This window comes from Labrenzia sp. 011 (genome assembly GCF_003075075.1).
Lineage (GTDB): Bacteria > Pseudomonadota > Alphaproteobacteria > Rhizobiales > Stappiaceae > Roseibium.
The window spans coordinates 1-56,545 of the sequence record NZ_QCYM01000019.1 but is presented as its reverse complement, the minus strand read 5'-3'; the positions used below and the strand labels follow the sequence as shown (position 1 = coordinate 56,545).

The 56,545-nt window shown below is 61.4% G+C and carries 53 protein-coding genes; 17 read left to right on the top strand and 36 right to left on the bottom strand.

All coding sequences use genetic code 11. The features are described from left to right. Window positions 1-91: 91 nt before the first annotated feature. The 7 genes from DCO57_RS17900 to lgt all read right to left on the bottom strand — a co-directional run bounded on the left by DCO57_RS17900 (window position 92) and on the right by lgt (window position 6,765). The gene (locus tag DCO57_RS17900) at window positions 92-778 is read right to left on the bottom strand and encodes an MOSC domain-containing protein (RefSeq protein WP_116700277.1); all 687 of its coding nucleotides are present in this window, start codon (window positions 776-778) and stop codon (window positions 92-94) included. Between the two features lie 85 nt (window positions 779-863). Continuing rightward, on the bottom strand, window positions 864-1,796 hold the full coding sequence (locus DCO57_RS17895) for a ribose-phosphate pyrophosphokinase (RefSeq protein ID WP_116700276.1): 933 nt from the start codon (window positions 1,794-1,796) through the stop codon (window positions 864-866). A gap of 335 nt (window positions 1,797-2,131) precedes the next feature. Further along, window positions 2,132-2,653 carry a hypothetical protein gene (locus DCO57_RS17890; protein ID WP_116700275.1) on the bottom strand — a complete coding sequence of 174 codons (522 nt, stop codon included), beginning with the start codon at window positions 2,651-2,653 and terminating at the stop codon, window positions 2,132-2,134. Window positions 2,654-2,746: 93 nt separating this feature from the next. Then, window positions 2,747-3,904 carry a Xaa-Pro peptidase family protein gene (locus DCO57_RS17885; RefSeq protein ID WP_116700274.1) on the bottom strand — a complete coding sequence of 386 codons (1,158 nt, stop codon included), beginning with the start codon at window positions 3,902-3,904 and terminating at the stop codon, window positions 2,747-2,749. Between the two features lie 10 nt (window positions 3,905-3,914). Further along, window positions 3,915-4,679 carry a peptidoglycan editing factor PgeF gene (pgeF, locus tag DCO57_RS17880; RefSeq protein WP_116700273.1) on the bottom strand — a complete coding sequence of 255 codons (765 nt, stop codon included), beginning with the start codon at window positions 4,677-4,679 and terminating at the stop codon, window positions 3,915-3,917. Window positions 4,680-4,832: 153 nt separating this feature from the next. Then, window positions 4,833-5,927 carry a class I SAM-dependent methyltransferase gene (locus tag DCO57_RS17875; protein WP_116700272.1) on the bottom strand — a complete coding sequence of 365 codons (1,095 nt, stop codon included), beginning with the start codon at window positions 5,925-5,927 and terminating at the stop codon, window positions 4,833-4,835. Window positions 5,928-5,931: 4 nt separating this feature from the next. Next, the gene (lgt, locus tag DCO57_RS17870) at window positions 5,932-6,765 is read right to left on the bottom strand and encodes a prolipoprotein diacylglyceryl transferase (protein WP_244287968.1); all 834 of its coding nucleotides are present in this window, start codon (window positions 6,763-6,765) and stop codon (window positions 5,932-5,934) included. 168 nt (window positions 6,766-6,933) lie between these two features. Between lgt and DCO57_RS17865 the strand changes: the two genes are divergently transcribed. The 3 genes from DCO57_RS17865 to proC all read left to right on the top strand — a co-directional run bounded on the left by DCO57_RS17865 (window position 6,934) and on the right by proC (window position 8,861). Next, complete coding sequence (locus DCO57_RS17865) at window positions 6,934-7,200, top strand: accessory factor UbiK family protein (protein WP_116700306.1); 267 nt, start codon at window positions 6,934-6,936, stop codon at window positions 7,198-7,200. A 345-nt stretch (window positions 7,201-7,545) separates the two neighbouring features. Continuing rightward, window positions 7,546-8,046, top strand: a complete 501-nt coding sequence (locus DCO57_RS17860; protein WP_116700271.1) for a YbjN domain-containing protein — start codon at window positions 7,546-7,548, stop codon at window positions 8,044-8,046. Next, window positions 8,043-8,861, top strand: a complete 819-nt coding sequence (gene proC, locus DCO57_RS17855; RefSeq protein ID WP_116700270.1) for a pyrroline-5-carboxylate reductase — start codon at window positions 8,043-8,045, stop codon at window positions 8,859-8,861. Before DCO57_RS17860 ends, proC begins: the two co-directional genes overlap by 4 nt. 110 nt (window positions 8,862-8,971) lie before the next feature. Here proC and DCO57_RS17850 read toward each other — a convergent pair whose 3' ends face one another. After that, window positions 8,972-9,445, bottom strand: coding sequence for a ferritin-like domain-containing protein (locus tag DCO57_RS17850; RefSeq protein ID WP_116700269.1), 474 nt, complete (start codon window positions 9,443-9,445; stop codon window positions 8,972-8,974). 280 nt (window positions 9,446-9,725) lie between these two features. Between DCO57_RS17850 and DCO57_RS17845 the strand changes: the two genes are divergently transcribed. Together DCO57_RS17845 and DCO57_RS17840 are read left to right on the top strand one after the other, a co-directional pair. Further along, the gene (locus DCO57_RS17845) at window positions 9,726-10,424 is read left to right on the top strand and encodes a TetR/AcrR family transcriptional regulator (RefSeq protein ID WP_116700268.1); all 699 of its coding nucleotides are present in this window, start codon (window positions 9,726-9,728) and stop codon (window positions 10,422-10,424) included. Between the two features lie 93 nt (window positions 10,425-10,517). Then, window positions 10,518-10,889: a tRNA-binding protein gene (locus tag DCO57_RS17840; RefSeq protein WP_205756203.1), complete on the top strand. Its 372-nt coding sequence runs from the start codon at window positions 10,518-10,520 to the stop codon at window positions 10,887-10,889. An 86-nt stretch (window positions 10,890-10,975) separates the two neighbouring features. Here the strand turns inward: DCO57_RS17840 and DCO57_RS17835 are convergent, their stop codons facing one another. The 3 genes from DCO57_RS17835 to DCO57_RS17825 all read right to left on the bottom strand — a co-directional run bounded on the left by DCO57_RS17835 (window position 10,976) and on the right by DCO57_RS17825 (window position 13,717). Continuing rightward, window positions 10,976-12,391, bottom strand: coding sequence for an ATP-binding protein (locus tag DCO57_RS17835; RefSeq protein WP_116700267.1), 1,416 nt, complete (start codon window positions 12,389-12,391; stop codon window positions 10,976-10,978). 5 nt (window positions 12,392-12,396) lie between these two features. Next, window positions 12,397-13,095, bottom strand: a complete 699-nt coding sequence (locus DCO57_RS17830) for a response regulator transcription factor (protein WP_116700266.1) — start codon at window positions 13,093-13,095, stop codon at window positions 12,397-12,399. A gap of 64 nt (window positions 13,096-13,159) precedes the next feature. Next, window positions 13,160-13,717, bottom strand: coding sequence for a MarR family transcriptional regulator (locus tag DCO57_RS17825; RefSeq protein WP_116700265.1), 558 nt, complete (start codon window positions 13,715-13,717; stop codon window positions 13,160-13,162). A gap of 243 nt (window positions 13,718-13,960) precedes the next feature. Here DCO57_RS17825 and DCO57_RS17820 point away from each other — a divergent pair, with 243 nt between their 5' ends. The 6 genes from DCO57_RS17820 (at window position 13,961) to DCO57_RS17795 (ending at window position 24,161) form a co-directional block, all read left to right on the top strand. Next, window positions 13,961-14,863: a branched-chain amino acid aminotransferase gene (locus tag DCO57_RS17820; protein ID WP_116700264.1), complete on the top strand. Its 903-nt coding sequence runs from the start codon at window positions 13,961-13,963 to the stop codon at window positions 14,861-14,863. A 578-nt stretch (window positions 14,864-15,441) separates the two neighbouring features. Continuing rightward, a complete protein-coding gene (bcsN, locus tag DCO57_RS17815) occupies window positions 15,442-16,383 on the top strand; it encodes a cellulose biosynthesis protein BcsN (RefSeq protein WP_165814781.1) in 942 nt (313 codons plus the stop codon). Between the two features lie 56 nt (window positions 16,384-16,439). Further along, window positions 16,440-18,638, top strand: coding sequence for a UDP-forming cellulose synthase catalytic subunit (bcsA, locus tag DCO57_RS17810; RefSeq protein ID WP_116700262.1), 2,199 nt, complete (start codon window positions 16,440-16,442; stop codon window positions 18,636-18,638). After that, entirely contained in the window at window positions 18,635-21,046 is a 2,412-nt protein-coding gene (locus tag DCO57_RS17805) for a cellulose biosynthesis cyclic di-GMP-binding regulatory protein BcsB (RefSeq protein WP_116700261.1), read from the top strand. The genes bcsA and DCO57_RS17805 overlap by 4 nt, the downstream gene beginning before the upstream one ends. Further along, window positions 21,043-22,122, top strand: coding sequence for a glycosyl hydrolase family 8 (locus DCO57_RS17800; protein WP_116700260.1), 1,080 nt, complete (start codon window positions 21,043-21,045; stop codon window positions 22,120-22,122). The genes DCO57_RS17805 and DCO57_RS17800 overlap by 4 nt, the downstream gene beginning before the upstream one ends. 206 nt (window positions 22,123-22,328) lie before the next feature. Next, window positions 22,329-24,161: a cellulose synthase gene (locus DCO57_RS17795; RefSeq protein WP_133192705.1), complete on the top strand. Its 1,833-nt coding sequence runs from the start codon at window positions 22,329-22,331 to the stop codon at window positions 24,159-24,161. 57 nt (window positions 24,162-24,218) lie between these two features. Here DCO57_RS17795 and DCO57_RS17790 read toward each other — a convergent pair whose 3' ends face one another. The 11 genes from DCO57_RS17790 to DCO57_RS17740 form a co-directional block, all read right to left on the bottom strand. Then, window positions 24,219-25,526, bottom strand: coding sequence for a multidrug effflux MFS transporter (locus tag DCO57_RS17790; protein WP_244287967.1), 1,308 nt, complete (start codon window positions 25,524-25,526; stop codon window positions 24,219-24,221). Between the two features lie 97 nt (window positions 25,527-25,623). Then, entirely contained in the window at window positions 25,624-26,091 is a 468-nt protein-coding gene (locus DCO57_RS17785) for a molybdenum cofactor biosynthesis protein MoaE (RefSeq protein WP_116700257.1), read from the bottom strand. 3 nt (window positions 26,092-26,094) lie between these two features. Then, window positions 26,095-26,346, bottom strand: coding sequence for a molybdopterin converting factor subunit 1 (moaD, locus tag DCO57_RS17780; protein ID WP_116700256.1), 252 nt, complete (start codon window positions 26,344-26,346; stop codon window positions 26,095-26,097). Between the two features lie 157 nt (window positions 26,347-26,503). Next, a complete protein-coding gene (gene pgsA / locus DCO57_RS17775; RefSeq protein ID WP_116700255.1) occupies window positions 26,504-27,076 on the bottom strand; it encodes a CDP-diacylglycerol--glycerol-3-phosphate 3-phosphatidyltransferase in 573 nt (190 codons plus the stop codon). Between the two features lie 108 nt (window positions 27,077-27,184). Next, a complete protein-coding gene (locus tag DCO57_RS17770; protein WP_208978019.1) occupies window positions 27,185-27,487 on the bottom strand; it encodes an HlyU family transcriptional regulator in 303 nt (100 codons plus the stop codon). 176 nt (window positions 27,488-27,663) lie between these two features. Beyond that, window positions 27,664-28,104 (bottom strand): large conductance mechanosensitive channel protein MscL, encoded by a 441-nt coding sequence (gene mscL, locus DCO57_RS17765; RefSeq protein WP_116700254.1) that lies wholly within the window; start codon window positions 28,102-28,104, stop codon window positions 27,664-27,666. 185 nt (window positions 28,105-28,289) lie between these two features. After that, window positions 28,290-28,868, bottom strand: a complete 579-nt coding sequence (locus DCO57_RS17760) for a thymidine kinase (protein ID WP_116700253.1) — start codon at window positions 28,866-28,868, stop codon at window positions 28,290-28,292. 92 nt (window positions 28,869-28,960) lie between these two features. Continuing rightward, complete coding sequence (locus tag DCO57_RS17755; RefSeq protein ID WP_208978018.1) at window positions 28,961-30,070, bottom strand: endonuclease/exonuclease/phosphatase family protein; 1,110 nt, start codon at window positions 30,068-30,070, stop codon at window positions 28,961-28,963. A gap of 34 nt (window positions 30,071-30,104) precedes the next feature. Further along, a complete protein-coding gene (locus tag DCO57_RS17750; RefSeq protein WP_116700252.1) occupies window positions 30,105-31,664 on the bottom strand; it encodes a sulfotransferase in 1,560 nt (519 codons plus the stop codon). Between the two features lie 163 nt (window positions 31,665-31,827). After that, window positions 31,828-33,801: an excinuclease ABC subunit UvrC gene (gene uvrC, locus DCO57_RS17745; protein ID WP_205756202.1), complete on the bottom strand. Its 1,974-nt coding sequence runs from the start codon at window positions 33,799-33,801 to the stop codon at window positions 31,828-31,830. A 59-nt stretch (window positions 33,802-33,860) separates the two neighbouring features. After that, window positions 33,861-34,868: a calcium/sodium antiporter gene (locus DCO57_RS17740; RefSeq protein WP_116700250.1), complete on the bottom strand. Its 1,008-nt coding sequence runs from the start codon at window positions 34,866-34,868 to the stop codon at window positions 33,861-33,863. A 365-nt stretch (window positions 34,869-35,233) separates the two neighbouring features. Between DCO57_RS17740 and DCO57_RS17735 the strand changes: the two genes are divergently transcribed. From DCO57_RS17735 to DCO57_RS17725, 3 genes are all read left to right on the top strand, one after another. Next, window positions 35,234-35,896, top strand: coding sequence for an outer membrane protein (locus DCO57_RS17735; RefSeq protein ID WP_116700249.1), 663 nt, complete (start codon window positions 35,234-35,236; stop codon window positions 35,894-35,896). 174 nt (window positions 35,897-36,070) lie between these two features. Next, window positions 36,071-37,582 carry an HlyD family efflux transporter periplasmic adaptor subunit gene (locus DCO57_RS17730; RefSeq protein ID WP_116700248.1) on the top strand — a complete coding sequence of 504 codons (1,512 nt, stop codon included), beginning with the start codon at window positions 36,071-36,073 and terminating at the stop codon, window positions 37,580-37,582. A gap of 42 nt (window positions 37,583-37,624) precedes the next feature. Beyond that, window positions 37,625-40,804: an efflux RND transporter permease subunit gene (locus DCO57_RS17725; RefSeq protein ID WP_116700247.1), complete on the top strand. Its 3,180-nt coding sequence runs from the start codon at window positions 37,625-37,627 to the stop codon at window positions 40,802-40,804. A 203-nt stretch (window positions 40,805-41,007) separates the two neighbouring features. Here DCO57_RS17725 and DCO57_RS17720 read toward each other — a convergent pair whose 3' ends face one another. The 7 genes from DCO57_RS17720 to DCO57_RS17690 all read right to left on the bottom strand — a co-directional run bounded on the left by DCO57_RS17720 (window position 41,008) and on the right by DCO57_RS17690 (window position 46,863). After that, the gene (locus DCO57_RS17720) at window positions 41,008-41,658 is read right to left on the bottom strand and encodes a glutathione S-transferase N-terminal domain-containing protein (RefSeq protein WP_116700246.1); all 651 of its coding nucleotides are present in this window, start codon (window positions 41,656-41,658) and stop codon (window positions 41,008-41,010) included. A 52-nt stretch (window positions 41,659-41,710) separates the two neighbouring features. After that, window positions 41,711-42,367 (bottom strand): ribonuclease T2, encoded by a 657-nt coding sequence (locus DCO57_RS17715; RefSeq protein WP_116700245.1) that lies wholly within the window; start codon window positions 42,365-42,367, stop codon window positions 41,711-41,713. 20 nt (window positions 42,368-42,387) lie between these two features. Further along, window positions 42,388-42,834 carry a hypothetical protein gene (locus DCO57_RS17710; RefSeq protein WP_208978017.1) on the bottom strand — a complete coding sequence of 149 codons (447 nt, stop codon included), beginning with the start codon at window positions 42,832-42,834 and terminating at the stop codon, window positions 42,388-42,390. 98 nt (window positions 42,835-42,932) lie between these two features. Beyond that, complete coding sequence (gene rlmJ, locus DCO57_RS17705) at window positions 42,933-43,781, bottom strand: 23S rRNA (adenine(2030)-N(6))-methyltransferase RlmJ (RefSeq protein WP_116700244.1); 849 nt, start codon at window positions 43,779-43,781, stop codon at window positions 42,933-42,935. Further along, window positions 43,778-44,305, bottom strand: coding sequence for a GNAT family N-acetyltransferase (locus DCO57_RS17700; RefSeq protein WP_116700243.1), 528 nt, complete (start codon window positions 44,303-44,305; stop codon window positions 43,778-43,780). Before DCO57_RS17700 ends, rlmJ begins: the two co-directional genes overlap by 4 nt. A 358-nt stretch (window positions 44,306-44,663) precedes the next feature. Next, window positions 44,664-45,551 carry a cold-shock protein gene (locus tag DCO57_RS24085; protein WP_116700242.1) on the bottom strand — a complete coding sequence of 296 codons (888 nt, stop codon included), beginning with the start codon at window positions 45,549-45,551 and terminating at the stop codon, window positions 44,664-44,666. Window positions 45,552-45,765: 214 nt separating this feature from the next. After that, window positions 45,766-46,863, bottom strand: coding sequence for a DUF1176 domain-containing protein (locus DCO57_RS17690; RefSeq protein ID WP_116700241.1), 1,098 nt, complete (start codon window positions 46,861-46,863; stop codon window positions 45,766-45,768). Between the two features lie 225 nt (window positions 46,864-47,088). Between DCO57_RS17690 and DCO57_RS17685 the strand changes: the two genes are divergently transcribed. Next, entirely contained in the window at window positions 47,089-47,727 is a 639-nt protein-coding gene (locus tag DCO57_RS17685; RefSeq protein WP_116700301.1) for an MBL fold metallo-hydrolase, read from the top strand. 28 nt (window positions 47,728-47,755) lie between these two features. Here DCO57_RS17685 and DCO57_RS17680 read toward each other — a convergent pair whose 3' ends face one another. Then, the gene (locus tag DCO57_RS17680) at window positions 47,756-48,766 is read right to left on the bottom strand and encodes a DUF1402 family protein (RefSeq protein ID WP_165814780.1); all 1,011 of its coding nucleotides are present in this window, start codon (window positions 48,764-48,766) and stop codon (window positions 47,756-47,758) included. Window positions 48,767-48,966: 200 nt separating this feature from the next. Continuing rightward, window positions 48,967-49,335, bottom strand: a complete 369-nt coding sequence (locus DCO57_RS17675) for a DUF6665 family protein (protein ID WP_116700239.1) — start codon at window positions 49,333-49,335, stop codon at window positions 48,967-48,969. A 570-nt stretch (window positions 49,336-49,905) separates the two neighbouring features. Here DCO57_RS17675 and clpS point away from each other — a divergent pair. After that, window positions 49,906-50,208: an ATP-dependent Clp protease adapter ClpS gene (gene clpS / locus DCO57_RS17670; RefSeq protein WP_116700238.1), complete on the top strand. Its 303-nt coding sequence runs from the start codon at window positions 49,906-49,908 to the stop codon at window positions 50,206-50,208. Between the two features lie 260 nt (window positions 50,209-50,468). On the opposite strand, the gene DCO57_RS17665 is transcribed toward clpS, so the two are convergent. The 5 genes from DCO57_RS17665 to DCO57_RS23950 form a co-directional block, all read right to left on the bottom strand. Continuing rightward, a complete protein-coding gene (locus DCO57_RS17665) occupies window positions 50,469-51,950 on the bottom strand; it encodes a hypothetical protein (protein WP_116700237.1) in 1,482 nt (493 codons plus the stop codon). A 263-nt stretch (window positions 51,951-52,213) separates the two neighbouring features. Then, window positions 52,214-52,741 (bottom strand): hypothetical protein, encoded by a 528-nt coding sequence (locus DCO57_RS17660; RefSeq protein ID WP_133192704.1) that lies wholly within the window; start codon window positions 52,739-52,741, stop codon window positions 52,214-52,216. Between the two features lie 908 nt (window positions 52,742-53,649). Further along, window positions 53,650-53,937: a GIY-YIG nuclease family protein gene (locus DCO57_RS17650; RefSeq protein WP_116700234.1), complete on the bottom strand. Its 288-nt coding sequence runs from the start codon at window positions 53,935-53,937 to the stop codon at window positions 53,650-53,652. Window positions 53,938-54,223: 286 nt separating this feature from the next. Further along, window positions 54,224-55,099: a hypothetical protein gene (locus tag DCO57_RS23335; RefSeq protein WP_133192703.1), complete on the bottom strand. Its 876-nt coding sequence runs from the start codon at window positions 55,097-55,099 to the stop codon at window positions 54,224-54,226. Further along, window positions 55,057-55,281 carry a DUF6471 domain-containing protein gene (locus tag DCO57_RS23950; protein WP_116700232.1) on the bottom strand — a complete coding sequence of 75 codons (225 nt, stop codon included), beginning with the start codon at window positions 55,279-55,281 and terminating at the stop codon, window positions 55,057-55,059. Before DCO57_RS23950 ends, DCO57_RS23335 begins: the two co-directional genes overlap by 43 nt. Before the next feature lie 106 nt (window positions 55,282-55,387). Here DCO57_RS23950 and DCO57_RS17635 point away from each other — a divergent pair, with 106 nt between their 5' ends. Then, window positions 55,388-56,341: an IS1595 family transposase gene (locus tag DCO57_RS17635; protein WP_116700231.1), complete on the top strand. Its 954-nt coding sequence runs from the start codon at window positions 55,388-55,390 to the stop codon at window positions 56,339-56,341. The last annotated feature ends 204 nt before the right edge of the window (window positions 56,342-56,545 follow it).

Below are 56,545 nucleotides of genomic sequence, written 5' to 3'. Positions count from 1 at the left end.
ATTTGACCGGCTTTGGAGGGGCTTCGGCAACGCGCCTGACCGGCAAGCGGGAAGGATCCATCGAATGGGTTCCGATCAATTGTCTTAGGTATTAGCCCTCAAGCCGCTTCGCCGTGTCTTCCGAATAGCCCGACTCGGCCTTTCTGGCGAAGGCGGTGCGCCAGGGGGAGGCGAGTTCGGCAAGCTCCGACAGCGCTCTGGCCACAGCCGGGTCGAGCCCTGTGTTGAATCTCGCAAGAATGACGTCCCGCAGCGTCCAGTCGGGGCAGGGTCTGCCGGACAGGCTGATCCGGTCGCCTGCCTGAAACCGGCCGGGTTCCAGGACCCTGAAGTACCAGCCGGTCATGCCGGTTTTCTGGAAAGCGGCCGCCTGCGCGGGATTGCCGGTGTGCATGTTCAGTTTCCAGCAGGGCTGTCTGCCCTGGGAAATCTGCACCCTGGCGGTTCCGAGATCGAAGATGTCGCCGATGCACAGGTCTTCTTCGCTGAAGCCTTCGCAGGAAATGTTCTCGCCGAATCCGCCGGGCCGGTACATCTGGGCGTGTTCCGGGAAAACGCCGCGCCAATGGGCATAATGTTCGCTCGGATAGATGTGCAGGGCCTTGTCCGGACCGCCGTGAACCGCAAGGTCGGCCTGCCGGTCGCCGATGATGCCGGTTTCCGTCACCTCGACCCGGTCCCCGGTCGGGGACTTGCGGATTGCGGAGGGATCGCGTCCGTCCCAGAGGCTTTCCGGCTGTCCGGTATACACACCGACTATCTCGGCACCCGTGGTCATTTCGCCAATGCTCCCGGCTTGCGGAGCTTTACTCTCCGGACGACAACAGAATGCGCCGGGATGTCCGGCGCATTCCCGAGCGCAATCAGATGAACAGGCTCGAAACCGATTTTTCCAGGGCCGTGCGGTTGATGGCCTCGCCGATCAGCGGTGCGATCGAGACGGCGCGGATGTTGGAAGCCGCCGTGATGGCTGCAGTCGGTTCGATCGAGTTGGTGATCACCAGTTCCTTCAGCTTCGAAGAGGTGACGCGCGCAACGGCTCCCCCGGACAGGACGCCGTGGGTGATATAGGCCGTCACCGACTTGGCCCCCTTGGCGAGCAGCGCTTCAGCCGCGTTGCACAGCGTGCCGCCACTGTCGACGATGTCGTCGACCAGAATGCAGTCGAAGCCGCTCACATCACCGATGATGTTCATGACTTCCGACTCTCCGGGCTTGTCGCGGCGCTTGTCGACGATGGACAGGGGTGCCTCGATGCGCTTGGCAAGCGCCCGGGCCCGGACCACGCCGCCGACATCGGGAGAGACCACCATGACATTGTCGGTGGCGTAACGTTCCTTGATGTCGCGGGTCATGACGGGAGCCGCGAAAAGGTTGTCGGTGGGGATATCGAAAAAACCCTGGATCTGTCCGGCATGGAGATCCAGGGTCAAAACGCGGTCCGCGCCGGCTTCGGTGATCAGGTTGGCCACCAGCTTCGCCGAAATCGGCGTTCGGCCGGATGCGCGGCGGTCCTGTCGTGCATAGCCGAAATAGGGAAGCACCGCCGTGATGCGGCGGGCCGAGGAGCGGCGCAGCGCATCGATGATGATGAGCAGCTCCATCAAATGGTCGTTGGCCGGGTAGCTGGTGGGCTGCACGACGAAAACGTCCTCGCCGCGCACATTTTCCTGGATTTCAACGAAGATTTCCTGGTCGGCAAACCGCCGGACCTGGCATTTGGCGAGAGGAACATCCAGATATCCGGAGATTTCCTCCGCCAGGGCTCGGTTGGAATTGCCCGCGACGATCTTCATGAGCCGCAAGTCCTTCTGGTGCGACAGCGGGTCAGCAGGCAGGATCGTCCCTGCTGAAACGCGGAAAGGGCCAAGAGCAGTCCGGGTCCGGTCGACGCGGAACGCTCCAACACTTTAAAATCGATCAGCTTTTCTGCTCTTACGCGATGGTGCATGCGAACAGCCCGATCGGGATCTTGACACATTGCCGAACGCCAGAGGCCCGATTGGAAAGCCTTGGCAGGCGGCGGCGTTGTAACAACCAACCACCCGGACCACAACAGGCGTTGACCATTGAGACCCGCTTTTTTTGTATTTTTGTGACGCGGTACGGTCATTCTCCGGCTAAGGGGCGATTATCGGTTGAGCCATGCCTTTATTTCCACCATCGAACGGGTTGCGATGCGCGACAGGGTCCCTGCACCGACCGCCTGCCAGGGGTCGCCGGAGGCGCCGCCCGTGTCTTCGGTGCCGGAGATTCGCTTCACGCGCCGCCCGGAGCCGTCGACGATGTCGAACACATAGAAGACGGTTCCGTTGGAGGGCTGGCCGGTGGCGGCCAGATAGCCGTTGACGCGATAGGTCGCGGCGGCGCCAACGCGGCGGACGAGATTGATTCCCTGTTTGCGGGCTTCGGCTCCGATGAATTCGGATAACTCGTCGGCAATGTTGCCCGGAGCACCTGTGAAGGGCTCAAAAGCCAGGGTCACGCCTTCTTCCGGGTCGGCCTGACCGGAAATCGAAGGTGCGGTAACCGTCGTCGATATGGGGCTCGGCGGCTGCGGTGCGGACTGACAGGCCGCAAGGCCGCTCAGAGCCAGAAGGCAGGCGATCGAACGCAGGGTCGAAAAGGAATTCTGGCTGGAAAACTTGAGCATGTAGGCGCCTGGCTCTGATAATCGATTTCGACAGGGTGCGGACAGTCTTCCGGCAATGCAAGAGCAGAGCCGGCCCGCTGTGTTGCAGATTGTTTAGCCCGACTTGACCGGCAGGTCGAGAGGCAGGGTGGATAAGCTCTCCGGAGCACCTTCGGTGGTCAGGTAGGTCTGTCCCAGGGTCATCGCGGTTCCGGTGATCGAATCCATCAGGATCATGTGCATGAATATGACCATGTCCGGCTTCACCACGGCGGGGTTCGCCTTGTAGGCCATGGGGGCGTCCATCCAGCTCGGCGTGAAGCGTGCACCGAGCGAATAGCCGCAGGCATTGAGCCTGTGGGGCACCATGTCGTGCGCATCCATGCGTTCCGCGTGGGCATCGAAAACGTCGCCGAAGGTCCGGCCCGGAACCAGTTGGGTCTCGACGGCGGCAAGGGCCTCTCGGGCGGCGGCATACATCTCCCGGTGCCGGTCGCTCGCAGCCCCGATGACGACGGTGCGCATCAGCGCCGCGTGATAGTGGCGGTAGCTTCCGGCCCATTCCAGCGTGATCTGGTCCTGGGCGTCCAGGATCCGTCGTCCGGCCTTGTATCGGCACAGGAGCGCGTCGCGACCGGAACCAATGATGAATTCATTGGCGGGATAATCTCCGCCGCCTTCGAAGATCGCCCCCTGCAGGGCGGCGAGTATGCGGCCCTCGTCGGCACCCGGGCGGATTTCCTCCAGGGCGGCGTAATAGGCCTTGTCGGCAAGTTCGGCGGCCTTGCGCACATAGGCGATCTCTTCCGCGCTCTTGACCGCGCGCAGCTCCGGGATCAGTTCGGACGCGTCGGAAATATCGGCGAAACTGGTCAGCCCGGCATTGATCTGCAGGCCGATCCTTCCGGTCATGCCGTGGGTCTCGTATTCGATGCCGATGCGGCTGCCGAGGAGATCCATGTCGAACAGGAGATCCTTGAGCTGACCGACCGGGCTGGCGGAACCCCGGTCGATCCAGATGCGGATATCGGCGATGTTGGAGGTGTGCCTGGCCTGGCGCTGGTCGGCGGAGCGGGTGAGGAGAACCTTGTCTCCTTCCCGGGTGACGACGAGACACTGGAAAAAGCAGAAGCCGAAGGTGTCGTAGCCGGTCAGCCAGTACATGCTTTCCTGCGCGAACAGCAGCATGGCATCGAGTTTTTGCGCCTCCATGGAGGCTTTCAGCCTGTCGAACCGGTTCTCGAATTCGGCTTCGGAAAAATGCAGCGCCATGGGTATCTCCCTAGGTCAGAACGATGGCGCTGATCTGGCGGCCATAATCCGGTTCATTGCGGTGGGTGGTGCGACGGTAGGAGAAAAACCGAGCCTCGTCACCATAGGTGCAAAGGCCAAGGTCCGCCACCTGGCCGAGGCCCAGCTGCTCCAGCCTGTCCCTGATGAAGGCGGGCAGGTCGAACATGAAATGACCGTCGCGTCCGGACGGCTGGAAATAGCGGGCGTTGTCTGCCGCCTGCTGAACGAAACGGTCATGGAACTCCGGGCCGACCTCATAGGCCTGCCGGGATATGGCCGGGCCGAGGACAGCGACGATCCTGTCTCGTGAAGCCCCCAGTGCTTCCATGGCGGTGACCGTATTGTCGAGGATGCCGGATATGGCGCCCTTCCATCCCGCATGGGCGGCGCCGACGACCCGCGCTGTGGGGTCCGCGAAGAGAACCGGGCCGCAGTCGGCCGTCAGAATGCCGACCGCAAGCCCCGGAGTGGCGGTGACGAGCGCATCGGCCTTGCGTCCGGCGTCCTGCGGCCAGGGGCCGTCGAGCGTGATCACATCGGCCGAATGAATCTGATAGGGAGACAGAAGGGTTTCCGGGCCAACCCCGAGTGTTCCTGCCACCCGCTTGCGATTCTCCAGAATCCTGTCGCGCTCGTCGTCCGATCCCAGACCGATATTGAGGCTCTCGTAGATGCCCTGCGAGATGCCGCCCCGGCGGGTGAAGAAGCCGTGCCTCAGGCCCGGAAGCTTCAATGGGTCTGCTTCAATTTTCATGTGGATCTCCAGAGGGGATCAAACAGCTTTCAGGTGAAACCGCACGACAGCGGACAAGCGGATCGTTCTCAAGACACGGGGCATTGCAGGGTACCTTCAACGAAGACTGCTCCCGGCAGGATTCGGTTGCGCAGAGAGTGATCCTTGAGGGGATCAGGCTGCGCTGTCAAACGGCAGGAACGATATTCCTGTGCCCGTTACCGCCAGAACCTTGAAAAGCTCGCCCATGCCGGCTGGTGCCGCCAGACGTTCGACCGCATCGCGGATTGCCTCCTGGTCTTCGGGCGCCTTTCCGGCGCCCAGGGCGCCGGCCCGTTCCAGCAGTCCGGTCCGCAGCAGAAAATCCCCCTGGGCCATGGGCGGGAGAGCCTTTGCGCCGCCCCGCACGGCGGCCGCCGCCAGGGCCTCGAAATTCACATGCGCCGTGAGATCCGCGTCGCCGGGATGGGCGAGAACATCGTCGAAGCGATGCCTGTAAAGGGCCTGAAGCGTGTCGCCGGGAGCTGTTTTCAGGTAGCCGTAGTCAATAAAGAGCGCGACGCCGCCCTGAGCGGCCAGACGCGCGCCGATCTCCTCGGCGATGGCATTGGCGGCCGGCTGGGTTTCGACGATGGTTCCTTCCGCGGAGCCGGCAATCCGGGCGGGGATGGCGTCTTCCGGGAGCCTGGCGGCCCCGGCACCGAAGATGAGGTCCCCATCCGCCGAAAGGCCGATCTCCCGCTCGCGCCAGCCGTCCGCGGTTTTCACGAACTGATGGATGGGCAAAGCATCGAAGAATTCATTGGCGACCAGGATGAGCGGACCATCGGGGATATCCGCGACTCTGGTCCGGAATTCAGGCCGGAGCGGTGATCCCGCCAGGGTCTCTTCCTGGATTTTCCGCAATCGCGGGCTGGTTTCGACGAGATTCAGACAGGCGGCCTCGATGAAGGACGGGCGCAGGGCGGCCATGCGCAGCAGATCTGCCATCAGGGTGCCGCGGCCGGGGCCGAGTTCCACGAGCTGAAACCGGTCGGGAGCCCCCATGGCCTCATGGGCGGACAGGCAGGACGCGCCGATCAGCTCGCCGAACATCTGGCTGACTTCCGGGGCGGTGACGAAATCGCCGCCCGTGCCGAAAGGCTCGCGGGTCATGTAGTAGCCGGCTTCGGGGTCCGCGAGGCAGATCGACATGTAACGGGCGACCGAAAGAGGGCCGTCGGCGGCGATGCGCGCCTTGATCCTGTCTTTCAGGGAAAGGGACGGCATGGCGTCACCGGGCCGTTGCGGCCGGCTTGCGGGACCCGGCCCAGACCATGACGGCCAGTCCGGCCAGGATCATCGGCAGCGACAGCAGCATGCCCATGGTGAAAAAGCCGCCCAGATAGCCGATATGGGCATCGGGAACCCTGAAAAGTTCCGAGATCGAACGGGCAATGCCGTAACCGGCGGCAAAGGCGCCGGCGAGGAACCCGGGCTTCTTCAGAAGCCTGAAACGGTGGCTGAGAAGGCGCAGCACCAGGAACAGGACAATGCCCTCCAGCGCGGCTTCATAGAGCTGGCTGGGATGACGCGGCTCGGGGCCGCCATTGGGAAAGACGACGGCCCAGGCCACATCTGACGGGCGGCCCCACAATTCCGAATTGATGAAATTGGCGATCCGTCCGAAGAACAGTCCGATCGGGGCGGCGCAGCCGGCAAGATCGAACAGGGTCCACAGGGACAGGCCCCGCCGCCAGGCGAACAGGCCCATGGCGATCACCGTGCCGGCGAAGCCGCCGTGGAAGGACATTCCGCCGGTCCAGATCGCAAGCGCCTCGCCCGGATTGGCGAGATAATAGGCCGGGTTGTAGAAGAGCACATAGCCGAGCCGGCCGCCGATGATGATGCCGAGCGTGCCCCACAGAACGAAATCGTCAAGCTCGGCCGGCGACGGCCTGCCGACGCTGCCCCAGAGCCGGTGGTCGAGAACGAGCGCACGCATGTACCGCCAGGCCAGAAGGATGCCGACGATATAGGCCAGTGCATACCAGCGCAGGGCGAAAGGGCCGAATTCGATGATGACCGGATCGATGGCCGGAAAGGGCAGGACGAGTAAGGGCGGCACGGCATAACCTTCTTTAGATCTGTCCCGAAAGGGCAGGGCAGAACCCGGGGCAACGCATGCGCGATCCTGCTCGATCCGTCAAGCGGGCGGGTGGAATTGGTTCTTGAAGTTCAGGCCATTCCCACATACCTCTTCGGTGTAAGTCTGTTGCTGACCAAGGAGGGTCTGATGACCCAGGGCCCGAACCGTATTCTCGATGATTTCGCCAAGCTGATGACCGACGCCGCCGGAGTTGCCCAAGGGGCGCGCCGGGAAGTGGAAACCGCGTTCAGGGCCCAGGCCGAACGCTTCCTTTCGGACATGGACATGGTGTCGCGGGAAGAGCATGAAGCCGTCAAGGAGATGGCCGTGCGTGCACTCGACAAGGTCGAGGATCTCGAATCACGGCTCGCCAAGCTTGAAAAATCCGGTTCTGCCGGTGGCAAGGACGCCTGAAGGCGGTCCGCCGGTCTGCTGCCGGGCGATTTCTGTTCACAGTTCATGACAGAGACGCGACGGAAGCGGCTGGCGGGATTGCGTTGTTTTTGAGCAGTGTGATGAAAATTGGCTCTGAGTCGTCCACAAGATTCGGCTTTGCGGGCAGAAAGGGTAGGTATCCCTTGAATCATTCCTGCTCCTATACTCATCGATAACAGGGATTCGTCGGAGCAAGACGGAACCGGTTCTCTTCTAGAGCCACAAAGGGATGCGTTTTGCTCCTCCGGCATGGGACATTTCCCGGCGGTCCGCCCGGTTTTCCTGATCGGGTATTCGGCCCCGGCTCGGAAGGGAGTAGGCATCATGAGCCTCATCGAGATCGAATTCGAGCGACCTGGCAATCCCGTTGACACCATAGAAACCGTTGCTGCCCTGAACGACTGGACCTTCGAACGGTCGGACGAGGACGAGATCACCATTTCCCTCGGCGGCAGCTGGTGCGACTATCACGTCTCCTTCTCCTGGATGGAGGAAGTGGAGGCGCTGCATCTTGCCTGTGCCTTCGACCTCAAGGTCACGGAACCGCGCAAGACGGAAATCATCCGATTGCTGGCGCTGGTGAACGAGCAGCTCTGGATGGGGCACTTCGATCTCTGGCACAAGGAGAACGTGATCATGTTCCGCCAGTCTCTGGTTCTGGCCGGCGGAGCGGAAGCCTCTTCGGCGCAGATCGAGGCCATGCTGACAAATGCGCTTGAAAACTGCGAGCGTTTCTATCAAGCCTTCCAGTTCGTCGTCTGGGCCGGTCACTCTGCCTCCCAGGCCATGGATACGGCCTTGTTCGAAACCGCGGGAGAAGCATGAGTTTTTCAAGGGAAAGGCCCTTCGTTCTTGTCGGAGCCGGCAAGATGGGGGGGGCGATGCTGTCAGGCTGGGTGGCGGACGGGATAGATGCGTCCGCTCTCATGGTGTGCGATCCGCATCTGTCCGATGAAATGGATGCGCTTCTGAAGGAACACGGCATACGGCATGTAACCGCCATGCCGGTGGACCTGCGCGCGGGTATGGTCCTCATCGCGGTCAAGCCGCAGATGATGGATGCCGTGCTGCCGTCCCTGACATCGGCGGTGGCCTCCGACACGCTTGTCCTGTCGGTTGCCGCCGGGACACCGGTCTCCAGGTTCGAAGCGGCCTTCGGCACAGTGCCGGTCTGCCGTTGCATGCCGAACACGCCGGCGATGGTCAAACGGGGCATTACCGCAGTCTATCCGACAGCGGCGGTCTCCGAGGAGAGCAAGAAGGACGTCACCCGGCTTATGAGTGCGATCGGCAGGGTGGTCTGGCTGGAGAGCGAGGATCAGATCGATCTGGTCACCGGCGTCAGCGGATCCGGTCCGGCCTATGTGTTCTATCTAGCCGAGGCCCTGAGCGAAGCCGGCAGGCAGGCGGGACTGCCGGCTGAAATAGCCGAGGAGCTTGCCGTTGCCACGGTTTGCGGCGCGGGCGAGCTTATGCATCGTTCCGGCGAGCATCCTTCGGTTCTCCGCAAGAATGTCACCAGCCCGAACGGCACGACCGCAGCCGCGCTTGACGTTCTTATGGGGGCGGACGGTTTGCAGCCGGTGATGACCGAAGCCGTCGCGGCGGCGGTCAAGCGGGCGAGAGAGCTGGCGGGCTGAGCCAGGCCGGATGGGACTCTTCCCCACCGGAAATCCTTACAGGACTTAAGTGTTTGCAGTCGGGGAGGGAAGCGCGCGCCGAACGCGCGCTTCGCCCTCACGGCAGGAGCCTACTGCTCGTTGATGGCGGAGACCGCCAGACCTGTCAGCTTGCTGTTGGCGGCCTTTTCCTGGTCGAGAATGCCGGACAGGAGGTCGTGCGCCTCGTCGTGGCCGAGCACCTTCGCCCATTCACGCAGGGTTCCGTAGCGGGCGATCTCGTAGTGCTCGACAGCCTGACAGGCGGCGACAAGCGCGGCATTCTTCGCGGTGCCGCTGGCTTCCTCGAGGATGCCGTCGGTCTCCTTCAGAAGGCCTTCGATCGCATCGCATTTTTCCCCGGAAGCCTTCTTGCCGATCGACTTGAAAACCTGCTCGAGCGTCTTGACCTGGGTTCTGGTCTCCTCAAGGTGATCGCCGATCGCGTCCTTGAGTTTCTTGCCGTTGGCCGCGTCCTGCAGCTTCGGCATGGCTTTCGCAAGCTGCTGTTCGGCGTAGTAGATGTCCTGCAGCGTGTGTTCGAATGCATCAGAAAGCGTTTTCATGAGATGTGTTTCCTCAGGTTTTGTCTGACGGTCGCCGTTTTGACGGGCGATGGCGGAAAGGCTGCGACCCGGCGGCGGTCGCCGCGACCGTGGCGGGAGCGCGGGATGTCCGGCCGGGCTGCAGCCTTCAGGAGGTCAACGCAGCGGACGCCGTTTCGGTTCCGGCGGCCTGCGAAGAATGCCCGGGGCCGAACGCCGGGGTTCCGCGGCACGGTGCCACCCTTTTCACTTGCGCTCAGGTCTCCTATCTTTCAGGGACCGACACATTGGAGAGCGCGTCATGGCAACCGCAAAGACCAGGCAGAAAATCCTCCAGACGTTCCTGGACCTGTTGTCCGAGCATCCCTACGAAGATGTTTCCCTGCCGATGATTGCCGCGGCGGCGAAGGTGAAGCTTTCCGACATGCGCAGTGCTTTTGCCTCGAAACTTCAGCTTGTCGCCGCCTTCACGGAGAAGATCGACACCGCGGTTCTTGACGGGGTGGACGAGGACATGGGCGATCAGCCGCCGCGCGACCGGTTGTTCGACGTTCTGATGACACGCATCGATGTTCTGGCGGCGCACAAGGAGGCGGTCCGGGCGCTGCATGTGGCGGCACGGCACGATCCGGCGCTGGCGCTCGATTTCAACCGACTGGAAGTCCGCTCGCAGAAGTGGATGCTGATTGCCGCCGGAATCGATGTCTCCGGAGTGAAGGCGACCATCGTCGCCCAGGGACTGGCGGTGGCCTTTGCCCGTGTGGTCGGCGTCTGGCTGGAGGAGGACGACGAAGGCATGCCCCGCACCATGGCGCGGCTCGACAAGGAGCTGGACAAGGGAGGCTCCTTCATGAAGCGTCTCAATGGTCTGGAACGGGCGGCCAAAGGTGTGAGGTCGCTCCTGAAGCGGATCTCGGACCGCCCTGCCCGTCGGAGACCCCGGGCTGACGAAGATGACGGGGAACCCGATCTGAGCGACAAAGCCCCCGCCGGGGCCTGATGCACCCGCGGACTTGCGAAAGGCCCGCCCTGCGGGCATGCTCGCGCGCCTGAATGCAGCACCGATCAATGTTGCCCCGGTCATGAGGTCCTCATGACCGGGGCGAATCTGGAGAATTGTTCCGTGAGCGACCCGATCAGTTTCGACGATTTCATGAAAGTGGATGTGCGCGTCGGCCGAATTGTCGAAGCCGAGGTCTTTCCCGAGGCGCGCAAGCCTGCCTACAAGATGCGGATCGATTTCGGCCCCGATATCGGCATCCGGAAGACCTCCGCGCAGATCACGACGCATTACACACCGGACACGCTTGTGGGCAAACTGGTCATGGCGGTGGTCAATTTCCCGCCGCGCCAGATCGGCCCGGTCATGTCGGAAGTGCTCACCCTCGGCGTGCCAGACGCGGACGGGAACGTGGTCCTGCTGACCCCGGACAGGGACGTGCCGATCGGCGGACGGCTTTTTTGAAGCCTGTCGCGTCGGATTGAATTCAGGCAATCGCCCGAATTCATGAACCCGCCTGAACGCGGCCCCTCCAGGGAGCGGGGGCGGCTCTACGCCGGAACCCTCAGTCTTGTTCTCAGGCCGCCAAGAGGGCTGTCCTCAAGGAAGAGTTCTCCGCCGTGGCCGCGGGCAATGTCGCGGGCGATGGCGAGGCCGAGGCCGCTGCCGCTCTGGTCCTGGTTGCGGGCCAGATCCAGCCGGTGGAACGCCCGGAAGGCCAGATCGCGCTGATCTTCGGGAATGCCGGGGCCGTCATCGTCGATGGTGACCACAAGCCAGTTGCTCTCGATCCCCGCCGAGATTTCCACCCGGCTGCCGTATTTGCAGGCGTTGGTGACAAGGTTGGAGAGGCAGCGTTTCATCGAAATGCGTCTCACCTCGGCGTCCAGCGGTCCGTCGATGCGGGTCGTGACGGAATGGCCCGAGATCTCGGCTTCCTCTTCCAGTTCCTCCAGAATAAGCGCGATGTCGGTCGTCTGGACCTCCTCGTCGCCGTCGCCGCTGGCGAAGGCGAGATAGTCCTCCAGCATGTGGCTCATCTCGTCGACATCCTTGCGCATGGCATCGCTTTCCGGGGTTTCATCCAGAAAGGCGAGCTGCAGTCGCAGGCGCGTCAGAATTGTTCGAAGATCGTGACTGACGCCGGCCAGCATGGTGGTGCGCTGTTCGATCTGCCGTTCGATGCGCCGGCGCATGTCGATGAAGGCCAGGCTGGCACGGCGGACCTCGCGGGCGCCGCTGGCCCGGAAATTCGCCGCCGGCCGGCCTCGGCCGAAGGCTTCCGCGGCATTCGCCAGCCGGATGATCGGGCGAATCTGGTTGCGCAGAAACAGCAGGGCGACGAGCACCAGAACAAGTGAGGTGGAAAACATCCACACCAGGAAGATATGCGAGTTGGAGGCATAGGTCTGGCTGCGCCGGGTAAAGATCCTCAGGATGGAATCGGCAAGCTGAATGCGGATTTCGACAAAGCGGGAGCGGCCGACCGTGTCGATCCAGAAGGGCTTGCCGATCTTCTGGCTGATCGCAAGGCTCAATTGCTGGTCGATGACATCGAAAAACGGTTTCGGCGTGGGAGGGGGCAGCGGCTCCAGCGGCATGACGGACATCGACATGCCCAGGGCGCGCGAGGCGAGCTCCTCGATCTTGTGATTGTCCGCGTCCTGCGGATAATTCTCCAGCACGAAGACCACGGCGGCGATGTCCCGGACCACCGCTTCGGACATCCGGCGCGAGACCAGCTGATAATGGCGCTCCATGAAGACGAAGACCAGGACCGACTGGAGGATGACGATGGGTGCAAGGATGATCAGAAAGGTCCGGGTGAACAGACCCTTGGGCATGATGCGGTACATGAACCGGGAGAAAATCCGGTAACCGCGGACAAAGGGCGTGAGCGGAACGGCAAGGAATTTCAGGTGGTCATCCAGGTGAAAGCGCCGGAGGAAGGAATCTTTTTTCGCCATTGGGTTCAGTCGCAGGCCAGCCGGTAGCCGATGCCCCGGACTGTCTGCAGATAGACCGGATTGCCCGGGTCCGTTTCGATCTTGCGCCGCAGACGGTTGATCTGCACATCCACGGTGCGTTCGCCGAGACCGCTGTCGTCGCCGACGATCTTGTGGCGGGGGACGGTTGCGCCGGGCCGTTCGGCGAATATGGACAGGATCTGCTTTTCCCGGTCCGTCAGGCGTACCGGTTGGTCGCCGTTTTTCAGTTCGCCCCGTCCGGCATTGTAGGAAAACGGACCGAAGCGGATTTCCTGCCTGGCGGCAACCGGCTGCTGGTTGCCGCGCCGCAGGATCGCCGTGATGCGCAGCATCAGTTCCCGGGGTTCGAAGGGTTTGGCGAGATAATCGTCCACACCGGCCTCCAGACCGGCGATCCTGTCGGTGGCCTCGGATCTGGCGGTCAGCATCAGGATCGGGACTTCGGAGTCCTTGCGCAACGCGGCGGCAAGTTCCAGGCCGCTTTCGCCGGGCATCATCACGTCCAGGATGATCAGGTCGAACTCCAGTCCGGACAGACATTTGCGTGCTTCGGCGGAATTGGCCGCGACGGACACGCGGAACCCGTTTTCCTTGAGCAGCCTGGAAAGCAGATCCCTGATCCGTTTGTCGTCGTCTACCAGGAGAATGTGGTTGGCGTTGTCGTCAGGCACCTGAGCGTTCATCTCGGTCGTCTCGTCCCCATGGGTGGTATCAGGATCAGCTTTGCCCTTTTCAAGGACGGGCCCTTCATCTGTCTTCCAGATTGAAGGAGCTGCGGACAAGTTTGAGAATGTCCGCCCGGGCTTCGGGGTCGATCATCTGCAGAAGAAATCTGCGGACGGTTTCCTCGCTGCCATCAGGCAGACCAATTAGGGCGCGTTCAAGGCGTTTGTGCTGCAAACGGGTGAGATCGACGGCAAGGGCATGGCCTCTTTCCGTGGTGTAGAGAAGGCGCTGGCGGCGGTCGTGATTGCCCTCCCGCTGCTCGATGATCCCGGCATCCACGAGCTGCTTCAGAACCCGCCCGAGACTTTGCTTGGTGATCCGCAGGATGCCGAGCAGATCGGTCACCATGATGCCGGGGTTGCGTTCCACGAAATGCAGAACCCGGTGATGGGCCCGGCCGAACTCATATTTGGCCAGCACCTCGTCCGGATCGCCCGTGAAATCGCGATAGGCGAAAAACAGCAGCTCAATCAGGTCGTAGGGCAAGGCGTTACCGTCGCTCTCCAGAGTGTCCGGCAGCGAGCGATCGGTTTCCCGCAAATGGGAAGGAAGGGTGTTTTTGAAATTTACGTCAGCCATATTGACTTAATTCTGATCGATTGTTACTTGTTACCGTCCGTGAACGAAATGATCGGTCTTCTGGATGCTTTTTTAGGCATCAGATGATAAACGAATCCGATCACGAACGTCGCGGATATCAGGATACCGATAGTTGGCGTGCTGTGCAAAAGATACGGCGGTAAAGCGGGTGCAGGTCTTTGGCGCCATTTGCCTTCGCAACGGAAAACAATAATCGCTCTCAGAGCGGGCGGGAGATGAAAGATGGCTGGAACGCCTTTTGATCAGCTCAGTGGAGAGATCTGGTACGACGGCACATTCGTGCCGTGGGCAGACGCGAAGCTGCATGTTCTCAGTCACGGACTGCATTACGGAAGCAGCGTGTTCGAGGGTGAACGGGCCTATGGGGGACGGATCTTCAAGTCCGAAGACCATACCGCGCGGCTGCTGGAGTCCGGTCGCATGCTTGGTTTCGAGATCCCCTGGACGGCGGAGCAGATCAACGCGGCCAAGGAAGAGACCCTGGCGCGAATGAACCTGACGGACGCCTATATTCGCCCCGTCGCCTGGCGCGGCAGCGAGATGATGGGCATCTCGGCGCAGAAGAACACCATTCACCTGGCCATTGCCGCCTGGGAATGGCCGAGCTATTTCGCGCCGGAAGAACGGCTCAAGGGGATCCGGCTGGATCTGGCGGACTATCGCCGCCCGGATCCGCAAACGGCTCCCTACAAGGCCAAGGCTGCCGGTCTTTACATGATCTGCACGATCTCCAAGCATGCGGCCGAGTCGAAGGGCTATACGGATGCGCTGATGCTGGACTGGCGTGGACGGGTCGCGGAAGCGACCGGCGCCAATGTATTCTTCATCAAGGATGGCAGGATCCATACGCCGACTCCGGATTGCTTCCTGAACGGGATTACCCGCCAGACGGTCATGGAGCTTGCCAGGGACCGGGGCATCGAAGTGGTTGAACGGGTTATCCTGCCGGAGGAACTGCCGGAATTCGAGCAGTGCTTCGTCACCGGAACGGCGGCGGAAGTCACGCCGGTCTCCGAGATCGCCGGAAATCGCTACGAAGTCGGCGAGATCATCAAGACCCTGATGGAAGACTACGATGCCGCCGTGCGACCGCAAACGCCGGCGCTGCATGCTGTCGCGGGCTGAGCGCGCGACAGACCGTTGAAATTCCGGGCGCGCCCTGCCGGACTGCCGGCGAGGGCGTGCCGACATATTTGAAAAAGCCGCTCCGGTGCGTTGGGGCGCCCGCTACGATACCCAGTTGTTGCCGTCTGGCCGCTGATACAGGCGCGGCCAAGGAAAATTGCCTGCCAAAAACGCAGTGACGCCCGGAAAGCCTGTGGAAAACATTCCGCAGGGTCCCGGCTGTCCTTTCCTGCCATTGCCCATTTCAACTCTCAAGGAACTCCCCCCACGCCAGGCGGTGCGACCCCGCCGGGAGGGGCGCAATCCGGCTTCCCACGGGTGCCGCAGAGGTTTTCCCTTGGGCGGAAGACGTCGGTCGCGCAGCGTCCGATATGCGGGGCAGGGGGAGAGCAGGCGCGTGCTGCGCTGCAAAAAGCAAAGCAAAATTAAGCCATTGTTTACCATACCACCGCATTTTGACCTTGCGTAAGAAGTTAAGAAATCAAAAAAAGATTTGTCGGCGGTGCATGTTAGAGACCTCTCACCATATCGATTTCCGATCACTCCGGAGGCCATCTCTCCCGGTGAGACGGGCCGGAATGCGCCGACTTCTGCTCGCCTCGGTATTGGCGATTTCCCTGGCTGCATGCGCCAAATCGCCCAAGGTTGAGTCGCTATCGAGCGCAAATACCGTCCCGATCAGCGAGGCTTTCGCAACGCCTCCGCCGGGCGGTCCTGCAATTGTCGGAATCATCGAAACGGCGTTCACCAACGGCAAACAGCAGGACATTGCCCTGGCAACACAGGGCAAGACACCGGGACAAAACCTGTTGCGCGTTCAGCTTATCGGGGTCACCTCGAATGCGATTGCCAACGGGGGCAGCTTGTCCGAGGCAAGCCCAAGCCAGGAAGAGGTCTCCCGTGAAATCGCCAAATTCCTGCCGGGGGTGAATGTCAAGCGCTCGCCCTACTTCCTGCAGAACCATTACGGTCCCTTTTCCTATGCGGCCGGGCGGTCATCTGCAGGCGATATCTGTATTTACGCCTGGCAGCGCATCGGAAAGCCACAATCGCGAAAAACAATCTTCAGCACCCGCGGCGCCATTCAGATCCGGTTGCGCCTTTGCGACCCGAAGATGAGCGAGCAGGAGCTGCTTGAAAAAATGTACGGCATCAGCATCAACGTGGCTGTCCTGGATCCGATGTGGGATCCTTACGGGGCGCCGGCACAGCCTCCCGCAGGTTGGGGGCGTCCGGGTGACCCGATTTCCCCGCGCTCGTCGGAAGGCTTCATCGGCGTCGTTCCGGCCATGGTCGCTCCACGCAAGTCGCAGCCCAGGCCGGCCCGGCCGGCAGCTCCGAAACCGGCCGTTGTCGAAAGCGTGCCTCCGGTTCCCGCCGTTGAGGCGGCAGACGAAGACAACATAAAATCCACCTTTGGCGTCGTGGTGCCGCCACCGCCAAGTGACATCATGGAGTCCGGCAAAGCTGCCGCAGACCAGACGGACGAAAAGGCATCCCCGGTGCTGCAACAACAGTAGGGAAATTGCAGGCGTGGAGGGGATACCCGGAACAGCGAGAGCTCTTGTGAACTAAGATGATCAATTTTTTCAAGGTAACAATCTGGGCGATCCTGGCGTTTTTCTACGTTTTATTGGTAACGCTGCCAATAAGCTCCCAGGCTCAGCTGTCGATTGACGTGATCATACTTGTTTCGCTGGTTGTCCTCAAGCTTCTGGCCCCGAAGGGAAGCCTGCGCATCGTCGTGCTTGCATTCGGCTCCGCGATCATCCTGCGCTATCTTTACTGGCGTACGACCAGCACCTTGCCGCCGGTCACGGAACTTCAGGATTTCATTCCCGGTATTCTGGTTTATGTGGCCGAGCTCTACAGCATCATGATGCTCGGGCTGAGCATGTTCATCGTGGCCATGCCGCTGGACTCCCGTCCGCAGCGCCGGCTGAAGGAGGATGAAGAGTTCCCCACGGTGGACATATTCATCCCCACATACAATGAAGATGAAGAGCTGCTTGCAAGTACGATCTCGGCGGCAAAAGGTATCGAATACCCGCCGGAGAAGGTGGAGGTCTGGCTGCTGGATGACGGCGGTACGCTGGAAAAGAGATCGTCCAGTGACATGAAGGCCGCGCATGCGGCGCAGCAAAGGCATGAATCCCTGAAATTGCTGTGCGAGAACCTTGGCGCTCACTATCTGACCCGCGACAAGAACGAGCACGCCAAGGCAGGCAACCTGAACAATGCCCTGGCTCATTCGTCCGCGGAGGTGGTGGTGGTGTTTGATGCCGATCACGCCCCCTCGCGAGATTTTCTCCTGGAAACAGTCGGCTACTTCAACGACGACCCGAAGCTGTTCCTGGTTCAAACGCCACATTTCTTCCTGAATCCGGATCCGCTGGAAAGAAATCTCCAGACATTCAAGAAGATGCCGTCGGAGAACGAAATGTTCTACGGCATCATTCAGAGGGGACTGGACAAATGGAACGCATCGTTCTTTTGCGGCTCGGCAGCGTTGCTGCGCAGAAAGGCGCTGGAGGAGACCAACGGCTTCAGCGGCGTGACCATCACCGAAGACTGCGAAACAGCCGTTAACCTGCATGCCCGTGGCTGGAACAGCATCTATATCGACCGGCCGCTGATTGCCGGATTGCAGCCGGCCACCTTTTCAAGCTTCATCGGACAGCGAAGCCGTTGGGCTCAGGGCATGATGCAGATCCTGCGGTTTCACTTTCCTCTCCTGAAATTCGGGCTGAGCTTCCCCCAAATGCTCTGCTACCTTTCGTCCTCGCTGTTCTGGCTGTTTCCTTTTGCGCGGATGATCTTTCTGGTTGCTCCGCTGTGTTATCTGTTCTTCGACTTGCAGATATTCGATGCCTCCGGGCGGGATTTCTTTGTCTATACGTCTGTGTACATGGTCGTGAACATGCTTCTTCAGAATTACCTGTACGGGCGTTTCCGGTGGCCGCTGATTTCCGAACTTTACGAATATATTCAGACCGTTCACCTTCTGCCGGCAGTGGTTTCCGTGATCCTCAATCCGAGCAAGCCGACGTTCAAGGTGACGGCGAAGGACGAATCCATTTCCGAAAGCAGGCTCTCCGAACTGAGCCTGCCGTTTTTCATCATCTTCGTCATTCTGCTGGTCGGGGTTGCCGTCTCCCTGGTGCGTCTGTTCACGGAGCCGTACAAAGCGGACATCACGGTTGTCGTGGGAGCCTGGAACCTGCTCAACGTCATTCTGGCCGGATGTGCGCTCGGCGTCGTTTCCGAGCGGGGCGAGCGGCAGTCCACCCAGCGCGTGAAGGTGAGCAGGAAGTGTGAGGTGAAAGTTGGCGGCGAATGGCTCCCGGCGACCATCAGCGATGTTTCCGTCCGCGGTGCGGGTATCGAAGTCCTTGGCAAAATCGCACGGACGATTTCGGAAGACGATGAAGTCGAAATCCGGATCGTTCCCCTTGCCGACCTTCCCGAAAACATTCTGCCGGTTAAGATCAGGCATACGGAGAATACTGCCGATGGAGTGATATTCGGCTGCGAGTATGTGGTGAAGAACACGCAGCATAACCGGATCATCGCGGATCTGGTCTTTGCGAACTCGGCCAAATGGAGCGACTTTCAGAAGCGCCGCCGCACCAATCCGGGAGTTGTCGGGGGAACCATGGGTTTCCTCCGGATCGCCCTGCGCCAGACCGCCCGCGGCATATCCTACTTCATGTCGCGTGCCGGCAAGCCGAAGACACCGGTCCCTGCCATCGTACCGCCGGAGGAAAGCGTGTGACCCGGCTCTCCCTTCGTCCTTTTGCAGGCACGTTCCTGCTGGCCTTCCTTTGCACCCAGGCAACCGGATACGCTCAACCGGTTCCCTTCAGCATGGAGCCTGAACGTTCCGACATTGAGCAGCCGCGGGAGCGCGACCAGCCGCCGCCGGCGGATATTCCCTATCTCACGGAACCGGGCGGAGCGGACAAGCGTCCCGCAGAAGATGCGGATGCAGCCGTCCCGCCGAAGGCCGAACCTCGCGTCGTTGCGGCGCCGTCGGCATTCCGGCGGTTCATTGTCCCGGATGCCCAATTGCAGATGCGCGGTGAAATGGCGGCGCGCTCCTGGTCCGTTGTCCTGACCTCCGAACAGGCCGCATCGGATGCGACGTTGCAGATCGCCTACCGGAACGCCATTCTCGTCGCGCCTGAAGCATCGCTCCTCCGGCTGTCGATCAACGGAAACCCGATCCTTTCGGAACATATTTCCTCGCCGGACCGGCGCAAGCAGCTTCAGGTGGAGATCCCCGGCGGTCTGCTCAATGCGGGCAGAAACCTGTTCAGCATTTCCGTCGATCAGCGTCACAGAACGGATTGCAGCGTTGAATCCACCTTCGATCTCTGGACCGACATCGATCCGGCCGGAACGTTTCTGCAGTTCGACAATGCCGGCGCATCGCGCCTGCGGCAGATTTCCGACATAGCAGCCATTGGAAACAATGGCGAAGGCCAGACGCTCGTCCATTTCGTCGCACCTGCCCTGGAGCAGATGAATTCGCATGAGCTGTTGTTGCGGCTGGTACAGAACATCGCCCTGATCGCCGACATGCCGCGCCAGTCGATGTCCGTCATGACGTCGCCGCCTGCTGACAATGCCGCGGCTCTGACCGTGTATTTCGGAACCGCCGAACAGCTGTCGGTGTTTCCCGCCATCCGCCAGCAACTCGGCGGGTCTCCGGTCGCTTCATTTGCCAACCTGCCGGGGGCAGGCGGTTCCGCGCTGATCGTTTCGGGTGGCGCCTGGGATGATGTTGCCAGGGCGGTTGACAGTGTTGCCAGCGTTGCGACGCAGATCGCCGCGGAAATACCCGATGATCTGCTCCGGACGCAAAACGCCGTCGTGCCGGATCCGCCGTTGATTACCGAAGCGGCCACATTCCGTCTCTCGGATTTCGGACTTGGAAGCCGCGAGTTCTCCGGCCGTCATTTTCGAACGGAACTCTCGTTCGGCCTGCCTGCGGATTTCTATGCAAAGGCGTACGGGCAGTTGACGATCATGCTGAACGCGGCATCCGCACCCAGCGTGCTTCCGGGCAGCAGTATAAATATCTATGTCAACGACGAACTCGCAGCCAACGTTCCGATCACCCAGCGCGGCGGCACGATCATGAACAGGCTGCCCATAAAGGTTCCCCTGCGCCATGCGCGGCCGGGCCTCAACACGATCACGATAGAAGGAAATTTCGAGACCCGGGAAGATCAGGTTTGCGCACCGGGCCAAACGGCAAACCAGGATCTGCGCTTCGTGCTGTTCGATACCAGCGAGCTGGTGTTCCCCCGGTTTGCCCGCATCGGACGCATTCCCGACCTGAGTTCCTTTGCCAGCTTCGGGTTTCCGTATGACACCCTTCCGGACGAGACCCATCTGGTGCTTGGAGACACGCGCCCGGGCACATTTTCGGCAGCAGCGACGCTTCTGTCCCGTCTGGCAGTCGCCGCGGGCAAGCCCATTGCGCTGGAGGCGGATGTCTCGACGTCCGAAATGCCCGAAGCAAACGCGATTTTTGTGGGAAATATTGCCGACATACCCCAGCAGGCCCTGTCTCAGGTTGGCCTCGCCGATGTCGCGAGGTCTTCATGGGCGGACTCCACGCCTACTCGAAAGAAGACACTGGGCGAGGTCCGGGACAATGAAGAAACCCTGGAAAACTGGCGCAAGAAACTGTCCGAACAGGGGTGGCGCGGGCGAATATACCGCCTGTTGCAAACCCTTCAGAACAGTTTTGATCTGACGCAGCAGAATCTGTCGTTCTCCCCGGGAACGGGCGTCGCTTATGCTCCGCCGGTCGGGACCAGCCTGCTGTTTGCGCAAAATGTCTCTCCGGACCGGGGCGGCGCCTGGACCGTCGTTTCCGCTCCGAACGGACAGGACATGTCCAGTTACCTTGACGTTCTCGTGGATCGCTGGCCCGGACTGGCCGGCGATGTAAGCGCGCTTCAGACTGACTCTGACGAGATTTTTTCGCAGCAGAGCGGGGCCGTGGAATACACGGTCACCCAGCCCCTGTCTTTTGGAAACACGCGCCTTATTCTTACCAACTGGGTTTCGGTGAACATCATCGTTTTTGGCGGGGCCCTTCTCGTGGTCGTCACGCTGCTGGGACTCGCAACGGCCGGCCTGTTGAGGGTCTTCGGGAGGCAATCGTGAAAAAGGGTGCTTCAGGAAAATTCGCGCAATGGATCGTTTCGGCAACCGTCATGCTGTCGTCTTCGGCAATTTCCGTCTCCGCGCAGGTGTATGAACCTCAACCCGGCACCATCAGCCAGGCTGAGTGGTATTCCTACGTCTCCCGCTTCGTCACGAGCAGCGGTCGTGTCGTGGACAACGAGAACGGCAATATCAGTCATAGCGAGAGCCAGGGATACGGTCTGCTGCTTGCCTATCTTTCGAACGATCAGGTGACCTTCGACCAGATCTGGTCGTTCACCGAGACGAACATGCGGTTGCGCGACGATGGCCTGATTGCCTGGAAATGGGACCCGGCGACGGAACCGCACATAAAGGACATCAACAACGCGTCCGACGGGGATGTGCTTGTCGCCTACAGTCTGGCTCTTGCGGCAAGGAACTGGGCACGGCCCGAACTGGAGGTGCCTGCCAGGAACATCGCGGATGCAATCGCCCTGAACCTTGTTTTCCAGCATGACGGGAAATGGCTTCTGCGGCCGGCGGCCAGCGGCTTCGGCGCCGAAGACGGCAAGGACGGGCCGGTAATCAACCTGTCGTACTGGATATTCGAGGCAATTCCGGTTCTGGCCGAACTGACGGGGGCGGAGCACTGGAACGAGCTGTCGAACAACGGTCTCCAGCTTCTGCAAGAGGCGCGTTTCGGTGCGGACATGCTGCCGAGCGACTGGATAAGCCTGCATGAGGGCGTTGCTCCGGCGGCCAGCTTTCCGACCGACTTCGGCTACAATGCCATTCGCATCCCGCTCTACCTTATCCGCGCCGGCAACGAAACCGCGGGGCTCCTCGAGCCGTTCGTGAAATTCATGGGCGGGCCCGACAGGGCCCTCCGGCTCGTCAATGTTCTGTCCGGCAAGCAGACCGAAACGTTAACCGATCCGGGCTATGTTTCCATTGGTGCGGCTCTTGAATGCATTTTCGAAGGAAAACCGCTGCCGGATGACGTGAAAACGTTTCAGCCGACCAGCTACTACCCTTCGACACTCCACCTTCTTGTCCTGTCGTTTCTCGCCGAACGGCATCCGGTGTGCCTATGAGATGGATCGTCATTTCCGTATTGATGCTTGGCGCGGGATTTTCCGTTCACTCCGTGCTGTCCGCGGACCAGTCATTGTTTTCGGCAACGGCCGCAGACAATACGTCTGCGCAGCAAAGTGTTGACGAACGTCCGGGTTTTGGTGCCGCCGGTCATTCAAATGCGGGCCGTGGACCTGAAAAGAACGACGGTTCAGGGGAAACGCAATTGTCGCCGGCCGATCTGGCGGGGCTGCGATATTTCGCCCAGTCCGGTGACACGACGCGGCTGAAAAAGGAAATCGAGAGGCTCCAGAACCTGTATCCCGACTGGACCCCACCGGAGGATCTGGCTTCGCTGCAGATTGCAAGCGATCCCGAGCTGGACCGGATGTGGAAGGCCTTTGCCGAGGGAGAATACTCCGAACTGCGACGGCTGATAGACGAGCGACGGCAGGCCGATCCGGATTGGTCTCCGCCGGAGGATATGCTGGAAAAACTGGACACTGCCGAAGCCCGGAGCCGTCTCGTCAACGCGTCTCATCTTGAACAGTACACCACGGTCATACGGATCGCCGCCAACAATCCGGAGCTGTTGACCTGCGCGAATGTCGATGTCCTGTGGCGGTTGGCAGACGCCTTCATCAAGGAGGACAAGATTGACCGCGCGAAAGACGCCTATTTCTATATCCTGAAAAACTGCGATGTTCCTTCCGAGCGGATCTCCACCATCCGCAAGGCCATAGATGTGCTGCCGGATGCGGATATCGATCAGTTGATAGCGGAAGAGCGGCTGAAGGCGGACGGGCAGGGTGAGTTCGAGGCGGTTCGCAACGATCTGGTCCGACTGAGCATCGCGCGCAGCCTGAAAAACGGAAAGGCGGCCAATCCGGAGGATCTCGCGCGGATCGAACAGATCGCCGATGCGGAAGACACCGATGAAGATGCGCTGTTGCTGGGCTGGTATTTCCTGGAACAGAAGAACTTTGCGGTTTCTGAAGACTGGTTCCGGAAAGCCTCGTTGCGCAACAAATCCGAAGAAGCCGCACAGGGGCTGGGACTGGCGCTGATCGGCGCCGGGAAAGCGACGCAGGCCGAAGCGGTGCTGCGGCCCTGGTGGGACACGTCGGCCCGGGACCGGGCGAACTATCTCGCGGCCGTATCCGCTATCCTGGCGCAGGAGCCCAGGGAAAAAATCGATGCCAGTGTCTTCGAGACGATCGTGCAGGCGGTGGCCAAAGCCAGGGATTCCAATGCTGCGCGCCAGATCGGCTGGTATGCCTACGAGATCGGACAGAGCAAAACCGCTGCGGACTGGTTTCAGGTTGCCCTGAGGTGGGATGCGAGCGACGAGGCCGCTGCCTATGGTCTTGCTCTGGCACTGCGCAAGCTGGAGGAGCGCAGCCGCTTCGAAACCCTGGTTGCGCATTGGTCGGACCGCTCCGCGAGGATCGCGGCTCTTGCAGGTAGCCTGGCGCAAAAGAGCGCGCCCGTCAGCCGCAGCGGCCAGGCCCGTGCCGGAGTGGCCGCTTCCAATTGCGACAGATACGTTCCGCCTTCGGCTCTCTCTCCTGCAGCGGCGCTTTCCCGCGGGTGGTGCCTCATGAACCGGAACCGGCCTCTCGAGGCGGTTGACGTTTTTGCGGTGGCCCTGTCGGCGGCAAGCGAAACCACGCGAAGCGATGCCGCCTATGGACAAAGCCTGGCCTATCTCAGACTTGGTCTGGTCGAACGGGCCTCCGTCGCGGCAACACAGGGCCGGATGTCCCCCGTGCGGACGCGCGAACTGCAGCTCAGTCTGCTGTCCAAACGCGCAAGCGCCGCTTTCGAAGCCGGGCGCTACACGGAAACATTGCTCACGCTCGACGAGCGCCGCAGATATGAGCCCGAACAGGTCGATCTGATGCTTTTGCGCGGTTACGCCTATGCCCAGATGGGGCGCTATGAAGATGCATTGCAGGTGTTCGAAGCTCTCGCGTCAGCTGGCTACAGCGACGGGAAAAAGGGCGTCACCGACACCCATGATCTGCGGCGAGGGCGTTCCAAAGAAATTCATGACTGATCTGGCGGGGCAGCCGGTATCCTCTTTGGACCGGCCGCCTGCCTGTTGTTTTGTTTGCTACGATCCGGCGCCCTGGTCCGGGGACGCCCCGCGTTCGACCGCATGGAACATGCGGCCGCCTTCGGCATAGAGGATGCAGCCGATGGCGCACAGGCCGTAGACCGTGTAGGCCAGCCCGAGGGGCAGGGTCGTGCCGTCGAAGAGCTGGCCCATGATATAGCCCAGAAGCGCACCGCCCAGGGTGCTGACGAAGCCGATCACGGAAGAGGCGGTCCCGGCGATGGCGCCAAGCGGCTCCATGGCCATGGTGTTGAAATTCGCGCCGATGAAGCCGAACGTCGTCATGATGATGGTCACCAGGACCAGGAAGATCCAGAAATTCTCGTAGCCGAAAGCGGCAAGCAGCAGGATCGTCATGCCTGTCAGGGTGTAGATCACCGCGGCGGCATGGGAGAGGCGGCGCATGCCGATGGCTTCCACGAGCTGGGAATTCAGGAAGGAGGCCGCGGCCATGGTGGTGGCGATTGCGGCGAATACGATCGGGAACAATGTTCCCAGGTCGAAAATGTCGACAAAGATCTGCTGCGACATGGCGAGGAAGGAGAACAGGCCGCCGAACACAAATGCGGTGCCGACTGTATATCCAAGGCTGACGCGTGTCGTCAGGGCCATCAGGTAGGCGCTGGAGATCGTGGAGAAAACCAGGGGACGCCGGTTTTCCGGCTCCAGGGTTTCGGGCAGGCGAAAACCGGTCCACAGCAGCATCACAACGCCGGACAGCAGCAGCAGGGCGAAGATCCAGTGCCAGCCGGCGACAAGCAGGAGGGCCTGGCCGATGGAGGGCGCGACGACGGGGACGGACATGAAGACCATCATGACCAGCGACATGACCTTGCCCATGCGCCGGCCGGTGTAGCAATCGCGAACGACGGAAAGCGCCGCAACTCGGGCGGCAGCGCAGCCGATGCCCTGCAGCGCACGTGCGATCAGCAGATGATCGACATCCATCGCGAAAATGCAGACGACACTGGCCAGACTGTAGAGCGCCAGCCCGCCGATCAGGACCTTGCGCCGGCCGACGTTGTCCGCGACCGGGCCGAAAAACAGCTGTCCGCCTCCGAAACCGATCAGATAGACGAGAAGAATGAGTTGCCGGTCGTTGTCCGCGGCAATGTCAAGCGCGTTGGCGATGGCCGGCAAGGCGGGAAGCATCACGTCGATGGCCATGGCGTTGAGCGCCATGATCATCGCGATGATGGCCACGAACTCGGCGAATGGAATGCCGGGTTCGCGCAGGACTTCGCGGTAGCTGCCGGAGCCGGTCTGCGCTGCCGGGCTGCTGGAAATATCTTCGTTATTTTTCACGGAACAGGGACCAATTCGAAAGAAAATGACGCTGTCTGGCGCCGGGGAGGGCATGGAGGATTATGCCGTCAACAGTCGGAAACGCGGCCGGTCCGGGTCAGGTCGGGGACCACCGCGCGGCATCTTCCTCGTCGCCCGCTTTGGTGTTCACCCAGGTGCTGCCGGCACCGGAGCGGAGATGCTCCTTCTTCCAGAAAGGAGCCCTGGTTTTCAGGAAATCCATAAGAAAGTCCGCGGCCTCGAAAGCCGCACGCCGATGCGCCGAGGCGGCAACGACCAGCACGATGTTTTCGCCCGGCGCGATCTTTCCGAAGCGATGAATGACGCTCAGGCCGGTGAGGGGCCAGCGGTGGACGGCCTCCTCGGCGATGCGTGTCAGCTCGGCTTCGGCCATGCCGGGGTAGTGTTCCAGTTCCAGCGCCTCAAGCGTTCCCGCCTCGTCGCGGCACAGACCGGTGAAGGTTACGAGGGCTCCGACATCCTTGCGGCCGGATGTCAGCCGGCGCGTTTCCGCCCCGGCGTCGAAATCCTCTGCCTGGACCCTGACAAGCGGTGTCACCTGCATGGTTCAACCACCCGTCATCGGCGGGAAGAAGGCGACCTCTCTGGCGTCGCCAAGAGCGGTGTCCGCTTCCACGTGCAGCTGGTCGAGTGCAACCCGGATGGCGTCCTCCTCCTCGAAGGCGGCAGCGTGGTTGTCGTCCAGGGTTTTCAAATGCGAGATCAGATCGGCGACGGTTTTCACCCCGCCCGGAACCTCAATCGTTTCTTCTTCGACGCCGACCCGTTCACGGACCCAGGCGAAATAACGAATGTTCATGAGACCCTCAATGATGTGCCGGAGACGCCGAAGTGCGTGAACCGGATCCGGCGAGCTTAACTTGACTTGTCAGGCGGGGAAAGTCCTGCCGCCCGGAATGGCGCATCCCGGTCAACAGGGGCTGTCCGGCCGGCTTCCGGCTGCGCTCTCCGGCTTTCTACTTGGTGATGAGATGGCCGATACCGGCCCGGAAATAATCGTATCCCGTATATAGGGTCAGTGTGGCGGCAAGCCAGAGGGCAATGAGGCCGGTCAGGGTGGTTCCCGGAAGAACCGTGTCGCCGGCGGGCCCCGCCAGGAGGAAGGCGATGGCGATCAACTGAACCGTGGTCTTCCATTTCGCCAGCTTGGTGACCGGGACGCTGACCTGGAGTTCTGCCAGAAACTCCCGCAGTCCCGAGACAAGGATCTCGCGGCACAGGATGATGATCGCGGCGATCATGGACCAGCCGCCGATCGTGCCGTCCCCGGCCAGAATCAGCAGGCAGACGGAGACCAGCAGCTTGTCTGCGATCGGGTCCAGCATGCGCCCCAGAGCGGATTGCTGTTGCCAGGCACGTGCCAGATATCCGTCGAAAAAGTCGGTCACGGCGGCCAGGATGAAGATGCCCAGCGCGATCCAGCGCGGTGTGTTGCCCTCGAAGTAAAAACAGGCCGCAACCGCCGGTACCGCCAGTATGCGGCCGTAGGTCAGAAGATTGGGCAGGCTGAGAACTACGTGTCGTGTCATGTCGGCTTTCAGATTTCAGGCAGGAGTTCACACCCTGGTCGTCAGGGGCCCGAGATGGCCCGGGGAGGCGTTCGCACGGCGGTGTTTCGGCCCCGTCCGCCCGACAGCTCAATCGAATATGCTATCGCCCTGCTGGTCAATCATCATTTTCGCCTTGCGGATCATTTCGTTCGCCGCACCCTGCTCATCGGGCAGGGTATCGGCGCGGATGAAGACATGGGTCTTTACCGTATCGCCGATCTGCTTTTCGATCCGCCCGGCCACCAGCCATTGACTGTTCGAGAGCTGCGGCTCCGCGATGATCTCATATTCGTTATAGACGACCGTCGTGCTCTTCGAAGCGGATTTTTCGCCCTCGCCCGAGGAACCGAAGAGGGATTTGAACAACTTGCCGAGCATTCTGCCACCCATTGCTGATCCGTTTGCCCTCTTTTAAGAGCGCGCGGGCAGCGCTTCAAGGCAAGAGTTGTCATGACGAAAGGGGATTGTGAGAGATGGGCCGGTCCGGCGCGGTGTTGTCTCCGCGCCGGACCGAATGTCGCTACCGGCACATTGCCGGCCGTTGAGCCTGCTTTCGCCGCCGGGCGTTATTGCGCGGCGCCGCCGCGAAGCTGGTTGCGGATGTCGATCAGGACGTCCAGTTCCGACGGGCCGGTTTCGACTTCAGGCTCCACATCGTCCGGCTTTTCCGCCGCTGCCTTGATCTTGTTGACCGCCTTGACGAGCATGAAGACGACATAGGCGATGATCAGGAAGTTGATACATGCGGTGAGAAACGCTCCGTAGGCGAACACCGCCGCGCCGCTTTCCCGCGCGGCTTCCAGGCCGGCACCGGCCGGCACGTCTCCGGACAGAACGATATACATCGACGTGAAGTCGATCCCGCCGAGCATCAGCCCGATGACCGGATTGATGAGATCCGTAACCAGGCTGGAGACGATTGCCGTGAAGGCCGCACCGATGATGATGCCGACGGCAAGGTCCATAACGTTGCCCTTGGCGATGAAGTCCCGAAATTCCTTGATCATTTGCTGCCCTGATCTTTCTTTTGAACCTGGTCACCGGAATAAAATGTGTGTGACAGGCGTTTCTTGTGTGACATTTCGGGCGGAAATCTAGCACATTCCCGGGCGTTAAAAAGATTGCCTGTTTTTCCAATGCCTTGATGAGGTGCCGGCCCGGGCAATCGGGCACCGCGCAAGGGGGCGGGGGATTACCCCAGGTCCCGTCGTGTCCAGTGGTTGCGGCACAGGGAGACGTAGGTCTCGTTGCCGCCGATGACGACCTGATCGCCGTCCTCGACAATCCGGCCGTCTCCGGTCAGGCGGGCGGTCATGGTGGCCTTGCGGCCGCACCAGCAGATGGTCTTGATTTCCTTCAGATTGTCCGCAAGGGCCAGCAGGGCGGCGCTGCCGGGAAAGAGCTTGCCCTGAAAATCGGTGCGCAGTCCGAAACACATCACCGGAATGCGCATCCGGTCGGCGACCCCTGCGAGTTGCCACACCTGATCCTCGGTGAGGAACTGGGCCTCGTCGACCAGGACGGCATCCACCGGCACGGTGTCATGCGCCCTCGATACATGGTCGAGCACATTGTCGGCGGAGGAGAAGATATCCGCCTCGGCGGACAGCCCGATCCGCGATGCGACCCGGCCCTTGCCGGCGCGGTCGTCGAACGCCGCGATGAGCAGGAGCGCGTTCATGCCCCGCTCCTTGTAGTTATAGGCGGCCTGAAGGAGAGCCGTCGACTTGCCGGCATTCATCGCGGAGTAGTTGAAATAGATCTTGGCCATGGGTCTGCAGGGGAATCGGTTGGGATGTGCACACTGTTTCCAATCCGCGGCGGCGTCTCAAACAGCCTGCGGTTGAAGTCACAGGCAATCTTTCAGGTGCCGTCCGGTGGCGTCAGCCCAAGCTCGACGATCAGCGGCAGGTGGTCGGACCCGATATCGGGGCCTGTCGACACGCTGAGCACCTGGATGTCATCGGAAACCGCGAACTGGTCAACCGGCGCTCCCAGGATCCAGTGCAGGCGGTAATCGTAGAAAAACCTTGTGGTCTGCGGCCAGCGTCCCGGATAGGCGGTTTTCAGTCCGTTGTCCGTCAGGAACTGCTGAAACCGGGCGGACCAGGGCGAACTGTTCCAGTCGCCGATCGCCAGGACGGGGCCGTCCTTTTCCGCTTTCAGAGCGCTGACAATCCCGTCGGCCTCGTCGAGATAGCGGCGCCTGTTCTGCCAGCGGGCCTGCGTTCGCGGACTGTCCGGATGGATGGCGAGAAGATGCAGCGGTCCGGCATCCGTTTCCAGCGTCAGGGACAGCAGTTCCCGGTCGGCGTTGTAAAAGACGTCGGCGCCGGGGGGCAGATCGCCCTGCACGACCTTCGAGGTTTCCCGGCGCACCGGGAAACGGGAATAGACAACCAGGCCACCCAGCTCCCCGACCGTGAGATAGGGAGGGAAGCCGTTTTCTCCTGCACTGCCGACTGGCAGACCCAGCCGCTGCCAGCGCCGTTCCTGCAGTCCCCACAGGGTTTCCTGAAGGACGACTATGTCGGGTGCTTCCCTTTCGAGAAAGGCCTGCAGGATGCCGTCTCCCAGAAACAGGTGCTCGAGATTGATGGAAATGACCTTGAGCGGCACGTTTCCCGCCCGCAGCGGGGCGGGTTCGACCGTATTGGCCAGGGTGCGGACTCCGGTCAGTCCGGCAAGACCCAGGAGAGACAGCACAGCCAGAAACCATACGATCCGGTACAGGAGCGCGAAGCGGTGCCGCACGAAAAAGCCGAGCGCTCCGCCAAGGCAGCCCAGAAGACCGGCCGCGAGGAACTGTCTCAGGAAGAAACTCATGTTGTCGGCGAGCCAGAAACCGGGCGCCGCGAAATTGGCCAATCCCAGGGCGCAGGCGGCGAGGGCACCAAGGCAACCGCACCAGCCGATGAACGACAGCAGCGACCTGAGCGTGGATCCCTGTCTCGAAGTGTTTTTGAACATCATGAGCCGATCATGCCCGGTTGAAACCATGCAGGGGTCATTCGCCGGCCTCTCCGAGCGCCTCCAGAAGCGGCTGAATTCTGTCCTGATATGTTTTCCATCTGCCGATGGAGGAGGCATATACGGGCTGGCGGACCTGTTCGCGGCTGAAGGTGAAGACCTGGGTGTCCGCACCGGGAGGTGTCAGGCAGCCGGCATGCCAGTTCAGCCCCGCATGATCGAGCAGGGCCCGGCTTTCCGCTTCCTGGCCGTTCACGAGCGCTTCATAGGACTGTTGGCGGATATCGACCGGCAGCACATTGGACCAGTGTCTCATCAGCTCCAGATAGCGGCCGTAATAATGTCCGAGGGAGACCTGGTCGATGTTGTAGCCATGATGGGCGGACAGCGGCGTGGTGTAGACCGACAGGCAGGTGTCGGCCGGCGACCGGGTCATGTGAACGAAATGCGCATTCGGGAACAACAGGGCCAGCAGCCAGAGATGCTCGAAATTATGCGGCATCTTGTCGACGATCCGCCGGGCCTTCCTGTCCTGGCCCTCGAGCAGGGAGAGATATTTGCGGCCGATGCGCTGGGCCTCCCGCTTGTCGAGCCGCAAGGCCCATTCGAAGAATGCGGGTGTGTGCGGTCTGCCCCGGGAAATCTCCCGGATCCTGTCGGGGAAAAAGGGCATTTCGCCCGCACCGGCCGCGTCGGGATGGCGGGCGATGATCTGTTCGACGAGGGTGGTGCCCGAACGGGGCATGCCGACCACGAAAACCGGCCGGTCGCTGCTCAGGGCGAAGTTCTTGCGCGCGTCGAAAAAGGCGCGGGAGAATACCGTCTTGCAGGTGTTGACGAACCAGCTCTGCTGCGCCGGATCGTATTTTCCGTAAAGTCCGGTGCGGTAGCCGTCGTAATAGCGGAAGGCCGTGGCGGTGTCGCCGCGGCTGTCGTGGATCCGGCCGGCGGCAAAGGCGAGCCTCGTGATGTCCGGGATTGCGGCTCCGGCGGGGACCGTGGCGAGAATGGGTTCGATACGGGCAAGGACCTTGTCCCGGAACGCGGCGTCGCCGGATCTGGCGGCGGCGATCAGCACGAGGGGATCGTCAGGTGCCATTCCGAAGGCCGTGGCGATGTGACTTTCCGCGGCGTCCGTGTTGCCCAGCGTCGTTTCAAGCTCGTAAAGGCCAAGGTGCGCGCGCACGGACTGCGGATCGAGCTTGAGGGCCTGTTCGAAGGACTGGCGTGCCATGACCGGGCGGCGCAGATCCGTATAGACGTCGCCCAGGACCCGATGGGCGTATTCGGACCTGGCATCGAGCGCGATGCCCCTGCGGGCGTGCGGCAATGCCTCCTCGTTCCGGCCGCTGATGTTCAGGGCGCTGGCCAGCGTCGTGAACACCGGGGCTTCCTTTTTCACCTCTTTCGCAGCCACGGCCAGATGGGGAACCGCGAGCTCCGCCTGACCGAAAAAGAGATAGGAGACGCCGAGCCCGTAGTTGATGCGCGGATTGCCGGGGGCCTGGTCATCCAGATCCAGCAGCATCGGCAGCGCCTCGTTGAAATTCCGGGCTGCGATCAGGGAAAAGGCATGTTCGACAGAATTGGGCTGCATTATTTTCCGAACGGTTCACCGCGCGGCGGCGCGGGTTTGAAAGGATGCTTTTGTGCGGCGGGAAACTCCCGGGCACCGCATGTGTCCTGCAGCTTCTAGCAGGTGCCGTCCGTCATGAAAATGGTTGGTGTTTTCGAAGGCGACGGCCCTTCGACGGATCAGGCTACTCGTGGAAATGGTCGTAGACCAGTTTCGCGATGGCTTCGGAAATGCCCGGAACGGCGGCCAGGTCGTCGACCCCGGCCTTGGATACGGCCTTGGCGGTGCCGAAATGGCGCAGCAGGGCCTTTTTGCGCGTCGGGCCGACACCGGCGATTTCGTCCAGCGGGTTCCGGGTGATGTCCTTCTTGCGGCGGGCGCGGTGGCTGCCGATGGCGAAACGGTGGGCCTCGTCGCGCAGGCGCTGGACGAAATAGAGTACCGGATCGCGTTCCGGAAGCATGAAGGACTGGCGTCCGGGCATGAAGAATTTCTCCCGCCCCGCGTCGCGGTCGGGTCCCTTGGCGATGCCGACAAGAGGCACATCGGTGATGCCGAGGCTTTCCAGGGTCTCGCGCGCCGCCGTCAGCTGGCCCTGTCCGCCGTCGATGAGAAGCAGATCCGGCCAGGCCGGCATGTCGGCGGTCGCCGGCGCCGCATCCGTCGCCTCCGGATCCTCCCGGGCAGCGGTGTCCCCGGCCGCAGGCGGCTCTTCGCGGGCGTGTTCCTTCAGCAGGCGGGAAAAGCGGCGGCTGAGGACCTCGCGCATCATGCCGTAGTCGTCCCCGGGCACCAGGTCCTCGGACTTGATGTTGAACTTGCGGTACTGGCCCTTGGCGAAGCCTTCCACGCCGGCCACGATCATGCCGCCGACCGCATTGGTACCCATGATGTGGGAGTTGTCGTAGACCTCGATGCGGCGGGGCACGGCGGCGAGGCCGAAGGCTTCCGCGACCCCTTTCAGAAGCCGTGCCTGGCTTGAGGTCTCGGCAAGGCGCCGCCCGAGGGCCTCGCGCGCGTTGGTCAGGGCGTGATCGACGAGCTCCTTCTTCTCGCCCCGTCTGGGTGTCGCGACCTCGATTTTCCGGCCGGAGCGTTCGCTCAGGGCTTCGGCCAGAAGCTCCTGTTCGCCAAGGGCGTGGGAGAGGAGAATCTGTTTCGGGGCGGGCTTGTCGTCGTAGAACTGGGCGAGAAAGCTCTCCAGGATGTCCGCTTCCTCCAGGGACTTGTCGGCTTTCGGGAAATAGGCCCGGTTGCCCCAGTTCTGGCCGGTGCGGAAGAAGAACACCTGCACGCAGGTCTGCCCGCCGTCCTGATGGATGGCGAAAACGTCGGCTTCCTCAACGGTCTGCGGATTGATCCCCTGGTGGGCCTGAACGTGGGAGAGAGCCGACAGGCGGTCGCGGTAGATCGCCGCTCGCTCGAACTCCAGATCGGCGGACGCGGCTTCCATCTGGCGGGCGAGCTGGGTCTTGATCAGCTGGCTGCGGCCGGAGAGGAAGGCCTTGGCCTCCGAGACCAGGCCCGCATAGTCCTCCGGGGCGATTTCCCCTGTGCAGGGGGCCGAGCAGCGCTTGATCTGGTACTGGAGGCAGGGCCGGGTGCGGTTCTCGTAGTAGCTGTCGGAGCAGGTGCGGATCAGGAAGGCCTTCTGCAGGGCATTGATCGTCCGGTCGACGGCACCGGCGGATGCGAAGGGACCGAAATATGCGCCCTTGCGCTTGCGGGCGCCCCGGTGCTTGACGATCGCCGGGGCTTCATGGTCGCCGGTCACCAGGATGTAGGGAAAGGACTTGTCGTCCCGCAGCAGCACGTTGAAGCGCGGGCGCAGGCGCTTGATCAGATTGGCTTCGAGAAGCAGGGCTTCCGGTTCGGTCTTCGTGACGACGAATTCCATGGCCGCCGTTGCCATGATCATGCGCAGGATCCGGCTCGACTGGCCCTGTAGCCGGGTGTAGCTGGTGACCCGTTTCTTCAGGCTGCGCGCCTTGCCGACATAAAGAACCTCGCCCTTGTCGTCGAGCATCCGGTAGACACCGGGGCCGTTGGGCAGGCGTTTCACCTCGTCGGCGATCACCTCAACCCCCGTCTTCACGGGGGCGGTCTCTTCGGCGGCCGGGCCTTCAGCCGGTTTCGGGGAATCAGAGCTTTCCTGCATGGCTGACATTTAAGCGCGGAAAGCCGTTTGGGAAAGAGGCGGCTGCTTGCGACACCGTGTCAGCTGACATGTCCGAGGCAATAAACGGTCGCGATATAGAGGACATAGGCGAGCGTCATGGCCAGACCGGAGATCTTGTTGAGGCAGATCCGGAAACCGGCGAAGGCGGTCAGCAGCAGCGCGCAGGCCAGCATCACCCAGACGTCGAAATGCAGCACTTCCGCCGGCACATCGATCGGGACGATGACGGCCGTGATGCCGATGATCGCCAGCAGGTTGAAGATGTTGGAGCCGATGACATTGCCGATCGCCACCGCGCCGTGCTGGCGGATGGCGGCCATGATGGTTGTCGCGAGTTCCGGCAAAGAGGTGCCGAGGGCGATGACCGTCAGGCCGATCACCGCTTCGCTCACTCCCCAGGCGGTCGCGATCGATGTCGCGCCCGAGATGGTGAAATGCGCCCCGAGGGGCAGGCCGACCAGACCGAGGAGAATATAGGCGACCGCAACCCAGGCCGAATCCGGCACATCCTCGACATCTTCGAGAATCTCGGCGACGTCCGGCTCCGATGCAACCACGGCGGCACCGGCCGCGGCGATGGCTTTCTGTTCCTTGCGGTGGTTGCGGGCGGTCATGGTCGACGCGACCAGAAAGGCAGCCAGCAGCGCCAGCAGAACGAGACCGGCCGGAAGTGCGATGGGCGTGAAGAAACAAAGGGCGATGAACACCACAGTGACGGCCACCATGAATGTCGCGTTGCGGGTCGCGCCGTTTTCGCCGCAAGGGGTGGCCGCGATCATGGCAGGCAGGCCGAGCACCAGGAGAACATTGGCGATATTGGAGCCCACGACATTGCCGATGGCGATGCCCCCGGCCCCTTCCAGGCCCGCCTTGAGGGAAATCACCAGTTCCGGCGCGGATGTGCCGAAGGCGACAATCGTCAGGCCGATGACGAGATTCGGGATGCCCAGCCGAAGCGCAATCCCGACAGAGCCCCTGACCAAGACATCACCGGCGATAATCAGAACAACCAATCCGCCTGCGAGGCTTACATAGTCAAAGAGCATTTATGAATTCCGGTCCGGGTTTGCTGTGAGGCGGCTGCGGGAGGGAGCGCCAACCTGTTGGGCGCCTTATACGCAATAGATTGGTATGGGGAAAGCCGGGGACAAGCATCTATGTATCGCGTGACGTGGCAATTTTTCAGGGCGGCCATGCGAAATGCAATCGCCTTAAGCGATCTTTCATCGTGTCCGAATGTTGCCGTCATTCGTCATCAAAACTCCCAAATCTCAATCCTGATCCGCCACAAACGCTACCCATATCTGCGCTGTGGGGAGTGTGAGGACGCGGCGATGCCGCCCTCCTGCTCAATATTGACCGGCGTATTTCGGTCAACTCAGTTTAGCAATATGGATCTGGAGTATCTGTGATGAAACGTCTTGCACTTGCAGGTTTGGCTTTGACGGCCGGGGCCACGCCGCTTTTGGCAGCCGACCTGCCGCAATCGCCGGCACCGGTCTATGAGGCGGTTCCGTCCCCACAACAGTCCATCGACTGGACCGGGCTCTATGTGGGTGGCAATCTCGGCTGGGCCTTCGGACAATTCGACAACCGCGCCGGTGGCAACAACGGTCTCGATACCGACGCCAACGGTGTCTCAGGCGGTCTTTACACAGGCTACAACTTCCAGGTGACGCCGAATGTGGTGATCGGTGCGGAAGCGGATTTCAGTCTGACCGACCTTGAGGAAAACAAGACCAGCAACGGTCTGACGGTCCAGTCCAAGTCTGACTGGAACTCGAATATCCGCGCCCGTCTGGGCTACAGTTTCGACCGCTATCTTGTCTATGGTGCCGGCGGTCTGGCCCTTGCGGATCTGGAAGTTTCCGGAAACGGCGACAGCGACAGCAAGACAGCTCTCGGCTGGACGCTGGGTGCCGGCGGCGAGGCGGCAATCACCAACAATGTGACCGCCAAATTCGAGTATGTGTATCAGGATTTCGGCGAACAGGACTTCAATCTGAACGGCACCGCGGTGAGTTCGGATCTGAACACGTCCCAGGTTCGCCTCGGTCTGGGCTACAAATTCTGAGAACGGCGACAGTCGGTTAAGATCGGCCCGGCACCGCAAGGTGCCGGGTTTTTTGTTATAACTATTTACAAGCTTTTCAAAATTCCTTCCGGAAAGCATGATAAAATGGATATGTGGTGCCGGATGGCGTTGCGGTGCCGAAATTTTTCGTATCGGTTTCAATCGGAGAAGTGAATGCGGTTCCTGATGCGCGGACTTCTGGGGCTGGCATTGATGGCGGTGATGATCGGATTTGCCGGTATCGGTGCCTACCGGTTGTACAGCGTGATGACGGCGGAGGAGACTGTCCGCAAGCGTCCCGCGCGCGAGCGCAGCTACTCGGTGAATGTCGCCGAGCTTGTACCGCAAACCGTAACGCCGACGACCACGGCCTACGGCGAGATCGTGAGCTGGAGAACCCTGCAGCTGCGTGCCAGCTCCGAAGGCCTTCTGGTGGATGTGGCCAGCAAGTTCCGGGACGGTGCTGCCGTCGCCGAGGGGGAACTGCTGCTGAGGATCGATCCGGCGAATGCCGAATTCCTGGTGCTGGATGCGGAAGCCGCGCTGGCGGATGCGCAGGCGCAGAAGACGGAAGCCGAGGAAGCGATCATCGGTGCGGAACAGGAGCTGGAGGCGGCCCGCCGGCAGCTGGATCTGCGCAGGCAGTCCCGCGAACGTCAGCGTCAGCTCAAGGACAAGGGCTATTCGACGGCGGTCCAGGTGGAAACCGAGGAGCTTGCCGTCGCCTCCCTGGAGCAGTCGCTGAACAATCGGCTGCAATCGGTGATCACGGCCCGCAAGCGCGTCGAGCGTATGGACCTGACCGTGAAGCGCGCCCAGTTCGCGCTGGAGGAAGCGCGGCGGGTGCTCAGGGAAACCGCGCTGACGGCTCCCTTCAGCGGCAATCTGTCCGAAGTCAATGCCACGCTTGGCAGGCGCGTCAGCCAGTCCGAAACCCTGGCCCTGCTGATCGATCCCGCCGCCCTGGAGGCGAAGTTCTCGCTGTCGACCAGCGAATTTTCGCGCCTTCTGGATGACAACGGCAATCTTATCAAGGCACCGGTAACCGTGACGCTGCAGCTTGGCAGCCGGTCTCTCGAAGTCGCGGGCAACATCGATCGGGCGGCCGCGGTCGTATCGGAAGGCGAGGCGGGGCGAACCCTTTTCGCGACGCTGGAACTGGACCCCGGAACGGCCCTGCGCCCGGGCGATTTCGTCAAGGTGGAGGTGGAAGAGCCACAACTCGAGCAGGTCGCGGTCGTTCCCTCGGCGGCCGTCACCGAGGGCGGGCGTTTGCTGATTGTCGGCGACGGCGATCGTATCCGGGAAATCCGTGCGACCGTGCTGCGGCGCATGGGCAACGAGGTCATCCTGACGGATGTGCCTTTCGGGGCGGAATATGTCCGCGAGCGGCTGCCGCAGCTCGGTACGGGACTGAAGGTGATCCCGCGCCGCAGCGGTGGAGGGACTGGCGAACCGGCGGAGCCGGAGCCCGGGACTTCACCGGGGCCCGATGCTGCAAAGCCGGATCCGCGGGGCGATCTGGTCGCGCTCGATCCCGAACGGCGCGCGGCGCTGATCGAACGGCTGAACAGCTCCGACATGCCTGAAAACCGCAAGGCGCGGCTGCTTGCCGTGCTGCAGCAGCCCATGGTGCCGAAAGATGTGATCGACCGGCTGGAACAACGGCCCGGAAGCAGCGGCTGACGGCCATGCGGTTTCCCGATGCCATGATGGGAGTGTCCTGACATGCGTTCTCCTGGCGGCTCGCAGTTTGCGTCCTTGCTGGACTACATGGTGCGCCACCGGACGGCGGCCAATCTGCTGCTTGCGGTCATGCTGCTCAGCGGCATTGCCGCCGGTACGCAGATCAGGACACAGTTCTTTCCGGATTTCGTGCGCGAGGAAGTGGATGTCGATGTCACCTGGCCGGGGGCGGGCCCGGAGGACATGGACCGGGCGATCGTCGAAATACTCGGGCCGCCGCTTCTGGCGATCAACGGCGTGGACGAAGCCACGTCCGTCGCCCGCGAGGGCAAGGCCAGCATCGAGCTGGAATTCGAAGATGGCTGGGACATGGGGCAGGCCACCGACGAAGTGAAAGCCGCCGTCGATCAGGCGCGTTCCAGCCTGCCGGAGGGCATTGAGGAACCCGTCGTCACCCGCAGCGTCTATACGGACCGGGTGACCGATGTGGTCATCTACGGGCCGGTGGACATCGATCAGCTGGCCCGCTTCGCCGAAGACCTGCAAACCGTGTTGTTTCGTCAGGGCGTGACCCGGGTGACGATCCGGGGACTTGCAGACCCGATCATCCGGGTCAATGTCGGCGAAAGCATGCTCGTGCGGCACGGGCTGACCCTGGAGGAGATCGCGGACACGGTTGCGGGGGAAATGGAGACCACTCCCGCCGGCGATATCGGCGACAGCGGCGTGCGGTTGCGGACAGGGCAGACCCGCCGGTCGGAACAGGACCTCGGCGAAATCGTGCTGAAGGCGCCTTCGCAGGGCGAAAAGCTGCGCCTGCGCACGGTCGCGGACATCGTCACGGAGGGAGTGGAAAGCGGCCGGGCCTATTTTCACAAGGGCATGCCCGCCGTGGTTCTGCGGGTCAGCCGTAGCGCCCAGGGAGACACGATCGAGATCCAGAGAGCCGTGGAGACAATCACGGCGGAATTCCAGCGCACCCTCCCGGAAGGTGTGGTCGTCCAGATGACCAACACCCGGTCCCAGGAGATCATCGACCGGCTGGATATCCTGGTTGAAAACGGGATTTTCGGGTTGGGTCTGGTTCTCCTGTTCCTGTTTCTGTTCCTGTCCGCACGCACGGCCTTCTGGGTCGCTGCCGGCATTCCGGTGGCGATGGCGGCCACGATCGGGCTGATGTATGCCTTCGGGCTGACGCTGAACATGATCTCGGTCTTCGCCCTGATCATCTGTCTCGGCATTGTCGTGGATGACGCGATCGTGGTCGGGGAACATGCGGATTTCCTGCATCGGCGCGGTTATCCGCCCGCCGAAGCGGCAGGCCTTGCCGCCCGGCGGATGACGGCGCCGGTGTTCAGCGCCTCGATGACCACCCTGATCGCCTTTGTCGGCCTCATGGCGATCACCGGGCGGTTCGGCAGCCTGGTTTCCGATATCCCCTTCACCGTGGCCGTGGTGCTGATCGCCAGTCTGATCGAATCGTTTCTGATCCTGCCCGCACATATGAATCATGCGCTCAGCGCCAGCAAGAAGCCGCGCTGGTACGACCTGCCGAACCGGCTGTTCAACCGCGGATTCGTCTGGTTCCGGGAAACCCTCTTCCGCCGCTTCATCGCCTGGATCGTCACCATCAGATATCCGGTGATCGGCTTCGCGGTGATGATCCTGGCCCTGTCCGTTTCGCTGTTCTTCGACGGCACGGTGCGCTGGCGCTTCTTCAACGCGCCGGAGCGGGCCGTGGTATCGGCGAGCATCGCCATGATGCCGGGGGCGAAACGGGACGACACCAGGGCCATGATCGCGGAAATGGAGCGGGCGCTGGATGTGGTCAATACACGCTATGCGCAGGAATACGGCAGTGAGCCCGTCGTCTTTGCCCTGTCGACGGTCGGGGCGACCGCCGGGCGCGGACTGAGCGGGGCCGACACCAAGGATGTGGACCAGCTGGGCGGATTGTCCATCGAACTTCTCGACCCGGATCTGAGGCCCTATTCCGCCTTCCAGTTCATCGGGGACTGGAAGGCGGAAGTGCGCCAGCCGCCGCTGCTGGAAACGCTGGCCCTGCGCGGCGAACGCTCGGGGCCGGGCGGTGATGCGATCGATGTCCGGCTCTATGGTACCTCCACCGAGACCCTGAAGGCGGCGGCGGAAAGCCTCAAGCAGGCGCTTGCACCGCTGGACGGCGTCAGCGCGCTCGAGGACACGCTTTCCTACGACAAGCCGGAACTGAGCCTGACGCTCACGCCGCGCGGCGAAGCGCTCGGCTTTACCACCGACGATGTGGCCCGCATCCTGCGCAACCGGCTGGAGGGGATTGAAGTCGCCGAATTTCCGGTCGGGCGGCGCACGGCAACAGTGAAGGTCGTGATGCCGGACGAGGACGTGGATTCCGCCTTCCTGTCCACCACCCGCGTGCGAACTGAGGCCGGTACCCATGTGTCCCTGAGCGAAATCGTCCGGGTGGACAGTTCCTACGGGTTCGCCTCGGTGCGGCGCAGTGACGGCCTGCGCACCTTGCAGGTGAGCGGCGATGTGTCCGAGGACGATCCGGAGGCCGCAGCGCGTGTCACGGAGCTTCTGCAAAACGAGTTGCTTCCGCAGCTTGCTGCCGAATTCGATGTGGAAAGCGAGATGGCCGGACTGGCGGAACAGGAAAAGTCGTTCCTGTCCGACGCAATGATCGGCTTCGCCCTCTGTCTTGCCGGCATCTATCTGACGCTTTGCTGGATCTTCGAGTCCTGGACCCGTCCGCTGATGATCATGATTGTCATCCCTTTCGGCTGCGTCGGCATGATCTGGGGGCACTACCTGCACGGTGTGCCGCTGTCGATGTTCTCGGTGGTCGGATTCATCGGCATGGCCGGTATCATCATCAACGACAGCATTGTGCTGGTTACGACCATCGACGAATACGCGAAGGATCACCCCTTCAGGGAGGCCCTGGTCAACGGCGTGTGCGACCGGCTGCGGGCTGTCATCCTGACGACGGCAACGACGGTCTTCGGGCTTGCTCCCCTGCTGTTCGAAACCAGCCGGCAGGCGCAGTTCCTGCTGCCGACTGTGATCACACTGGCCTATGGACTGGGGGTCGGTCTGCTGCTGGTCATCCTGCTGACACCGGCGCTTCTGGCCGTGCAGAGCGATTTCGGCCAATCGATGACCAGCGGCCGCCGGCTGCTGAAGATCCGGGGCCGGAGTTCGATGCCCGGGAGAGGGGCGTAAGAGGCCTCTCTCCCGGGGGGCGTCAGGTCCGGGCAGGGAACTGGTCTCGGACGGTTCCCGCTGCGATCACAGGAAGAGCGAGACCAGGTGCGATCATGTCAGCAGGTCTGGAGCCAGTCGCGTGGAATTGAATTCGGGAATTCGCCCGAACCCATGACTTTGCTTGAACGCGACATACACCAAACCAGCATTTCCGGGCCGTCTCAGCGCAGCTGTGCCGGGGCGTTCTCCGGTACCGGAGCCGGTGGTTGCCTGGTGTCGGTAAAGGCGGAAACCACGGCTTCGAAGGCATCCAGCCAGGCGACAAGCCCGGGATGGTCGTGACGCCACTCACCGGCGAAACGCATGTCGAGGTACCCGAGGGCGCAGGCCAGCGTCAGCGTGCCGGCGGTGACATCGGCCGTCGTGGCGGGCGCAGGCGGTGTCTTTTCCTCGAAATAGGCCAGGCCCCGCTCCATCTTGGCCCCCTGGTAGGCATCCCATGCCGGATCCCGGTACTGCTTTTCCTTGAAGCGCTTTTCATACACCCGAAGGATGGCGGCATCCATGATGCCATCGGCGAGGGTCTGGTCGCGCAGCACGGCGAAGCGTGCTTCGCCGGCCGGAAAAAGCCTGTCGCCGCCAGCGATAAAGTCGAGATATTCCACAATCACGGCGCTGTCATAAAGCACCTCGCCGTCTTCCAGGACGAGGGCCGGGATCTTGCCGAGCGGGTTCTGGTTGCGAATACTGTCGGCGGGATCGGCCGTGTTGGTATCCTGAACCTCGATCCGGTCCTTCAGGCCGAGGATGGCCGCGGCGAGTTTCACCTTGCGCCCGAAAGGCGAGGCGGGAGACGAGCGTAACTTCATCATGGTTCTAACTCCGGTACGGGGAAGCTTGGGGCGTGCGGCCGGCTGGTCGGTCCTACCGGCCGGCGGGGGGAGGCACGGCGAGGGTGGAGGACCTGCATCCGGACCGGTCTACGTCAGGGCAGGCGCGGAAGGCCAGGTCTTTCGTCAGGCAGATACGGACATCCTCCAGCTCTCCCTGATCGCAGGTAACGGCCATGCCCTCTTCCTTCAGACCCGGATTGGCGAGGCGGAAGGCTTTTTCGACGGTGGCCGGTGCCGCCTTGCCGCGCTTTTCCAGTTTCTCGAAGACGCCGGGAATGGCGATCTTCTCGAAGGCCTGACGGGTCAGGCTGAAATAGTCCTCGGGGTCGAGACCGGAGCAGGTGCCGTGCTTGCGCCACTGGTAGAAGACAAGCGAGTGGCTTGGCATGATATCTTCCATGTCCACGGCGATCCGGCGGTCGATACGTTGGGGCATGCCCGGGCAGGATTGCGGGTAGCCCTGTTCATACTGGGGCCACAGACCATGCACCACGAAGCGGTAGGGATCGCTGACGTCGCACTGGTGCGGATTGGCCTCATCGCCTTCCTGCTTGCAATAGGTGGGCGACCAGGAGAGCGAGAGGACGTAAAAGTCGAATTTTCCGGGCTGGTCCGCAAGAGCCGGTGCCGACATGAAACCTGCCAGAAGACAGGCGGACAGCAGCCATGTGCGGCTCGGGAACGCCATGGGAAAGACCTTGTGTTCGCTCAGTGCGGGCGGGTGGTGCTGCAATGGTCACCATAGACATGCCACTTGTCGAGCGGTGCCATGCAGGCTTCCACGTTCCAGCCAATACCGAGAAAACCGCCATGTTCCTCGACGAGATACTCGACGGACTGGTAGCTGCCGTCGGATAGGCTGGCCTTGCCGCGGCAGTAGCGGCGGGCAACAGGGCTGAGGCCGTCGACCTGGTAGCCGGTTTCCCGGATCTCATCGATGCCCAGGATGGTGCGGCCTTCGTAATAATCCTTTTTCGCGCGGGCGACCGAACCGGCAACGGCGCTGCGGACGGAAGCGGCGCTGCAGTCGGGCACGCGCTGCTTGCCGGCGAAGGAAAAATAGACATGGTTTTCTTCCGCCGCGGCGGGCAGGGCGAAGCCGGCACAGACAGTCAGGGCGGACAGGACGAAACGGATGGAACGGGCAACATGCACGGCAAGAACTCCGGTATGTAAATTGTCAGGAAGACGATGGGGGAGGGCCGCTCCGAGGTCAAGCGCTGATCGGCGCTAAATTGTCTGCGGGACGGTGATTATTCCCCGATGATCTGGGTCACGTTCCAGCCTGCTCCGGGCGCTGAATGCAACACGCCGGAGAGCCATGGCAGGACCACGCGCATTTCATCAGCCAGAGTGAACGGCGGGTTGATGAGCGTCATGCCGGAACCCAGCATTCTCGTATCCGGACCGCTTTTGCCGGCCGTGAGTTCCAGTGTCAGGACATCGCGCAGACCTTCCTCCCGGAAGGTCTCGTGCATCCGGCGGATCGCCCTGGCGTCCTTCAGCGGATACCAGATGGCATAGGTGCCGCCGGCCCACTTCTTCCAGCCGTTCACAACCGCGCCGGTCATGCGCTCGAACTCATCGGATTCTTCATAGGCGGGGTCGATCAGCACAAGTCCGCGCTTTTCCTTCGGCGGCAGAAAGCTGCCCAGGGCGAGCCAGCCATCCAGATGGATGGTCTTGACCTGATGGTCGCCGGCGAAGAGATCCGACAGGGTCTTGAAGTCGGCCGGGTGCAGTTCCGTCAGGGTGAGACGGTCGATCGGGCGCAACAGGTTGCGTGCAAGCAGAGGCGAGCCCGGATAGATCTTCAGCCCGCCATCGGGATTGAGCGCGCGGACAACCCCGAGCCAGGGGGCCAGGAGGTCGGCAACGGCGGGCGGCATATCCGCCGCCAGTATCCTGCCGATCCCCTGCTGCCATTCCCCGGTCTTTTGGGTTTCGGCCGAAGTGAGGTCGTAGCAGCCGGTTCCGGCATGGGTGTCGAAGAGGCGGAAGGCCTTGTCCTTGCGCTTGAAATAGTCAATCAGGCGCGCGAGCACGGCATGTTTCAGCACATCGCCGAGGTTTCCCGCATGATAGACATGCCGGTAGTTCATGCGCCCTGATCCGGATTTGCCGGTTGCGGCGGGCGTTTCAGATAGACGACGGCCTTGTCTCCGTGATCGGCGTTGCCGATCTCCTCAAAACCCAGCCTCTTGTGAAACTTGAGGGAGCCGGGATTGGGCGGGCGTTCATTGACCTCGCAGACGAAGCAGCGTCCGGTTCCGGCAAGGTGCCGGAAGAGCGCGTCGTAAAGGGCCTCGCCGATCTTGCGTCCCCGCTGTTGCGCGTCGACGGCGATGCGGTCGGTATAGGCGAAATTCGACAGGCGTTCGCTCAGCCAGCGATAGTTGCGGCTGTCATATGTATCGCCGTCGCCCAGGCACAGCAGGAAGCCTGCCGGTTGCCCGTCGATTTCCGCGACCAGGCAGATCAGGGCGGAATTGACCAGGTCGACCAGCTCTTCGGCCGTCAGTTCATTGACGGCGGGGACGGCTGCATTGTTCAGCGGCAGAAGTGTGCTCAGATCGCCCGGCCGGTACGGTCGCACGATTGCGGGGAAGGACGGCCTGGATGTCATGAAACCACCTGGTTCAGTCTGCCTGCATGCGCAACGGCATGGCAGCAGGGAAATTGAGAGATCCTGACGCTTCGGGGCAGGGCGTCCGCGAGCGAAGGGTCGAAGACGGTGTCGGCCCGAGAGGCGTTCAGAGCTGCCTTATAGAGGGTTTTTCGGCGAGAGAGAAGCGCCCGCGTAACCCGGTTGCTGCCAAGGCGCATTGTTCCAACGGGAGAAGGTTCGCGCTCCATACTGGCGCGCGGGGGGCAGGGTGCCGCTTCTGTGCGGCAGGCCAGCCCATCGTCCGGGTGGGAGCGTCGGAAACGAATTTGGGCGTGGCTCAGCCACGCCCAAAGAGTTCACCCGAGGGTGGGACTTTTCAGTTCTCGCCCGGCTGGCTGTCCTGCTCGACAGGGTTGCCGTCTTCATCCAGAGCCTGCAGGTTGACCGCCTTGGGGCCCTTGCCTCGGCGGTCCGGTTCGGTTTCGAAGGAAACCCGCTGGCCGCTGTCGAGCGAGGTGAAGCCGGAGCGTTCAACGGCAGAGATGTGCACAAAGACATCTGCATCGCCTTCATCCGGTGTGATGAAGCCGAACCCCTTGTCCGTCTTGAAGAACTTTACCGTGCCGGGTTGACGCGGACCGCGTTCGACCGGAGGCATGTCCCGGTTCGGGCGTTGCTGACGGAAGCCGTCACCGTCTCCGCCCTCCCGATTGCCGTATCCGCCCCGGCCGCCGCCATAGCCGCCGCCTTCACGATTGCCACCGCCGTAACCGCCACCTTCGCGGTTGCCGCCGCCGGCATAACCACCGCCTTCACGGTTGCCGCCGCCGTAACCGCCGCTGCCATAGCCGCCACCTTCACGATTGCCGCCACCGTAACCGCCCCGGCTGCCATAGCCGCCTTCGCGATTGCCGCCGCCGCCAAAGCGGTCGCCGCCGCCGTTGTCGCCATAACCGACACGTCCGGCACCGCCGCCGTTGTCGCCATAACCGACACGTCCGGCACCGCCGCCGTAGCCGCCCTCACGACCGCCATATCCGCCGCTCCGGCCGCCGCCGAAACCGCTGTCTCTTTCGTCGCGGCCAGGGCCGCCACCAAAGTTGTTGTCACGTCCACCCCGGTAGCCGCCGTCCCGGCCACCGCCAAAGTCACCACCACCGAAATCGCTTCCGCCGAAATCACTGCCGAAGTCTTGCGGACCGCCAAACTCGCGCTTGCCGCCGCGCCGACCACGCGACCGCCGGTCCGAATCGCCATCGTGCATTACCAGATCACCTTAACTGCTGCGCCCTTTCGGCACATACCGATCAATCACACCCGCCTTCACAGTCGAGTCCCCTCAACCAGACGCACCCGGTACGCCTGTTCAACATTCTGGGATCGGGCTGAAACACACCTGCCGCATCCCTATCCAGCCGCTGCATTTTCATCATAAGGGCGGGTGGGACAAAACCGCAAGAGAATCCTTGGTCCGCGCGCTAATTCGCGGCGTTTTTCGGAGGCCAGGTATTTGACCAACTGGACAAGTCGGGGACGGTTCCGTCGCATGTTTTGCGGGTGGCTTCCTCAAGCAGGACCAGCCCGGTTCCGTTCCAGATCCACCTGTTCCAGATGCCGCATTCGCCGACACCGGAGCCCTTGAAGTAGCTGACAAGCTGCTGATCCGCCGGCGACCACCTGGCATTGTAGATCAGGTCGGTTGCCACCGGGCCCTTTTCCGACATGCGGGCCACATGGACCTGGCGGGCCGCGCCGTCCTTGCCGGAGAGGACCGCGACATAGGGGCTGTTGTAGGCGGTGGGGGCGCCACAGGGAATGATGTAGAGGGAGCCGTTTTCCTCCAGGGGAACGCGCACGGCGTTCAGGCCGGCGAAGATTGCCGGGTCGATTTCGGAGCACAGACGGTTGGCGGACCAGACCGCAGCGACTTCCGGCGGCAGCTGATCGGCACTGACGAGCGGCATGGCATGGGGCGCATCCCTGGCAGGTTCCGTGCCGGGGCCCACGATGGCGGCGACAGTGCCTGTGCGGTCCTGCTGCCGGTCGAGCCACAGCAGGCCGGCTTTCAGGCCCTGCAGGGAGACGGGAACCGCGACAGGGTCGGCATCCTTTGCCGCGGGCAGATGGATTTTCAGTTCCTGACCGGACTGCATGGCTTGCAGCAGCGTGGCCGTTACCGGGCCGGTGGGATACCAGAAACCCTCGCCGCCAAGGGGCCGGAAACCGGCCGGTGCGGTTACCGTGGGCTGCATTTCCCGTAGCTGTTCGATCGGCAGGGCCTCGATTTCCACGCCGTCGACGTCGAAGCGCAGGATGCCTTCGCGGGGCAATTCGGTGTTTGTGGTCAGGCGCACCAGCGGCTGGGCTTCCGCCTGCCAGTCCCGCACGATGCGCAGATCCACCCACACCGACTGGGTGCGGGTAAAGGACGATGCGAAACACACACCGGTATTGCCGCAATCGACGGTCCAGCTGTCGAAGCTCGGAGGGGTGCGGCCGGGCTGCGCCGACGCGGCGGGAGCGATGACAAGGGTCGCCGCGGCAGATATCAGAAATGTAAATAGTCTCAGCGTCATTAGCCGGTTACCCGATTATGGTTGCCATCTTCTCAGCGGCCCATACATCTTGTACGAAATGCACGCGGCAAGGTGAAGCCGCTAGTTACCAGAAACGTGACGGCAGTTGCCGTTGTCCCGTATTTCTTACAGGGCGGACGGGTGTTGTTGCCAGAGGAGGCGGATGTGAGCCAGAATACTTCAAATGCCGACGCGGGGGACGCGCGCGGCGGCGGCGAAGACGATATGCCGCCGATCCAGGTCATGGTTATCGTCGTGACGCCTTTCCAGCAGAACTGTTCCCTGATCTGGGATCCGTCCACCATGCGCGGGACGGTTGTCGATCCGGGCGGAGATGTGGAGCGGATCCGGACGGCCATCGACACCCATGGGGTCAAGGTGGAAAAAATCGTTCTGACACATGGACATATCGATCATGTCGGCGGCGCCGCCGATCTGGCCGAGGTCCTCAAGGTTCCCGTCGAGGGGCCGCATGAGGCCGATCGGCCGCTGATCGACAGGGTGGCCGAACAGGCCGCGCAATTCGGGGTGGAGGGGGTGAAACCCGTGACGCCCGACCGCTGGATGGCGGAGGGCGACCAGGTCGAGATCGCCGGCCGCCTGTTCGATGTCCTGCATTGTCCCGGTCATTCGCCCGGCCATCTCGTGTTCTACGACAAGGACCTGCGGTTCGCGATTTCCGGAGATGTTCTTTTTGCCGGGTCGATCGGCCGGACGGACCTGCCGGGGGGCGACCACGCAACCCTGATCAGATCGATCCGGGAGAAGCTGCTGCCGCTTGGAGACGATGTCTCCTTCCTTCCCGGACACGGACAGGCGTCCACCATCGGTCACGAACGGGAAACGAACCCCTTCCTGACGTAGGGCGCAAGTTCATGGGGGAAGACAGGCCCTAAAGAAGAGCCCTCAGGTCGTCGATCCGGTCGTTGACCAGCCAGCCGTAATAGTTCTCGCGGGGCCATGAGCGGCCGGTGCGGCGGAATTTCGCCGCACGGCTCCACGGGTCGCCGAGATTGTAGAGGGTCGCCGTCAGGCCGGGATTCTTCGAGATATCGACCTTGCCGACGGATTTATAGGCGGCGATGGCGTCCTGAATGATGGCGGCCATATAGTGGAGCGATATGTTCGGATCCATCGTGGCCTTGTAAACGCTTTCCGCATCTCTGGCCTGCAGCTTGCGGAAATTACTTTGCTTGGCCACGCGGTCGGTCATTTTCAGAACCGTCAGCGGGCTCAACTGCCCCAGGCCGAAGCTCTGGCCGGCAAAGAGCGGCTGGAAGAAGGCTTCGTTGAAATTCTTCTTCGGGTAGCGTACGCCGTCGACGGACCGCCCGCGGAACTTGCTGTTCCAGACATTCTCGTAACAGGACCAGCGGCGATCGCTGCTGTCCTGGATATGGTCCTTGCGGCAACGGTCGAACTGCGGGCGCTCGACGAAGGTCTCCACGTGCTCGCCATTGAGTTCGAAACTGATGCGCACGCCCGCATAGGCGAGGGCCTTGACGTAATAGGACTGGGCGCTGTCGAGCGTGTCGTAATTGTAGGTATGTTCGCCGACGATGGCACCGATGATATGGATCGGATCGATGCCGTAGCGCGAGGCCACCCGCTTTATGGATGAAATCAGGCGGCGGTCGCGCTTGAGGACGCCAAGCACCTTCTCGAATTTTGCATCATAGGACGACTTGGATGCGGATGTCCGGCGGGCCGAGGCGTAGGGTATGTTCGGCTGGGATCTGAACCGGTTGCCTTCCGGGACCACGCGGACCGACTGGGCCATTGCCGGCTGACTGGCCGGGAACAGGGGAACAGCAGGGTTGAGAAGTAAAACGGCCGAGAGAAAGCCTGTTCCCAGCAGGGAACGAAACCCGACCCAACCTGTGTTCCTGCACTTTGTGATCATTCTACGCCTGGCGTTGTTGTTTGGTGAGCACGGGCAACCGGTGTCCGCCTCTTTTAACCGCAATGGTTTCACATAGCTCGCTAACTGCGACAGTAAATAACTCATTTTGCAAAAAGCCCCCAGTAAGAAACACTACGGCATCCGAGATGCAACAGGTTCCTTCCTTTAGGCGGGGGCCATCAACAAAGAAGTGATGCCAGTCACAGGGGCTTCGTTTCCCGGTGTTTTCGTGAATTTTCTCCTGCAACACCGGCCGGGCCCATGCGCAGGCGAACCTCTTTGGGCACCGCAAGGAAGTCGTTGAAAGCCTTGTGCTGGCGCAGGCCGCAGAGTTCCCTCTGGATAACGACATGCCACAGGGCCTCGCCTGCCTGCGCCACCAGAAACTCCCGCTCTCCGGCGGGCAATTCGCCTGTGCTCTCCGCGGCTTGCAGCTCCGACAGCGCCTTTTCCAGCTTGGCGGTCAGCCGGGAGAGGGTCGATGCCTTTTCGGCGAATATTTCCTGTTCCAGCGCGGCGGCAAGCGGGTCGTCGTTTTTTCTGCCGGTTTGCGGAGGCCGTACCGTCATCGGGCGCGCTGCTCCCTGTCCGGCCGGGAGCGGACGCTCATTCCACCTGTCTGTTCCCGGCGGGGTCCTTCTGGAGCGGAAACAATCCCGCAAGTGCGATCCGTCTCAAGAAACATGGCAAGTCGGCATAGGTCAGGCTCAACAGAAGACCGGATTTCCCGGTTATGGCATCTCCGGCGCCGATGGTAGCCCAAAAAACCGGGGTGGGGTAGGGCAGGGCAGGCGGTCCCGGCCCGGTCCGACCCGGCAAGGCAGGACGTGACGGAGACGCTGTTTCAGGGAAAAATTCGGTGCGCCATGTTTTCTTCGATTTTGCCTTGCCCTATATTACGCGCGAATGTGGATACGGGTCTTCATACAGGCCGTATTGCGTGCAGTATATTTCACGTGTCAGGTGCAGGGGGATGGGCAACCGGTTCGTTGCCTGTCGGCCATGCCGGGTCTCCGGGTTGTGACCTGGAGCATTCCGCGTTTTTGGATGCGGACAAGACTTTCAGGGAATGCAGATCGGACACCCCTTCAGCCGCACGGTCGGCCCGCAGGACGTCCTGATGAGCCAGGGTCAGTACCATGAGCGATATCGACATCAAACCGGGAGTGAAGCAGAAGACCAGGCTTCAGAAGCCGAAGCTGTACAAGGTCATTCTGATCAATGACGACTATACGCCGCGTGAACTGGTGGTGCTCATCCTGACGGCGGAATTCAGGCTCGACATGGCCCAGGCGGAGGTCGTCATGATGACCGCGCACCAGAAAGGCGTCTGTGTGGTTTCCGTCTATCCGAAGGATGTGGCCGAAACCAAGGCCACCAGGGCCATCGATGCTGCCGGGAAGCTGGGCTATCCGTTGCAGTTCACCGTGGAGCCGGAATAGACGCGCGTCCCGCCTTGTCCGGGACAGGGCTTCCGGCCGGCGTCTGACCTGTTGCGCCAGGGAGATGCGGGACGGAGCGGGCGTGCGAAAAGGCGCCTGTGATGCCACGCCAGCGGCCCTTGGCCGGAAGCTGCCTGAAGGGGCCCTACCGTTCGTCAAAGCTGGGTCTGGCGCCGCATGGCCGACTGTCCGGGACATTCCGCGGCTGTGAGGCAGGCCCCGGCGCAAGGCCGGGGCGGCGTGTCAGGTGACGATGGCGATCAGTCGCGCAGTCTGACGATCTTGTCGCCGCCACCGGACGGCGTGTCGTCATCCGGTCCGTCGCTGGCGGAAGCATCTCCCTCCAGATCGATCGGATCCAGGTCCGACGCCACGGGCTCGGTGATGCCGAGTTCCGTGATCGGGTCGTAGCTTTCGGTCAGGCCCAGCTCTTCGGCCGGTCCCTTGCCTTCCATGGCCATCTGATAGTTGGTGATGACCGACTTGAGCTGAACGATCTGCTCGTTGGCGGTGTCCACCTGGATCTTGTAGCGCTGCAGGCGTTTGTTTTCCTCGATCAGATCTTCCAGATTGTCGGCGAATTTCTGGTTCTGATTGCGCTGATGATTGAGATCCGTGAGGGCCGAATTGTAGCGCAGGTTGAGTTCACGCAGCTTGGCGGATGTCGCCATCAGCTCGTTGCGGTCCTTCTCGTGGTTCTTCTGGGCGCTGTCGAGCAGATGTTCGATTTCCTGCATGCGCTTGAGCAGGTCGCGGTTGCGCTCCTTGAGCGTGGAATTCTCGCGGGCCATCTCCTGCAGCGACTGGGCGCCGATGCGGCGCTGGGAGGAGAGGTTCTCGATTTCCGCATTCAGCGCATAGACCTCGTTGTCATGCTTGCGCTGCTCTTCCTCCAGCCGGGCCTTGGCATAGACCAGCTCCTGGTTGGCGACGTCGAGATGGGATTTCAGGTCGATATTGTCGTTGCGGAATTCGCCGAGTTCGCGTTTCGAGGCTTCCAGCTCGCTGGTGACCAGATTGTTCTTGCGGATCTCGTCTTCCAGCAGCTTGGCGCTTTCGGACAGGTTCTGCTGCAGTTCCTTTTCCCGGTGCCTGACCGCTTCCAGGTCGGTGGCGAGATTTTCGGCATGTTTCTCAAGCGTCTCGAATTTGGCCTTCAGGTCGTTGAGCTGGCCGCTGAGGTCGGAAACCTGCGAATTGGCCTCCACCAGCTTGGCGCTCTGCAGCCGGTACTCGTCATTGATCTTCTTGTTGTTGTCGCGGATCGAGACAATGTCGTTGCGGGCCGTTTCCAGCGCCGTGCGGGTCTCGGTGGTGCGTTTGCGCAGGGAATGGACTTCCGCCTGGGCGTCTTCCAGCTGGGTGGTGAGCGTCCTTACCTTGTGTTCGGCGTCCAGAAGGTCGGTAGAAATCTTGGCGTTCTGCGACTTGAGCCGGACTTCCGTCTCGACGCTGGTGCGGGAGGCCTCGAGGAATTCCGTCATCATGCGGATCGACGTCTGGCTCTCTGCGGCAAAGGCGGCCATCTGGTCGAAGGTCTGGTTGAGCCCGCCGACACGGGTCTTCAGCCCGTCCAGCTGGTTCATCTTTTCCTGCATTTTCAGGGCGAAAGGCGAAAGTTGCTCGACATTGCTCCTGTCGGGAAGCTGTGCGTCTTCCTGTATTTCGGCACTCTGCGCCTCGCTCTCAACCTGCCGCTCCTGCTCATCGCCCGGGCGCGAGGATTTCGAGAAAATGCCCATTCCTGTCTCCTGAACTTCCACGCCGGAGCCGATCCGGCGCAAGATACGCAATACCTTAACGCTTTCTTAACCCATAAGTCCGGGGTATTTCAACGACTCACGGCCTGCTCACTGCAGAATACAATGCGAAGTGTTACCTCAAAAAAACAGATTCCTCCGCATTTTTCAGGGTTTTTTAGCCTATGGTTAACCGTTGCCTCCCGCAGTGCGGCAAATGCCGCCCGTGCAGGCGGGCGGTATCGTGACATCGACGCCGGCCGGAATCAGCCGCCCATCTCGTCGATCGTCCAGCTCAGCGGCCAGCCCTCGGCCGGGCCCGTAACGCCGTCGCACTCGGGTTTCTCCAGGTATTCCATGAGGATGTACTCACCGGATTCGGCTTCCATCTCGTGACGCTCGAAGGCGCCGCAGTCATAGTCCGGGCCGTAATAGGTGGTGCCGGTGACCCTGCCCGTGGCCGGATCGTAGAAGAGATTGTTGACCAGGGCGTGGTTGGGCTGGTTCAGGCCGGGCGGCGTTTCGAATTCCTTCCACTCGTCGAGCGAGGGATCCAAGGGGGTGTGGATAGCGAGGAAGAAGGGCACATTGGCATCGGCCATCTGGCAGGGCACGACCCAGGTTTCCACGTCTCCCTCGGCGAAGAATTGTGCGCCAAAGGCCGCAACGGTCTCTTCGAGCTCGCAGTCGAAATTGCGCATGCCCATCATCTGAACCGGATCCGGGATGTCGGAAACCTCATAGACGATCCCTTGCGGGGATCCGTCCTGACCGCTGCCGGCCGCTTGCGCCAATGCGTTGCCGGTGAAAAGGATTCCAAGGAATACCGCAAAAAGCTCTGAAAAACCGCATTTCATGCGCAAGTCATCTCCCGTGATTGCCGGCTCGTATCCGGCTTCGCCTGTTCCAGCGCACCGGGCTAGACCCCGGTGAAGGGCCTTGACGGCACATGCCGGATCACAATGACGCCGGGGCAGAAGAAGTCAATCGAGATGTCCAGCCGCCACCTGGCGGGGGGCATTGGTTTCCAGAGCGGCAGGGATATTGGCAGCGGTTGTTGCGACGGCAGTGTGTCACGAGAGGGTGCGGCAGGCGGAGAGGTGGATTGGATCCCCGGTCGAGCCGGGGATGACCGGTGGTGGGTGGGGAAGGCTGAAGCCTGAGCTTCCGCCGAAGTGAACCTCGCTTGATGCGCATACGGGAAGATGATCCTGCCCGAACTTCTCCTCCACCTCAGCGGTCATCCCCGCCTTGAGCGGGGATCCATTGGTTTCCAGAGCGGCCGGGACATGGGCAGCGGTCGTCGCAACGGCACTGCGTCACGAAGGGCTGCGGCAGGTGGCGAGGTGGACTGGATCCCCGGTCGAGCCGGGGATGACCGGCGGTGAGGGTGGGGAAGGCTGAAGCCTGAGCTTCCGCCGAAGTGAACCTCGCTTGATGCGCATACGGGAAGATGATCCTGCCCGAACTTCTCCTCCACCTCAGCGGTCATCCCCGCCTTGAGCGGGGATCCATTGGTTTCCAGAGCGGCCGGGACATGGGCAGCGGTCGTCGTAACGGCACTGCTTCACGAAGGGCTGCGGCAGGTGGCGAGGTGGACTGGATCCCCGGTCGAGCCGGGGATGACCGGCGGTGGGTGGTGCTTGTCGATCTGGTCCAATTGTTTTTGGCGTGAAATGAATGGCGTCTTCAACTCGCGATCCTACCGGTTCAAGTCCTCGTACAGATCCCGCCACTGCGGATTGAACGACTCGATTGCCTGGATCTTCCACGCTCTTGGCCAGCGTTTCAGGCGTTTCTCACGGGCTATCGCGGCATCCGGGGTCTCGTATGTCTCGTAGTAGACCAGTCGGGTCACCCCATAGCGACGGGTGAAGCCGCTCGCGGTCTTTTCCCTGTGCTCATATACGCGGCGGGCCAGATCATTTGTAACGCCTGTGTAGAGTGTCCCCCGCGTGCGGTTAGCCAATATGTAGACGAAAAACGCCATGTCTCTTTTTGGCGAGTCGAGGCGGCACGATCAAGCCCAGAAGCGGCCGATGTCAGAGTTCCCCGAACCTCTCCTCCTCTCTGCGGTCATCCCCGCCCTGAGCGGGGATCCATTGGTTTCCAGAGCGGCAGGGACATGGCAGCGATTGTCGGGACGGCACTGCGTCACGAAGGTCTGCGGCAGGTAGTGAGGTGGATTGGATCCCCGGTCGAGCCGGGGATGACCGGCGGTGGGGGTCGGCCTTATGTATCAAGAGCACCAAGGGTGCTAAGTGATGATTAGTGCCTTAGCCCCCATGCTTAAAATAGCTTGCATCGTTATGAATATTCATGGCGGCCATTTCTTCGTGTCCGACACCAACATCGCCGCCATGTTTAAAAGCGTATTTGAGAGTGTGTCTGTCTCCAAACACGTCCAGATATTCGACAATGCCATAGAAATAGAGAGCCGAAGTGCCTTTAGTCATTTCAATAAATTGGACGGTATGAATATCGATGTGGCGCTTGCAGGAGGATTTAACGAACTTTCCAGGCCCGACGATTGCAATAGATTTTACATCTTTTACCTCAGGTCTAGGGAGTTCATCAGGAGGGAAGTGTCCAATGTGAATCCACTGCTTATTGGAAATTACTCTGGCAGGAGTTTGACCGCTATTTTCAATAGAAAGTTCAATTTCAGGGATAAAGCCAGCCGCACAATTCCTGATAACGACATCATGAGCGGTAAGGTAAGCGATAATTTGAGCTTTGGCAGTGCGCTCGGCACGGTTAGAAGTCTTGATGGAAAGCCAGACAGCAGCGGCAGCAATAACGGCACCGAGGATAGCCAAAACCACTTGAGCCCATGCCGTTCTTTCTTGCCTCTCAGCGGATGTAGCGCTTCGTTCAGCGGCATCAGCAGCCTTTCTTTGGGCTTGCAGATCGGCGGCCTCATGATCATCGGATCTATTTTCGCGTTCACCGGCGTGGGTGGACTGTTCTTCGCTTTCTATGATGATCACAGGAATTGGCGCTGGCCAGCGGTTGTCTATGCCATTGTCAGCCTTGTCGGGCTTACTTTCTTCTACGCTTGGGGCTTCATGGGGCACCCGGGCAGGCTCTTTGGCATGGGCTAACGAAACTAGTCCAAATGCAATTGCGATGACCCAATAGCTTCTAAACATTGTAATAGAAACGCCGCGCTGAATTTCCCCCGAGAGAGCTTATTCCTCACGTTTGCTTCTTTCTCGTCAACCCCAATTGCGGAAAGCCTATCAACCAACCCGGCGTATGTAACACCCTTACGCTTCAATTCCGCTTTCAGGAGGTTAGCCGCACGGGCTTCCCAGTCCGTCTTATCTGCCATGACGTACCTCGTTCGATAAGAAAAGTATCATAAACGATACATATGCCCTTGTATGGGATACGTCAACGTACTATATATGATGCATAGGCATCGGAAACAGTACATTATGGCGCAGCATTTTCTTCTTTCGGCAAAAGCGCGGACCCTCTCCCTGAAATCCATCTACCATGGCGGTGAGGAAAAGGCTTATGACACGTTCCGCAAGATCCGTTGGAATGATACGGAAGGCGATGCTGTGTGCCCGCGTTGTGGCTGCTGTGAGACCTACGACATTCCGACCCGGCGCAAGTTCAAGTGCGTTGCCTGTCACCACCAGTTTTCAGTCACGAGCGGCACTATCTTCGCCAGCCGCAAAATGTCCTTTACCGACCTTCTCGCCGCGATCTGCATCTTCGTGAATTCGGCAAAGGGCATCAGCGCTTTGCAGCTTTCCCGTGATCTGGACTGCCAGTACAAGACGGCTTTCGTTCTCTCGCACAAGCTGCGTGAAGCCATGGCTGCGGAAATCAAAGGCCATACGCTGGACGACGAAGTTGAAATCGACGGCGCGTACTTCGGCGGCCATATCCGCCCGGAGAACCACAAGGAAGACCGCAAGGACCGGCGTCTTGCCAAGCACCAGACCGGCAAACGCCGCGTTGTCATCGCAATGCGCGAAAGGGAAGGCCGCACACTTACATTCGTTGCACGTCACGAAGGCGAAGGCGTTGACCATGCCAAAATGTTCGTTGACCGCGATGCGATCATGTACGCTGACGAGGCGTCACATTGGGATGCATTGCATGATGGCTGGAAAACCTATCGCATCAATCACAGCGAAGCCTATGCGATCGACCATGTGTCCACGAACCAAGCCGAAAGCTTTTTCTCCCGCCTGCGCCGTATGGTGCGTGGACAGCATCACCACGTCAGCGCACGTTACCTGCATCAGTATGCGGGCCATGCAGCATGGCTTGAAGACCATCGCCGCGAAAGCAACGGCGAACTGGCGGGCCGCGCGCTTGGTCTGGCGATGAGCCATCCGGTCAGTCGGGAGTGGAAGGGATACTGGCAGCGTTGATGCTGTACGAATCACCAATAGGTGGTATTATTGATAATTCGCAAGCCTAAAAAAGAAAAACCCCCAGACCGGAACCTGAGGGGTGTTGGCAAGCCAACGATGTGATTTGCAATATAGAGATTCTAACCTCTTGGATCAAGAACAAAATCAGCCTAAGCCAATTCGGGCCGCATTGTACGTAGATGGTTTTAATCTCTACCATCC

Bases quoted from the DNA above. Each gene is read 5' to 3' on its own strand.
- DCO57_RS17840 (WP_205756203.1), top strand. From the start codon at position 10,518: ATGACCGGGGCGAATCTGGAGAATTGTTCCGTGAGCGACCCGATCAGT.
- DCO57_RS23950 (WP_116700232.1), bottom strand. From the start codon at position 55,281: ATGGCAGATAAGACGGACTGGGAAGCCCGTGCGGCTAACCTCCTGAAA.
- DCO57_RS17835 (WP_116700267.1), bottom strand. From the start codon at position 12,391: ATGGCGAAAAAAGATTCCTTCCTCCGGCGCTTTCACCTGGATGACCAC.
- DCO57_RS17715 (WP_116700245.1), bottom strand. From the start codon at position 42,367: ATGGCGTTCCCGAGCCGCACATGGCTGCTGTCCGCCTGTCTTCTGGCA.
- DCO57_RS17885 (WP_116700274.1), bottom strand. From the start codon at position 3,904: ATGGCGCTGCATTTTTCCGAAGCCGAATTCGAGAACCGGTTCGACAGG.
- DCO57_RS17865 (WP_116700306.1), top strand. From the start codon at position 6,934: ATGACCCAGGGCCCGAACCGTATTCTCGATGATTTCGCCAAGCTGATG.
- DCO57_RS17755 (WP_208978018.1), bottom strand. From the start codon at position 30,070: ATGATGTTCAAAAACACTTCGAGACAGGGATCCACGCTCAGGTCGCTG.
- DCO57_RS17785 (WP_116700257.1), bottom strand. From the start codon at position 26,091: ATGCAGGTGACACCGCTTGTCAGGGTCCAGGCAGAGGATTTCGACGCC.
- DCO57_RS17900 (WP_116700277.1), bottom strand. From the start codon at position 778: ATGACCACGGGTGCCGAGATAGTCGGTGTGTATACCGGACAGCCGGAA.
- DCO57_RS17680 (WP_165814780.1), bottom strand. From the start codon at position 48,766: ATGATCACAAAGTGCAGGAACACAGGTTGGGTCGGGTTTCGTTCCCTG.
- DCO57_RS24085 (WP_116700242.1), bottom strand. From the start codon at position 45,551: ATGCACGATGGCGATTCGGACCGGCGGTCGCGTGGTCGGCGCGGCGGC.
- DCO57_RS17725 (WP_116700247.1), top strand. From the start codon at position 37,625: ATGCGTTCTCCTGGCGGCTCGCAGTTTGCGTCCTTGCTGGACTACATG.
- DCO57_RS17760 (WP_116700253.1), bottom strand. From the start codon at position 28,868: ATGGCCAAGATCTATTTCAACTACTCCGCGATGAATGCCGGCAAGTCG.
- DCO57_RS17700 (WP_116700243.1), bottom strand. From the start codon at position 44,305: ATGACATCCAGGCCGTCCTTCCCCGCAATCGTGCGACCGTACCGGCCG.
- mscL (WP_116700254.1), bottom strand. From the start codon at position 28,104: ATGATCAAGGAATTTCGGGACTTCATCGCCAAGGGCAACGTTATGGAC.
- DCO57_RS17675 (WP_116700239.1), bottom strand. From the start codon at position 49,335: ATGACGGTACGGCCTCCGCAAACCGGCAGAAAAAACGACGACCCGCTT.
- DCO57_RS17895 (WP_116700276.1), bottom strand. From the start codon at position 1,796: ATGAAGATCGTCGCGGGCAATTCCAACCGAGCCCTGGCGGAGGAAATC.
- pgeF (WP_116700273.1), bottom strand. From the start codon at position 4,679: ATGAAAATTGAAGCAGACCCATTGAAGCTTCCGGGCCTGAGGCACGGC.
- DCO57_RS17860 (WP_116700271.1), top strand. From the start codon at position 7,546: ATGAGCCTCATCGAGATCGAATTCGAGCGACCTGGCAATCCCGTTGAC.
- DCO57_RS17845 (WP_116700268.1), top strand. From the start codon at position 9,726: ATGGCAACCGCAAAGACCAGGCAGAAAATCCTCCAGACGTTCCTGGAC.
- DCO57_RS17635 (WP_116700231.1), top strand. From the start codon at position 55,388: ATGGCGCAGCATTTTCTTCTTTCGGCAAAAGCGCGGACCCTCTCCCTG.
- bcsN (WP_165814781.1), top strand. From the start codon at position 15,442: ATGCGCCGACTTCTGCTCGCCTCGGTATTGGCGATTTCCCTGGCTGCA.
- uvrC (WP_205756202.1), bottom strand. From the start codon at position 33,801: ATGCAGGAAAGCTCTGATTCCCCGAAACCGGCTGAAGGCCCGGCCGCC.
- proC (WP_116700270.1), top strand. From the start codon at position 8,043: ATGAGTTTTTCAAGGGAAAGGCCCTTCGTTCTTGTCGGAGCCGGCAAG.
- DCO57_RS17820 (WP_116700264.1), top strand. From the start codon at position 13,961: ATGGCTGGAACGCCTTTTGATCAGCTCAGTGGAGAGATCTGGTACGAC.
- DCO57_RS17685 (WP_116700301.1), top strand. From the start codon at position 47,089: ATGCCGCCGATCCAGGTCATGGTTATCGTCGTGACGCCTTTCCAGCAG.
- clpS (WP_116700238.1), top strand. From the start codon at position 49,906: ATGAGCGATATCGACATCAAACCGGGAGTGAAGCAGAAGACCAGGCTT.
- DCO57_RS17735 (WP_116700249.1), top strand. From the start codon at position 35,234: ATGAAACGTCTTGCACTTGCAGGTTTGGCTTTGACGGCCGGGGCCACG.
- rlmJ (WP_116700244.1), bottom strand. From the start codon at position 43,781: ATGAACTACCGGCATGTCTATCATGCGGGAAACCTCGGCGATGTGCTG.
- bcsA (WP_116700262.1), top strand. From the start codon at position 16,440: ATGATCAATTTTTTCAAGGTAACAATCTGGGCGATCCTGGCGTTTTTC.
- DCO57_RS17750 (WP_116700252.1), bottom strand. From the start codon at position 31,664: ATGCAGCCCAATTCTGTCGAACATGCCTTTTCCCTGATCGCAGCCCGG.
- DCO57_RS17650 (WP_116700234.1), bottom strand. From the start codon at position 53,937: ATGGCGTTTTTCGTCTACATATTGGCTAACCGCACGCGGGGGACACTC.
- DCO57_RS17740 (WP_116700250.1), bottom strand. From the start codon at position 34,868: ATGCTCTTTGACTATGTAAGCCTCGCAGGCGGATTGGTTGTTCTGATT.
- DCO57_RS17875 (WP_116700272.1), bottom strand. From the start codon at position 5,927: ATGCCGTCCCTTTCCCTGAAAGACAGGATCAAGGCGCGCATCGCCGCC.
- DCO57_RS17830 (WP_116700266.1), bottom strand. From the start codon at position 13,095: ATGAACGCTCAGGTGCCTGACGACAACGCCAACCACATTCTCCTGGTA.
- DCO57_RS17850 (WP_116700269.1), bottom strand. From the start codon at position 9,445: ATGAAAACGCTTTCTGATGCATTCGAACACACGCTGCAGGACATCTAC.
- DCO57_RS17665 (WP_116700237.1), bottom strand. From the start codon at position 51,950: ATGGGCATTTTCTCGAAATCCTCGCGCCCGGGCGATGAGCAGGAGCGG.
- moaD (WP_116700256.1), bottom strand. From the start codon at position 26,346: ATGAACATTCGTTATTTCGCCTGGGTCCGTGAACGGGTCGGCGTCGAA.
- DCO57_RS23335 (WP_133192703.1), bottom strand. From the start codon at position 55,099: ATGTTTAGAAGCTATTGGGTCATCGCAATTGCATTTGGACTAGTTTCG.
- DCO57_RS17690 (WP_116700241.1), bottom strand. From the start codon at position 46,863: ATGACGCTGAGACTATTTACATTTCTGATATCTGCCGCGGCGACCCTT.
- DCO57_RS17825 (WP_116700265.1), bottom strand. From the start codon at position 13,717: ATGGCTGACGTAAATTTCAAAAACACCCTTCCTTCCCATTTGCGGGAA.
- DCO57_RS17730 (WP_116700248.1), top strand. From the start codon at position 36,071: ATGCGGTTCCTGATGCGCGGACTTCTGGGGCTGGCATTGATGGCGGTG.
- DCO57_RS17890 (WP_116700275.1), bottom strand. From the start codon at position 2,653: ATGCTCAAGTTTTCCAGCCAGAATTCCTTTTCGACCCTGCGTTCGATC.
- DCO57_RS17720 (WP_116700246.1), bottom strand. From the start codon at position 41,658: ATGATGAAGTTACGCTCGTCTCCCGCCTCGCCTTTCGGGCGCAAGGTG.
- pgsA (WP_116700255.1), bottom strand. From the start codon at position 27,076: ATGACACGACACGTAGTTCTCAGCCTGCCCAATCTTCTGACCTACGGC.
- DCO57_RS17770 (WP_208978019.1), bottom strand. From the start codon at position 27,487: ATGGGTGGCAGAATGCTCGGCAAGTTGTTCAAATCCCTCTTCGGTTCC.